Source organism: Herpetosiphon llansteffanensis (assembly GCF_003205875.1).
GTDB lineage: Bacteria > Chloroflexota > Chloroflexia > Chloroflexales > Herpetosiphonaceae > Herpetosiphon > Herpetosiphon llansteffanensis.
The window spans coordinates 115,344-173,014 of record NZ_PUBZ01000114.1; the positions used below are offsets into that span (position 1 = coordinate 115,344).

Consider the following 57,671-nt stretch of genomic DNA (forward strand, 5'->3'; position numbering starts at 1 on the left):
CTCTATATCAGCGGACAATTTACCTCGACGCTCCAACCATCAATCAAAAATGTAGCAACGTGGAATGGCAGTAGTTGGGATAGTATTGGGAATGGAATTAGTAACCCAACTCATAATTTGGCGATGGTCGATGGCGAATTATATGCGCTGAGCACATCAAGTAATTTTCACTTGCTGCGTTGGGATACAACTCAATGGACAGCTATATCAATGCTGTATCCAGCACCAAATAATTATAATTGGCCTCGCTACCCTGATGCGGTGCTGTTGAATTACAACCAAGAATTACTGGCCTTTGGCCCGCTGATTTTGCGGCATTCTATCCCTAATTCCAACCAATCTATCAGGGGTGAAGTGGCTTTGCGTTGGGTAGATGATCATTGGGAATCGATGACCATCAATGGAATAAGCTCAGAAAAAGTAGTCTTAACCACGGTTGATGAAGATCTCTATGCTGCTTCCCGAGGAATGTATTGGGGCACAGCCTCATCGACCTTAGCGCATTTGAATGCCAATAATCAATGGCAATCGTTGATTGCGTATACCTACCAAACAAATCTTTATAATGTTGAGGCGCTCCAGAAGTATCAGCAAACCTTTTTTGGTCTCTACCAATCTACGCTGTATCAAGCTGGCAACAATACCTGGACGCAAGTTGTCACGGCGACAGTTCATTCGCTGGCGCAAGCCAATAATCTGTTGTATGTGGCTGGCGATTTCGAGCAATTTAATGGGGTAACGGCGCGCAACCTTGTGACATGGGATGGTACGCAATGGCAAGCCTTGAATACACCTGCGAGCTTTGATAAAGTTGTGATCGTCGAAGCCCATGGGAACACGGTCTATATCAGCGATGGCTTCCAAATTGCCCGTTGGGATGGTGTGCAGTGGACAACCTTGGCTACGAATGTGGTGAATATTGGCGAGATTGAGCCAACTGCCAACGGCGTGTACATCGCTGGTACATTTAGCAGTGTGGCTGGGGTGACGGCCCCGAAAATCGCCTATTGGAATGGCAGCACATGGTCGGGTTTAAGTGGTGTGGTCGATGGCGCGATCTACGATCTCGAAATGGGGGCTGATGGGCTATATGTGGCTGGCAGTTTCCGTGGGATAACCAATGGGATTGTGAGCGGTGGTATTCTGCGCTGGGATGGCAGCGCATGGCATGGTCTTGCTGGTGGGGTTCAAGCTAATGTAGTGTCTACCCATCCTGGCGTAGTCTATAGCCTCGCTGCAACCCCAACCCGCATGCTGATGTATGGTAACTTCATCAGGGTTGGCAATCAATACGAGTCAGCTATGATTGCCGCGTGGGAGTATGGCAACGAACCTTTAATCAAGGCCAAAGCCGATTATGCGATTACCTATCGCCCGCAACCAGTGACAATTAATGTGCTAGCCAACGATTGGAGCGATCAGCCCAGCCAATTGCAATTGGTAAGTGTGACCACGCCCAGCCATGGCACAGCGGCGATCAACGGATCTAGCATTGTTTATACGCCTGTTGCCCAATTCCAAGGCACCGATACCTTTACCTACACCGTGCGAGACCCGATCCATGCGGTCACGACGCAGGCGCAGGTGCGGGTCCATGTTTGGAACCACTTCCCAACTCTGGTGGATCAAGAGCGTCAAGTGCCACCATTTACCACAACGCTGCTTGATCCGTTGGCAAACCTCGTCGATGCGAATGGCGATAGTTTGACGATCACGCAAGCGAGTGTGGTCAGTGGCACGGTGGCGATTGTTAATAATCAATTGCGCTATACGCCGCCAAATCAACAGCATTTTAGCGATGTGGTGACCTATACCGTCAGTGATGGCCATGGCTGGCTGCGAACAGTACGGATTAAGCTGCGCAGTTACGATACAGCAGTGGTGACTAGTGCCGATCAGGCACGTACCTATCGCCCACATGCGGTGAGTGTGGATGTGTTGGCCAATGATTGGTCGCTACATAACGAGCCGCTACAAGTTATTCAGGTGAGTACTGCTAACCCTGGTACGGCCACGATTAGCGGCAATCAAGTGCAGTATATGCCAGCAACCACCTTCCAAGGAACGGCACTGATCAACTATACGGCGCGGAGTACAACCAGTGGTGTAACAGCAACGGGCACACTGACGATCGAGGTGCAAAATCATGTGCCAACCGTAGCTCCGATAACCATCACCATGCAACCAGGTAGTACAAGGATCTTCGACACCTATGCGAATATCATTGACCTGAACGGTGATGCATTGGGCATTTCCCATGTTAGTGCAACAGAAGGAACATTTACGATGGATTATTTCCAACTGCACTATACTGCGCCGATCTACTATCCATTTACGGCGACAATCACCTATAACGTGTTTGATGGTTATGGTGGTTCAAGCGTGGCAACGATTGTAGTCCAAAGTCAAAGTGGAACCTACCAGCGTCTATTTTTGCCCTATATCAGCAAATAACCTGATCGAGCGCCAATTACTCAATGATTGGCGCTCGATTCGTTGAGAGGAATTTGTATGTTGAAGCGATCAAAAATTGCGAGTCTGTTCATGCTAATCGTGCTTGGTGTGAGCATGATTCAACAACCAGCAGCGACTGTTGCTGCGTTAGAACCGCAACAACCAAGCAGTGCTGGTTCGTGGAGTTCAGCCTTTGCTGGGCCGTTTAAAGAACAAGCTGGCCTTATTCCTGTTCGCCCAATTGAATGGAATAACACCCTCTATTCTGCATTTTTTGATCTCAATAGCTTACAAGTGGGTGTTGCTGCTTGGAGTGGTGAACAATGGTTAAAGCTTGATGGTTTAAACGGTTTGGCTGATTCCTTGGTCGGCTATCAGGGTCGGCTGTATGTTGCTGGAAATTTCAACCTTGGCGGGAAAACGATCCGCATGGCCTATTGGAATGGCACTGTATGGACGGCCTTGCCCTATCAATTTAACCAAAATACCTTCTTGAATATGGTTGTGCACGACGATCAGCTGTATGTGGGCGGTTCAAACTTGCTGATTGATGGTCAAACCTATGGCTCGTTGGCCCGCTGGGATGGAACGCAATGGCATGCTGCTGCTGTTGGTGTGCAAGGTGCGCCTTTTAGTGTGCTCTCAACCCCTGATGGCTTGTATTTGGGTGGTGTCTTTGGCCTGCATGGCCAAAATACTGGCTTAATTCATTGGAATGGCAGCCAGTGGCAACGTGTTGGTGGCGGCTTGCGCGGATTGGTGCTCGATTTGGAATGGGCCAATAATCAACTGTATGTGAGCGGCGAATTCACCTCGACGCTTGAGCCAACGCTGAAGAATGTGGCCGCTTGGGATGGCACAAGCTGGGATACATTTGGTACGGGGATTAATCAACCAACTCATAGTGTTGTCATGGTTGATGGCGAGCTATATGCTCTCAGTAAATCATCGAATTATCAAGGCTCTCCGCATTTTCATTTACAGCGCTGGGATACCAACCAGTGGACGACCCTCGCAAATATGCGCGCCTGGAATACTTCACTAGTCCATTATCCCGATGCAGTTCTGGTTAATTACCAGCAACAGGTATTGGCGTTTGGCCCAATGTCGTTCATGAATGGGACAGCATCAAGCTTTGCTTGGGGCGATGCGGCGATGGTTTGGAACGATACTCATTGGCAATCAATGACTCCTACTGGCCTTGCAGTGACAAGTCGGGTCGCGCTGGCAACCGCTGGCGAAGATTTGTATGCTGCATCGAACCAAATGCATTGGGGCAATGGCGCAGCGAAGTTGGCTCATTTGAATGCCCAAAATCAATGGCAATCGCTAATTGACTTCTCAAATGAAACACCAACTAGTCCTTTTGAAGACCTTGAGAAGTATCAGCAAACTTTTTTCGGGGTTTCAAATCGGCAACTGTTCCAGACGGCCAATACTGCTTGGAATCCGGTCAGCCCAATTAATACGTTTGTTTATAGTTTGGCCCAAGCCAATAACCTGTTGTATGTCGCTGGCGATTTTGAGCAATTCAATGGCCTAACGGCGCATAATTTGGTTACATGGAATGGCAGCCAATGGCAAGCCTTGGATACGCCTGCTACCTTCAATGCGGTAACTGTGGTTGAAGCCGATGCCAATGCTGTGTATATCAGCGATGGTACGCAACTCGCCCGTTGGGATGGCGCGCAGTGGCAGATGCTTGCAAGTGCTGTGAATAGCATTACCTCCATTGAGCCAACCGCCGATGGTGTGTACATCGCTGGCACATTTAGCAGCGTGGCCGGAGTCAGCGCTGCTAAAATCGCCTATTGGAATGGCAGTACATGGTCGGGATTAAGCGGCGTGATCAATGGTGCAATCAATGACCTGGAAATGGGTGCTGATGGGCTATATGTGGCTGGTACTTTTGCTGGCCTAACCAATGGCATTGTCAGCCCCGGCATTCTGCGTTGGGATGGAACAGCATGGCATGGGCTTAATGGCGGTGTTCAAGCGGGCTATGTTGCGCAGCTTGCTGCAACTCCAACCCGCATGCTGCTGTATGGCACATTCAAGCAGGTTGGCAATCAATATGAATCAAGTTTGATTGCGGCGTGGGAGTATGGCAACGAACCCTTGATTCGTGCCAAAACTGATTATGCGATCACCTATCGGCCACAGCCGGTCACGGTCAATGTGCTGGCCAATGATTGGAGCGATCAGCCGAGCCAATTGCAACTGCTGAGCGTTGCCCCATCAAGCAACGGCACGGCGGTGATCAGCGGCACGCAGCTGGTTTATACCCCTGCCAGCCAATTCCAAGGCACCGATACCCTCACCTACACCGTGCGCGACCCGCTGCATGCTGTCACGACGACTGCGCAGGTGCGGGTGCATGTTTGGAATCACTTTCCCTTGATTGCCGACAAAGAGCGGCAGGTGCAGCCATTTGCCGAAACGATCTTTTTCCCCCTGAATGGGTTGGTTGACTTAAATGGTGATGAGTTGACGATCACTCAAGCCAGTGCTGTGAGCGGTACTGTGCAGATTGACGCTGATAGATTGCGCTATCTTCCCCCGCAGCAACAGCAGGTTTTTACCGATACGCTGACCTATACCGTCAGTGATGGTCATGGCGGCCAACAAACCGCGCGGATTAAGCTATTTAGTACCAATGCAAGTGTGGTTGCGGTGAATGACAACGCCACTACCTATCGTCCACATGCGGTTATGGTGGATGTGCTAGCCAATGATTGGGCGGTCAATAACGAGCCGTTGCAACTGGTCGCAGTCAACAGACCAGCCTATGGCACGGCCACGATCAGCGGCAACCAAGTGCACTATCTGCCAGATGCCAACTTTCAAGGTATCGTCTCCGTGCAGTATACGGTGCGCAATGTAACCCGTGGCACGGTAGCATTGGGCATTGTATTAATTGATGTCTTGAATCATGCACCGACGGTTGCCCCGCTGACGCTGACGCTTGCGCCGCATAGCACAACCCTGATCGATGCCTTGGCCCAGGCCAGCGATTTAAATGGCGATGCGTTAACGATCAACCAGGCGAGTGCTACGGTTGGTGAAGTCGACATAATTGGTAATCAATTGCGCTATCGTGCGCCAAACAACACGCCGTTTACCGCCACCATCAGCTATCGCGTGGATGATAGCCATGGTGGTGTGACCGAGGGGACGATTACCGTCAATAGCGCCCGCTATCAGTTGTTCTTGCCCTATACCAGCAAATAATTAATTGAGATCGGGCGGTAAGTACACGTTGCTTGCCGCTCAATAGAGACCCAAGGAGAGAATTGGATGTCGAAACTTTCCAAAATTACCATCTTCTTTACCATAGTTGGGTTAATCTTAGGATTGATCCACCAACCAATTGCCCCAGTTGCCGCCGTTGAGCCGCAACAACCACATAATCCTGGCACGTGGAGTGCGGCCTTTGCCTCGTCCTTGAAAACCAATTATGGCTATATTCCGGGCCGCCCGATTGAATGGAATGGCACGTTGTATGCAAACATTCTCTCGCTTGCCTATAGCGCCAGTGATGCAGGCGTTGGCTACTGGAACGGTCAACAATGGTTGAAAATTGATGGATTAACGGGTTTGGTTGATTCAGTGGTCGTACACCAAAATAAGCTGTACGCTGCTGGGAAATTTAGCCTTGATGGCAAGCACTTCAACATTGCCTATTGGGATGGCAATCTATGGACTGCGCTACCTTATCAATTTAATAATAATACCTTTTTAAATTTAGTGAGTCACGAGAATCAGCTCTATGTTGGTGGTGGCAACTTAGTTATTGATGGCCAAGCAATCAGTTTATTGGCCCGTTGGGATGGAACGCAGTGGCATGATGCTGCCGAAGGAATTGAAGGGATTGTCTTTAGTCTGCTCTCAACACCCAACGGCCTGTATTTGGGTGGTGCTTTTGGCTTGAATGGTCAAGGTACAAGCTTAATCCATTGGAATGGCAGCCAGTGGCAACGTGTTGGTGGCGGCTTGCGCGGGTTGGTGATGGATCTGGAATGGGCCAATAGCCAAATCTATGTAAGTGGCCAATTTACTTCAACCCTCCAGCCAGCTGTGCATAATATTGCCGCCTGGAATGGCACAACTTGGAATACCTTTGGCACGGGGATTGTCAGCGCTACACACAATCTTGCGCTCGTGGATGATCAGGTGTATGCGCTCAGCAAATCACTCAATTATCCTAATCCTGCGCAGTTTCAGTTGCATCGTTGGGATGCAACCCATTGGACAACTCTCTCGACCATGCAACAAGAAAGTCTTAATGGAAGTTGGTTGCACTACCCCGATGCGGTGCTCTTGAATTACAATCAGGAATTGTTCGCCTTTGGTGCGCTCCGGGCGGTGCAAGCTATTCCCAATTCCAACCAGTATACGTGGAGCGATTGGGCCTTGCGTTGGGATGGTGAATACTGGCTATCAATGACCCCAAGCGGGCTTATTTCTAGTGGAAATGAGGGACCAAGTGTTGTTCTCACCACTGATAACGAAGATCTCTATGCACTCGCCAACAAGATGCATTGGAATATTGCTTGGGCCACTTTAGCCCATTTGAATCCTCAAAATCAATGGCAATCGTTGGTTGAGTATACCTATCAGCCAGCTTTGGGTAATCCTCAAGCGCTACAAAAGTATCAACAAAGCTTTTTCAGTATTTACGATAATCGGCTGTATCAAGCTGGCAACAATACGTGGAACGCCGCCAGTAACAACTACGTGAGCAGTTTAGCCCAAGCCAATAATCTGTTGTATGTCGCTGGTGGATTTGAGCAATTCAATGGCGTAACGGCGCATAACTTGGTCACATGGAATGGCACGCAATGGCAAGCCTTGAATACGCCTGCTGCATTTGATCAGGTGGCAATCGTCGAAGCTCATGGGAATTCGGTCTATATCAGTGATGGCAGCCAACTCGCGCGCTGGGATGGCGTGCAGTGGACGACCCTTGCTCCCAATGTGACGAATATTAGCGAGATTGAGCCAACCGCTGATGGTGTGTACATTGCTGGCACATTTAGCAGTGTCGCTGGCGTTAGCGCCCCTAAAATCGCCTATTGGAATGGCAGTACATGGTCAGGGTTAAGTGGCGTGATCGATGGTTCAATCTCTGATCTCGAAATGGGCGCTGATGGCTTATATGTCGCTGGTAATTTTCGCGGTTTGACCAACGGGATTGTGAGCAATGGCATTTTGCGCTGGGATGGCGCAGCTTGGCATGGTCTCGCTGGTGGAGTTCAAGCAAATCTAGTCTCTATGCATCCTGGCGTAGTCTATAGCCTCGCTGCAACCCCAACGCGGATATTGATGCATGGGAAATTCCTCAGGGTTGGTAATGAGTATGAATCCTATAATATTGCTGCCTGGGAATATGGCAACGAACCCTTAATCAAAGCCAAACCTGATTATGCGATTACCTATCGCCCGCAACCAGTGACGGTCAATGTACTGGCCAATGATTGGAGCGATCAGCCCAGCACATTGCAGCTGGTGAGCGTAACCACGCCCAGCAATGGCACAGCAGTGATTAGTGGCAACCAAATTGTGTATCGACCATATCCTCAATTTACAGGGCTTGATACCCTTACCTATACCGTGCGCGACCCGATTAATGCGGTCACGACCACCGCCCAAGTGCGGCTGCACGTTTGGAATAACCCAAGCGTCGTCTTGCATGATGTGTATTTGCCTGCGGTAATCCGCTAATATTGCTGTGGGTGTTGACCTATCGAGTGTCAGCACCCAATATTAATTTTATGCTCGAGAGGAGCTACTGATGAGAACTATTTGGCGTTGGACAAACCTCCTAGGCATTTTGGCCGTCTGCAGTTGGTTGGTGAGTGCCCAGCCTCGCCCAACGCATGCCATGCAGCCAAGCGAAGCCAACAATGGCGGCTCGTGGAGCAATGAATTTGCTGGCTTTGGCGGAAATAATGTTGATGATTACGGGCTGGAACGCCCCTTGGTTTGGAACGATACACTCTATTCTATCTCTGTTGATCGCTACATCAGAGGTACCCAATCAAATGGGGTAATCTATTGGGATGGCCGCCAATGGCTGAGGTTGGGGACGCTTGATGGCTATGTTGAATCCATCGTAGGTCATCAGGATAAACTCTATGCCGCTGGCTCTTTGATCCTTGCTGGCCAACAGATTGACTTGGCCTATTGGGATGGCACGACTTGGACTGCATTAGCCACGGTGGTGAATAACGCTAGCCATCTAGTATTGGCGAGTCACCAGAATGAGCTTTATTTAGGTAGTTATCCTTTAGTGATTGATGGCCAAGCCTACCAAAATATTGCCCGTTGGAATGGCACCCAATGGAATGAAGTTGGTACTGGCTATGATGGACTTGCCTTCAATTTGCTGAGTGCTGCTGATGGCTTGTATGCTGGCGGTTCAATTCAGCCAATCAATTCGCAGAGCCAAGGTGGAATTGTCCGCTGGGATGGCACGCAATGGCACGATGTTGGCGGTGGGGTAACTGGACAAGTTGTGGATTTGCAAATTGCTGATGATCAGTTGATTATCGGAGGATCATTTACTTCAACCACCAACTTGCAACTGCATAATATTGCTGCTTGGAATGGCACAAACTGGAATAGCTTTGGGAATGGTGTTCCGAATCGGGTTGAAAGTCTGCTTATGCGGGCTGATGGCCTGTATGCCTTAGGCCATGTCAATTATGCTAATGTACCGCTCCATTATTGGAATGGTACAAATTGGACAGTACTGGGGCAAGCTAGGTACATCCATTATAGTTGGATTCAATTTCCCAAATATTCGTTAGTTGAGTTTGAGAACGAAATGTATGCCTTGGGCGATTTAGTCATTAATGGTCAGTATCGTGGTGTGAATCGGCTGGTCTGGCGGGCTGATCATTGGGAATCGATGACTCCCAATGGGCTGTATGGGGGACCGCTGATCCTCAGTAATCTTGGCGAAACGATCTATGGCTACTCGCCCTTTCGCTCAATGTGGAGCACTGGCTACAGTTCATTAATTCGTTTTGATGCTGCGGCTGGTTGGCAATCGATGATTGAGCAACCCACTGATTCTCTATATGGGGAGATACCTCGCCAATTGGAAGTGTTCAGCGATACGATTTTCCTCATGCAAAAACCCAAGCTGTATCGTACGAATTTAATTTCAGCAACTTGGAATGCTGTTAGTGATCAACCAGTTTTTGGCATCGCTCGCGACCAAGGCAAACTCTACGTTGCTGGCGATTTTAGCCAATTTGCTGGCGTAGACAGTGCTAACTTGGTGATGTGGAACAATGGCCAATGGCAAGCCTTTGCTGCGCCAGCCTCGTTCAGCCAAGTAACGGTGGTTGAAGCTTTAAATGGCGTGGTCTATATTAGCGATGGCGCACAAGTAGCCCGCTGGGATGGCACGCAATGGCACACCATCCTTACTGGAACGAGCGGCATCCAAAAGCTTGAGGCTAGCGCTGATGGTTTGTATATTGCTGGCACATTTAGCAGCATTGCTGGCGTAACTGCCCATAAAATCGCCTACTGGAATGGCTCATACTGGTCAGCTTTAGCTGGATTCATTGATGGCCCAATCAATGACCTTGAAATGGGAGCCGATGGCTTGTATGTTGCTGGTGCATTCAATGGTGTGGCTGGTGGCGTGGTTAGCCCGGGCATCCTGCGTTGGAACGGAGTTTGGAATAGCGTCGGCGGCGGGGTTCAGCAGCGCGAGGCCTATGCAGCCAACGGCGTGGTTAATGCATTAGTTGCCACGCCAACCCGCATGTATTTGAGTGGCGTGTTTGATATGGTTGGCAATACCTATGAATCATCAGCAATTGCAGCGTGGAATTATGGCGAGCCAGGTTGGGTTGCCCCAACCTATGCAGTCTATGCACCATTTGCTATGCGCTAAACTTAGCGATTAAAGCACGAGGCCGCTCAATCCTGAGCGGCCTCGTGTTTTTTAGATCGAAAGAATCTTGAGGAAGTTGGTTGTGCCACGCACTGCCAAGGGGTGACCACCAGTGATTACCACCGAATCGCCTGGCTTGATAACTTGGCGCTCGATCATAATCGCGCGGGCCAAGTTGCTCAAATCGTCAAGTCGGGTCACGAATGGGCAAAGCAGTGCTTCAACGCCCCACAGCAAGGCCAAACGATGATAGACATCGTATTCGTGGGTCATAGCAATAATCGGCACTCGTGGGCGGTCGCGGGCAACCAAATGCGCGGTAAAGCCCGACGATGTGAAAGCCACAATCGCTGCAATATCGATTGATTCAGCAATCGCGCAGGCAGCATGGCTAATCGCGTGCGAATAGGTTTCTGGTGGATCTGAGGCGTTGCGTTGTTGAGCATCACGTGGTGGTGCGCCACGCTCAGTTACTTCGGCAATTCGTGCCATAATCGTCACTGCTTCAACGGGATACGCGCCATTTGCCGTTTCGCCACTCAACATAACTGCATCGGTGCCGTCGAGAATTGCATTCGCCACGTCGCTGGCTTCAGCCCGGGTTGGCCGTGGATTGACAATCATCGATTCAAGCATCTGGGTTGCGGTGATTACCGGAATTCCCACCCGATTGGCGGCGGCAATAATCCGTTTTTGAATCAATGGCACTTCTTCTGGGGGCATTTCCACGCCCAAGTCGCCACGAGCAACCATGATCCCATCAGCAACGGCCACAATCGATTCAATATTATCGACAGCTTCGGGCTTTTCGATTTTGGCGATAACTGGCGTGTGGTAGCCAGCGCCAGCAATTTCTTGCTTGACTAATTGCACATCTTCGGCACGGCGCACAAACGAAATCGCAACATAATCGACTCCTTCGTGCAAACCAAAGATCAAATCTTCGCGATCTTTTTCGGTCATGGCGGGGGCGCTGACATCGACTCCAGGCAAGTTAATGCCTTGGTTTTCGCGCAACATCCCACCAGTTACCACTTCGGTAATAACTTCAGTAGCGCTACACTCTTGCACTCGCAATTCAATCAAACCATCGGAAAGCAAAATCCGATCGCCAGGCTTACAGTCGCTGGGGAGATTTTTGTAGGTGGTGTTGACCCGCCCAACTTTCCCAACTTCATTTTCAATCGTAATGACAAAGCTTTCGCCAGTTGTAAGTTTAATTGGTTGCTTATCAACTAATTTGCCAGTCCGAATTTTTGGCCCTTGCAAGTCTTGCAACACCGCAATTGGGCGATTGAGCTTAATTGAAATTTGACGCAAGAGCCGAATGCGTTCTGAATGGTCGTTATGAGTACCATGGGAGAAATTTAAGCGAGCAACATTCATTCCCGCTAATGCCAACGCTGTTATTTTTTCCTCGGTGTCGCAGGCAGGCCCTAGCGTGGCAACAATCTTGGTTCGGCGCATTGATGACCTCGTGTAAGTGCGGAACACCGCGTCGGCATCTTTGGCGAAACAGTGACCTAAAGTTCTCAAGTGATGACTAATTCAATTCACTTCAATTATAAACGAAAACGCATCCACGGGGGATGCGTTTTTAGCCGATTCTAGCACGCTATTTTGTAATGCGCTGCGTCAAATTTACTAAAATTTAGTAATCCGACCAGCTGCGAAAATGCTCTTGCAAGCAGGCCACGATGCGTTGGCCAACTCCACGCTCGCCATAGACCGCAGCAAATTGCTGGCCTTTTTTGGCGCGCTGGTTGCGCACCGCCGCCATAATTGCCTCAGGCTCAAAGCCAGTTACCACATTCGCGCCCGATTCGATGGTTTCTGGGCGTTCGGTGTTGTCGCGCACGGTGACACACGGCACCCCAAAAATGTAGGCTTCCTCTTGAATACAGCCGCTATCGGTGATGATAATGTTGGCGTATTTTTCATAGGCCAACGACTCAAACGGCTCAACTGGATCGATCACCTGCACCCGATTCAGCAATTCCATGCTCAAGCCATACTGTTCCATCGCCGCGCGCGTGCGTGGATGCATCGGGAAAATCATGGCATCGAATTCGAGCGCTAGCTCGTTGATTGTGCTGAAAACCCGCTCCATCAACTCGCGGCTATCGGTAAATTCTTTGCGATGCAAGGTGATGTAGGCATACTGATCGTTGCGGCGCGGCGTAAGTTCATGGCCAAAATCGTGAATCAAATCGACAGTCGTGTTGCCAATGTTGAAAATGCGCCCGCGCAAATCGGGTATTTTGGCCAAATAATCTGCTTGATATTGGGTATACGAGAACAAATAATGGGCTGCGCCATCGACCATAATGCGGTTGCGCTCTTCGTACATACGTTTATCGAAGGCGCGCAAGCCAGCCTCGACATGGGCCAAACCAACATCAGAATAGACTGCCGCAATTGCCCCAACCAAGGCCGCCGCTGTATCGCCATTGACCAAAATGAGGTCGATTGCATGGCGGCGAATTTGCTCGCGCACCCAGTCAATCGCTGCGCCAATGCTGTAATCGCCAGGAAAAACCTCGTCGGGCGCATAGCCCATTTGGCCAAAAATCGCCGCTTGCAACAAATGGTCGTGATGTTGATTGGTGTGCAGCACCACAAATGGCACCTCTGCTGCTCGCAGCGCCTGCACAATCGCATAATTTTTCATCACTTCAGGCCGCGTGCCAAGCACAATTGCTATTTTCATAAATTTACAATCACCTCACAGAACGATTCTGCTACGCGTCGATTGCCATCTTCGTTGAAGTGAACTGGGTCGACATAACATTCGCGATTCAAGCCCACCATCGGAACCCAGATCGCCTTGCTAAATTCGGCCACAACTTTGCCGATCACGCTATTGTATTGTTTGCGGCGTTCGACGGTTTCTTTGGTAAAGAAAATATGCCCATCAGCATAAATTGGCGGAATCTCGCCACAAAAAACTGCTTTATGTCCTTTAATCACTAATGTGCGAATAATTTGGCGATAATATTCTTCAAAAAGATCAATTGGGGTATTATTGCCGACATCGTTCGTACCAATTAATAGACATGATTGAAATGTATCGTTGATTGTATCAATTTCTTCATTCAATTTAAACCACAGGTTGCGGGCAGTATAGCCATTAACACTGCGGTTGATGGTGCGCCATTGATAGGGCGTGCGCTGTGTTAGCATTTGGGCGAGGTGTAATGGATAACAGCCATACGAACGTGCGCCAAAGGTTTGGCTATCGCCAATACATAACATATTTTGGTAATGCATATAAATAAACCTAATAATTAAAAGAATAATTCCAGCTGCGATCAGTTTTACAGCATCCAAGCAAGATTGGACTGATCGTGCATGCCTCCCTCCGTCAACACACTCAAACGTTATCCAGCTAGCCAGATATTAAATTTTTTATTAAAAAAGCTCAGCTATCTTCAATCTTGTGGAGCGTCGTTGATTATAGGCCAACATGGCTAGAAATAAAAGAGCCAATTGGGCTATTGATTAAACTAATCGAGCTGGATTTTGCTGGCACTGCGAGTGCTTTGGGCTTGCATGTCATAGATGATCATAAAATTGCTCACAACAGCCCAATATTCCTATGGTATGGTTAAGCCAGCTTATTTGCCAAGGAGTCGCTATGGGTCAATCCACCTCGTTAATTCGAACTACCAAGCTCCAACGCACCTATCAAATGGGAAAAAATACTGTTCAAGCGTTGGCAGGCGTTGATCTGGAAATTGAACGCGGCACCTTTGTGGCGCTGGTTGGGCCGTCTGGCTCAGGAAAATCAACCTTATTGAATGTGATTGGTGGCCTCGACCGCCCGAGTTCAGGTGAGGTTTGGGTCAGTGATTTGGAGCTTGGCCAAGCCCCAGATAAAAAATTGGTCAGCTTTCGCCGCGATCGGGTTGGCTTTATTTTTCAAAGCTTTAATCTCTTGCCAACCAACCAAGCTTGGGAAAATGTGGCTTTGCCGTTGATGTTGGCTGGCCGCAGCCGTAGCGAACGTCGTAAACGAGCAGAAAATCTGCTAGAGCAAGTTGGGCTTGGCGATCGCGCTGATCACCGTCCAGCTGAGCTTTCTGGTGGCCAGCAACAACGGGTGGCAATTGCTCGGGCCTTGGCCAATGATCCAGTATTGATTTTGGCCGACGAGCCAACCGGCAACCTTGATTCGCGCACCGGTCGCGATGTGTTGCTGCTGCTGCAACGGCTTGTGCGCGAGCAAAACGTGACCTTGTTGATGGTCACCCACGATATGAATGCAGCCTCGTATGCTGATCGGATTGTGCATATGCGCGATGGCAAGATTGAGCAAATTGAAACGATTGAACGAACGGCGGAGGCTGTAGCATGACATTTGGCGATATTTTACGCACTGCTTGGAGCAATTTAACCCGCCGCAAAGTTCGCACTTCGTTAACTTCGCTGGGCGTGACGGTAGGCATTTTTACAATTGTGGTGATGCTTTCGCTCGGGGTTGGCGTTCAGCGCGTCATTCAACAACAATTTGATGCGATTGGGCTAGAAAATGTGGTGGTTCAGCCGCGCGATGCAGAGCGTAACCCCTACACGCGCTATGTGCGGCCCGAGCGCGAGGTCGTGATTTCGCCTGCCAAAATTGCCGAGTGGCAGCAAATGGACGATATTGTTAGCGTTACGCCGATCGTCGATGTCAACGAATCGATCTCCAAACGCTTAGTATTGCCTGGTGATGCAGCCGCAACCATCGCCGTCGGCGTTGACCCAGGCATTGGCATCAATAATCCCTTTGAAACGCCGCCAACCGCTTTGGCCGGAGTGTTGCGCCCAACCAAAGATGGCGAAATTGTAATTTCGCAACGGGCCTTGCGCCGTTTGGGCTTGACCGCCGAAGTTAATAATTTGATTGGTCAAAAAGTCCAGCTAGTGATGGAAACGCCACGCGGCGAATCGCAAAGCTTTGACTATACCTTGGTTGGGGTTTCGAGCGTTGATAATAACTTGGTTGCATTAACCCCTAACGATAGCATTGCGCTCAAAGCGTGGTGGTTTAACGAGCCTGATCTGCTCGACAAAGAAGGCTACGATTATGCCCTGATTCGAGCCAAAGATCTGAATGTTGCCCGTCAATTGACGACTCAGTTGCGCGCCGAACGCTTTCGGGTGCAATCGGTCGAAACCGTGCTTGAATTGGCCTCGAAAATCTTCTTGGTGATCAATATTATGCTTGGCTCGGTTGGTGGCTTGGCGCTGTTCGTCGCTACAATCGGGATTATGAACACCATGATTATGGCGATTTACGAACGGACACGCGAAATTGGTACGCTCAAGGCCATCGGTGCTTCGCGCGGCAACATTCGCACGCTCTTTATGACCGAGGCTGGCCTGATTGGTCTCTTTGGCGGGATTGTGGGCTTGCTTGGCGGTTGGGGCGTTGGCCGCATCCTCAATCGGGTTGCGCTTGCCTACCTCGAACGCGAAGAAGTGCCAATTCGCGGCGATTTCTTCTATATTCCGCCGTGGTTGATTGGCTTGGCAATTGGCTTTGGCTTGGTGGTAGGGATTGTAGCTGGCTTGTATCCCGCTGCCCGTGCTGCCCGCCTTGATCCAATCAAAGCGCTGCGCCACGAATAAACCCAAGCCATTTTAGCAACGAAGAATCCCCTCGCTTGATCATTAGCGAGGGGATTCTTGTTTAATCGGCATTTTTGATAAAGTCGGCCATCTTGAGCGGAATCAGCTCGGCCTTAAATTCGCCATTATCTTGAATATCCAAAAATACGACTGTTGGCTCGCCAAGTTGGCCGCGTGGTTGCGAAGCCGAACCAGGATTGATGAACAGCACCCCTTGATATTCCTCGATTAAGGCAATATGGCTATGGCCACAAATGGCGATCTGCGGCGTGGGCTGGGGCAATTGACGCTGCCAGCGCTTGGGAATATCACCAATATGCTGCATCATAATCCTGATGCCTTCAACTTCGATGGTTGTGTTAATCGGGTAAATATCGAGCGCCGTATTCCAATCGACGTTGCCAGTAACCGCCGTAACTGGTGCAATTGCGCTTAACCGATCGATGATTGGCGGTTGCGCCCGCCCAATATCGCCTGCATGCAAAATGCGGCTTGCGCCAACAAACAGCTGTTCGACCCGTGGGTCTAATTTGCCATGCGTATCCGAAATAATACAAATTCGTTGCATTGCCTACCTCACCACAATCCACAAAGAATTATCGCTCATCATACCATAGCTAAACATATTGTATCAAAATACGAATGACAGATATTGACATCTGTCATTCAATACTGTATACTCAAGATTAGTTACTGAATTAGTTTGGAGTTGCAGCGATGCACAAGCGTCAATTAGGCCAAGATGGTTTGGTGGTTTCGGCAGCAGGTTTGGGTTGTATGGCGATGTCGGGTATGTATGGCCCATCGGATCGGTCTGAAAGCATCGCCACGATTCATGCAGCGCTCGATGCGGGCATCAATTTGCTCGATACTGGCGATTTTTATGGCATTGGCCATAACGAACTTCTGATTAGCGAAGCCCTGCGCGAACGATCACGTGCTGATGTGGTTTTGAGTGTTAAGTTTGGGGCATTGCGTGGGCCAGATGGTGCGTGGCTTGGCTACGATTCACGGCCTGCGGCAGTCAAAAATTCCTTGGCCCACACCTTGACCCGCTTAAACACCGATTATATTGACATTTATCGGCCTTCGCGGCTTGATCCTGATGTGCCAATTGAGGAAACCATTGGCGCAATCGCCGAGATGATAGAAAAAGGCTATGTGCGGCATATTGGCTTGTCGGAAGTCGGGGTTGAGACGATTCGACGGGCAGCGGCGGTGCATCCAATCGTCGATTTGCAAATTGAATATTCGCTGCTTTCACGCGGCATCGAGGCCGAGATTCTGCCAGCTTGTCGTGAATTAGGCATTGGCATCACTGCCTATGGTGTGCTTTCACGCGGCTTGCTGAGCGGTGCTTGGTCGAAAGAGCGGGTTTTGGCTGGCTCAGATTTTCGTGCTCATGGCCCACGCTTTACTGGCGAAAACCTTGATCGCAACATCGATCTCGTGGCGGCCTTGCAAACAATTGCCGATGCTAAAGGCGCAAGCATCTCGCAAATTGCCAGCGCCTGGGTTGTGGCCCAAGGCAGCGATATTATTCCCTTGTTTGGGGCGCGGCGATTACACCAATTGCACGACTCGTTGGCCAGCCTTGAAATTGGCTTGAACGCTGATGAATTGGCCTCGATTGAGCGGGCAATTCCCAAAGATGCGGCAGCGGGCGAGCGCTACCATAGCTCGTTGATGCAGCATCTCGATAGCGAACGCTAAAACACTTGCGATGCTGTAGCAATCGCTTAAAATGAAACAAACCGCTTTGCTACAGGATGGACCCGTATGAACACTGAAATGCTGACCCCTGAACGAATTTTGAATGCTACCGTCGATGTGCTGCGGCGCTACGGCCCGAATAAGGCCACGGTGGTTGATGTTGCGCGTGAACTGGGGGTCAGCCATGGCAGCGTGTATCGCCATTTTGCCAGCAAATCAGCCTTGCTCGATGCAGTTGCTGAACGCTGGCTGGCTGAAATATCGAATCCTTTAGAGCAAGTATTGCAACGCCAAGAGCCGAGCGTGGCCAAATTGCGGGCTTGGCTGGAGTGTTTGATGCAAACCAAACAACAGCGCGCGCGCCAAGACCCACAACTGTTTGCGACCTATGTTGGTTTGGTGCAAGGGTTGCGCGAAGTAACCGACCAGCATGTGGCCCATTTGATTGCGCAGATTGAGCAATTGGTCAATGAAGGGGTTGCCAATGCTGAGTTTGTGGTTGATGATGCCCATGCCACTGCAACCGCAATTTTGCATGCAACTGCCCGTTTTCACAACCCGCTCTTTGTGGGTGCGTGGAACGAGCCAAGTCTTACAGCCGAATTTGAGGCAATCTGGGGCTTGTTGATCAAGGGCTTGTTGGTGCGCTGAGCCGCTTAATCACGAATGCAGGATGGGCTTTTGCGCACCATCCTGCATTTTGGTTAAACGAATTTTCTACTCCGCGCGAACTGCTTATTTCTTTGAGGCTGCGAGGCCAGCGATGGCTTGGGCGATCAAGATAACTTTGTGTTCGGCCAACTGGCGAATTGTTTTGATTCCAAGGGCTTGTTTGAGGGCTTCGGCATCGCTTTTGCTAATTCCGGCGAGGGCATCGACTGGGGCATCAGCAAGTTCTTCAAAGCTAGAATTCTCGAAGGCTTTGTCAAGAAAGGCTGAGAGATCGGCCATGAGCAGAGTCCTCCAAATCAAAGGCGTATCGTGGCTATCATAGCAGGCTAGCTAGCTAGTGTAAATGATTTTTTTCCGGAAAGTAGCAGGTTATTCTCGCATTTTTAACCACGAAGAACCCGAAGGTCGGGAATTCGTGGGAATAGGCTCCATTTATCGGTTAAAAATAGCAATCAAGGCTTAATTTTTAACGCAGAGCCGCAGAGCAAATGCTGGGAATTGGTTGAAACAAGCTAATGTATGCGCTAAAAATAAATTGAGCTAGCAAATGCAACAAAAACCCCTCACTGATTAACACCAGCGAGGGGCTTCGATTGTGTTGATTAGGCAAAGTGCTCAAGCTGTTGCTTGACTGTAGCCAAGAATTTATCAGCAGTTGCGCCGTCGATCAAGCGATGATCGAAGGTGAAACTGAGATAACACATTGGCCGAATCGCAATTGCATCAGCGCCATTCACCGTCACCACTACTGGGCGTTTTTGAATTGCGCCAATGCCCAAAATGCCCGATTGGGGCTGATTGATGATTGGCATGGCAAATAACGAACCACTCACGCCGTGATTGGTAATCGTGAAGGTGCCATCTTTGACTTCATCGGCAGTCAAGCGGCGGGTGCGCGCGCGTTCGGCCAAATCGTTGACCGTGCGTGAAAGCCCAAGCAAACTTTTTTCATCTGCATTATGCAGCACTGGCACAATCAAGCCATCGGGAATTGCCACCGCCATGCCCACATTAACCGATTTATGCAGCAAAATGCCTTCATCGGTGTAGGTTGCGTTGACAATTGGCACCGCTCGCAGCCCAGCCACAGTTGCTTGCACGAAATACGGCGTAAAGGTTAATTTGACCCCTTGGCGCTCGAAATCGGCTTTGTGTTGCTCGCGATGGGCGATAATTGTGCTGAGATCAACTTCCATCACGGTGGTAACGTGCGGCGATGTGGCCTTAGAACGCACCATATGCTCGGCAATTGCGCGCCGCATGCCGCTCAACGGCTGCAACTCATCGCCTGCAAATTGCTCAATGCTTGGCGCTGCTGCTGGTGGCGTGTAGGCCACTGGTTTGGCCAGCAAACTACCAGTGATGGTTGGCATTGGCGCTGGGGTTGAGCTTGGCTTAATCACCGGCATGGGTGCTGGGGTTGCACTTGGCGTTGGGGTTGGCATGGGTGCTGGCGTTGGTTTCGCCGCATCACGTTGGGCTACAAAGCGCTCAACATCTTGCTTGGTTACGCGGCCATCTTTGCCACTACCAGCAATTTGCTTAATATCGAGGTTGTGTTGGCTGACCAAGCGCGCAACCACAGGCGACATAAAACTATTGCTCCCGCCGTTTTCGTTGCTGGTTGGGGCGGCTACTGCTGGAGTGGCAGGTGCTGGATCGGCGGCAACCGTGGCACTGCTACTATCTTCCAAGACCGCAATTACCGTTCCAACTGGCACGGTATCGCCTTCATTGACCCGAATTTCGAGCAAGCGGCCATTAACGGGTGCAGGAATTTCGGTATCAACTTTATCGGTAGTAACTTCGAGCATTGGCTCGTAGAGTTCGAGGCTATCGCCTGGTTGCTTCAGCCAGCGGCCAACCGTTCCCTCGGTGACGCTCTCACCAAGTTTTGGCATCTTAAATTCGACGGACATTCCAGTCCTTTCTATGCTAGCGAGGTCTATGAGTTCTATTTAATGATTTATTCACTCCCCTCGCCCGCTCTGTGGGAGAGGGGTTGGGGGTGAGGGAATAGAACTCTAGCTAATAATTGACTAAATCGCGCAGCGTATCGGCAATTTTGCTGGGCGTTGGTAAAAACTCGTTTTCAAGCGGCGTGCTATACGGCATTGCTGGAATATCCAAGCCTGCCAAGCGTTGCACTGGGGCATCGAGATATTCAAAGCCATCTTGGGCAATAATTGCTGCCACTTCTGCACCATAGCCGCCAAACAAATTATCTTCGTAAAGCACCAACACTTTGCTGGTTTTCTTGACCGAATTGATAATTGTTTCGCGATCAAGCGGCACGAGCGAGCGCAAATCGACAACTTCGACGCTAATATCCTCGCCTGCCAGCATTTCGGCGGCTTCCACCGCGTAGTGGCGCATCATGCCATAGGTGATGACCGAGACATCGCTGCCTTCGCGGGCAATATCGGCTTTACCAATTGGCACGGTGTAGTGCTCATCGGGCACATAGCCTTTGATCAAGCGATAGCATTTTTTGTGCTCCAAAAAAAGCACCGGATCGGGATCATCGATTGCGGCCAAGAGCATAGCTTTGGCATCGTAAGGCGTTGATGGCGCAACAACTTTGAGGCCTGGAATGTGGGTAAAAAAGGCCTCGATGCTTTGCGAGTGATAGAGCGCGCCGTGAATCCCGCCACCATAGGGTGTGCGAATAACCAGCGGCACTTCCCAGGTATTGTTTGAGCGATAGCGCATACGGGCTGCTTCGCTAATAATCTGATTGAAAGCTGGGAAGATAAAATCGGCAAATTGAATTTCGGCAATTGGTCGCATACCATACATTGCTGCGCCGATTGATGAACCAATGATAATTGATTCAGCCAGTGGCGCATCGATGACCCGTTTTTCGCCATATTTGGCGTGCAAACCATCCGTAACCCGAAACACCCCGCCGCGTTGGCCGACATCTTCCCCGATGATATAAACGCGCTCGTCGTTGGCCATTGCTTGGTCAAGCGCTTGGTTGATCGCTTCTAAAAGATTTAATTCTGCCACGTGATACCTCTATGATACAGAGCGAAACTGCTTGCAACCAACAACTTATTCCGCAAAGACATATTTTTGGACGGTGCTGGGGTCGGGCAAGGGTGCTGCTTCAGCATAGGCTGTTGCATCATTGACAATTTCTTTGATTTCGGCCCGAATTGCCGCAACTTTGGCATCATCGAGCAAGCCTTCATCGCGCAAGAAATGCTCGAAGCTGGCGATTGGGTCGCGAGTACGCATGGCCTTAATATCTTCAGGAGAGCGATAGGTGCGGTCGTTATCATCAGAGGAGTGGGCGGTCAGCCGCACACATTTGGCCTCGATCAAGGTTGGGCCATCGCCACGGCGTGCCCGTTCGACGGCAGCGCTCATTGCTTCGTACACTTCGAGCACGTTGGTGCCATCGACGGTAATTCCAGGAAAACCATAGCCTGGGCCGCGATCTGAGACATTTTCAACGCCCATTTGCTTGTGCTGGGGCACGGAAATAGCGTAGCCATTATTTTGGCAGAAGAAAATCACTGGCAATTTCATCACGCCTGCTAAGTTCATCGCTTCGTGGACATCGCCCTGTGATGATGTACCTTCGCCGAACGCAGTCCAAACCACAATATCATCGCCGCGCATTTGAGCGCCCATGGCGATGCCAACTGCGTGGGGCACTTGAGTGCCGGTTGGCGAAGAATGCGAAACAATATTCAAGGCGCGATGGCTATAGTGGGCTGGCATTTGGCGACCGCCGCTGCTAGGATCTTCAGCTTTGGCCAAGAGGCCAAGCATCACTTCGCGCGGGGTCATGCCCATGGCCAACATCATTGCTAAATCACGATAGTATGGCACGATCCAATCGTGTTTGGGGCGCATTGCAAAGGCTGCGCCTACTTGAGCAGCCTCGTGGCCTTGGCATGAAATAACAAACGGGGCTTTGCCTTGACGATTCAATTGCCACATTCGCTCATCAAGCGAACGAGCCAAAACCATCGTGTGATACATTGCTAACAATCGCGATTGATCGCGTTCTTGCTCCATGAAGGCAACTCCTCATATGAAGGATTACTTTGTTTGTCCGTCGAACCCTGTTAAGTTAAAAACCTCGGTATAACGACCGAGGCAAGGGCAAGCAAGGAAAAACTGGCGTTGTCCTCGTTGACACGGCCTATATGACAAGTATAGCATAAAGCCTCGATTGCGCTGTCACCACTGTTGAGTGTTGGCACGAGCGCCAATCAAAAAGGGTAGCATTGCTGCTACCCTCGTTGCTGAAACTACCCATTGGTTATTGGCTTAGCTCAATATAGGTATCCTGACCAAGCCGAATTGTGGTGGGTAAGCGCAATTGAATTTGGGTATTGGCTTGTTGGCGTTGTTCGTTGATAAACAAGCCGTTCTTGCTTAAGTCGGCCACATAGAATTGCCCGCCGATCAAGCTAATTTCCACATGTTGGCGCGAGAGCAACTTATCGCCGGTGACGATTACGCTGGCTTCGCTGCGCCCGATGGTACATGGGAACATGCTGATCGTTTGATTTTGCAGTTGGCTGCGATCAGGCGTTTGCACAACCCGCACATTTAGGTTTTGCTGACGGCCTTGTGATACTGGCGGCGTATAAATCATGGTTGCGCCGTTATCGGGCATGCCACCATCGAAATGCGCCGTTGGAATGCTGGCATTCGCACTTGAAGCAGGGCTGTTATAGCGCGCTGGCTGATTTGCCGCTGAATTTGGCGCTGGCCGAACCGCCGATTGTTGCTGTTGTTGCTGTGGCTGGTTGGGATTTTGGCGCGCTGCTGGGTTTACGCCAGGCAAATCAATCCGATTAAAGGCTTGGGTTGGTGGGTTGTATGGCATTGGCACATTGCCAGCCTTGGGCTTGCGATTGCGCCACAGATACCAGAAGCCTGCAGCGATCGCAATCAACACCAACGCAATCAGGACATAGATGCCATAGCGCTTGAGAAATGGCTCTTTTGGTTTTACGGGAAACAAGAAACTCTTGATCGGCGATTCGATTGGCCGAACATTTGATGTTTCCAAGATAATTTGCATGTTGAGCGTCGTTTGTTGCTCGGTTGGAATTAATTCCTGCGGAATAGTCGCAAGTGGAATCGAAATTTTAGGATTGGTTGGGTCAAGCGGAAAGCGATCTGATTCGAACACTTGCAGATTTTCGCGTAACAAGCGTACCCGATAAAAAGTGAATTTTGGATCGATAATTTCTTGTTCGTCACCAATTTCAACGTCATCGATCCGAATGGCGTTTTGGGTATAATCGACGACTGGGTTTGAGCGAATCTCAAAGGTAATTGGAATTGGCACGTGGTTAAAGGCTTCGGTTGCCAAGAGTTCGGTTTTACCCTCTTGGCTGGTGAATAAGAAGCCCTCGCTACTGTAAGCAAACACTTGCAATGTATACTTACCAGCATCTTTTAACGAGGTATCGCTCATCTGCAAGGCAACATCTTGCGTCCCTTGTGATGGGATGCTGACGGTGAGCGTTTCGGTATGCGCAATAATCCCATTGGGGTTTAATGCTTTAACCTCAATCTTATTCATTTCAACAGGGCTATTATTCGTAACGCTAAAGTTGAACGAATATTTTTGCTCAAGTGGTAGTGCTTGAATATTGCTAATTTTGGCTTTGCTGGCAATTGGCAAATAGCATTTTGTTTGGCCCAAGGAAATGGTATTTGCAACCTCGGTGCCATCGACCAGTTCGACGCGCAAGGTTGCTTGGGTATCGCCACAAGGCCGCAAATCGCCCCGCGCCATCTTCTGGTTTTTGATGCTATTCATAATTTGGAAGAATTTATCACCCATGGTATCGGGTGCACCTTGAACTGCAAGGGCTTGGGTTTCGCTTGAAATTTGGTTAAGCACTTCCGGATTAATCCGGGCACAATTGCCCCCAGCACACAGCCCAATCGTATAAATTGGCGTAATCGTCCCAGGCCGTGGGTTTGCCTTGGTTGTAACGTCAATCACGTTCTTGTCGCTGCATTGCTTGCCTTCGCGATCTTCGTCTTTGCCATCGGTAAACAAGACGATCGCGCGCCGTTCTTCTGGTTGCAAGCGATTAAGCATAAAATTGGTCGTCAGATAGGCAGCGGTATACAAACAAGTTTCGCCACCTGGTTCTGAAATGTAGCTATCACGGATGTAATTCTTTACATCATTCCGGTTTTCAGTAAAATCAACTTTCGGCAGATATTCATCGTTGCTGCCGATGCGGGTGAAGGTAAATAACCCGATCAGCGCGCCTGCAGGGGCCTCATCAACCGCGCGCATTGCTGCTTCTTTGACAATCGGAACATAGTCGGCCATGCTACCGCTTTGATCAAGCACAATCGCAATTTTGATGGGGGTAGTTGGGTCAATTGGCGTTGCCGGAATAGTTTGCTGACTCACCGGCAAGATGATATTGGTTGCCGCAATCTTATCGACCGTGACAGCCTCGCCATTCGGAAACCGGACACTAAAATAGGTCTCAACCTTGAGGGTCGCTTCTTCCTTAACCACGGTGTGATTAATCACGACCTCAGGTTTATCGTCTTGGGAGTGGGCAGGCGCAGGCACAACCCACAAGAGGCTGAGCAACGCGATGATGGTGAACCAACTATGCTTTCTCATGGTTAACACTCATTCCAGCAACTAAAAACGGCTTGACCAATTAAGGATACGGCGCAGTATACCATCCCTTAGTACTGTAGGCTAATTAGGATGGGGGTTGAACAAGATGCGCTCGGATTGTTGTATGTAACAGGTCGCTTAACATCGCTTGATCAATCTGCTGCGCTGGTGTTGTTTCTGGTTTGGCAGCTTTTGGGTTGGCCAACCACAGCGCGGCGTGGGCCATCAACCATGAAAGGCTGGTTGGTTGGCTGGTTGCGGCGGCTGGCTCCTTGATGATCAGCAGTAAAGCGGCTTTTTCAGCCTCAGGCATTAATGCGGTAAGTTCAGCGGTGGATGGTAGGTTGTTGGCATTATTTGCGGTTGGCTGGGTTGTTAGTTCGATAATCTGTTTAATGACATGATCGAGTGTACCCAATTCGAGAAAGGTTTGCAAGCCTTGCGAGTCGACATAATTGAGCACGATTAATTCATCGGTAAAGCTAAAGTATTTGGGTAAGCCTGTGCCTTCACGCTCGGTAATGCTCAAAATTGCCAGCGTGCTTGGCTGGAGGGTTGCCTCCAAAATGAGCGCTAATTCCCCCGTGATCGTAAGTTGGTTGCTATAGGGATCGCGCAGTAAAATCCCACGATCATACAGCTCATCTTCGGCGGTTTGTAGTTGTTCAGCACTAACCGCCAGATCATTGGTTGTATTATGAATGGCGAGGGCTTCGCCAACCAAATAATGCAGGATAATCGCTAATTCTGCCTGGGTGAGTACAAAACGATTCATTCGGGCCACCTCGATACTAGTTCAGACAACTCACTCAGGAATACGCGCTAGACGTGATGATGATGCGGCCAGCTCTTCGGTAAAATGACCATCCTCATGAATTGTCATGGGCTGCTTAACGCTACGAGATTGGTTTTGATGATGTGCTCCAATGCTTGGCATGAGTTTGCGATCTTAGCCTTGCTGGAATAGCCGTGATCATCTTAGTTAAAGAGCGTTATAAGTTGGGCGAGCTTTCCATCAAGTTGCTTTGCCACCCATGTAAGATCATTGGATTTATGGCGATTGAAGCTGTGCCATAAGCGTTGCAATTGGTTTGCCTGACGATCAAGCAAATCGAGTACATTGTACCAACCTTGGGAGCCATCGAGTTTGAGTTGTTGGTTGGTCAGAAATGGGGCAGTGTGTCGACCAAGCGCAACGCTGTACTCGCCATCAGAAAGCATGAGCAAGGCATTACACATGGGTGAATGGTATAAAACCAGACATTCTCTGCCACCATGCTGGGCATCGCACTGTTGACGTACAAATTGATGGGCTTGTAAATGACGCTGGAGACAGCGTTCCGCGTAGGTGATAAAGCCCTGACATGCTGCACAGTGTGAATCCATACATTTCCTCGAACGAATGCTTGCTGGCATGCAACCGCTTGCTTGGTTTGCAGGCCAGCAAGCCGTTTATCCGCCGTAGTAGCGCTGCCGCTGCATAAATTGAATATACTCAGCGAGCCATGTGGCTGGTGCGCTAGGCGCAAACATGGCCAGCAGGTGCTCAAATTGGCCTGCGAGCAGTTGGGCCAACCATTGATGATAATCGAGGCTACCATCCCAAAATTGTTCAATTACCCGTTGGGTCATGATTTTTTTGTTGGCGCGATACTCCAACAAATAGACCAAATTGAACCAACCTTGCGAGCCATCAACGTCAAGAATTTGATCGGTCAAAAATGGCGCATCAAACATGCCTAAAGCGCAATAATCAGCGCCATCGGTGCGTTGAATCAACAGTTGGCAGGTTGGCGAATGATACAACGCCAAGCATTCCAAGCCATTGTTTTGGGCATCACATTGGACGCGGCGAAATTGACCAAACTCCAAGTAGCTGCTCAATTGTTGCTCAACATAGCTGATATAGCTTTGGCACTGGCCACAATCGTTGCTCACAGAAAACCTCTTAATCGTTCAATGATTGGCTGGTTTGCAAAACTTCGCCGCCTGGGCCGATGCTGCCGCCAGCCACGCGTCCGCCAGTGCTTGCCCGCCAGTCGCCAGTCTTGATCCAGCTATCGCCAATTTGGCGGTAGCCATATTGGTAGGCTTGGCTTTGCATAAAGCGTACTTCCATCGCGCTGTACGATTGAGGGCGCTTGGTCAAAATATCATCGATTGAGCTGCCCTTAATATCGATGCGGCTAATGCCGCTTTCAAGCTGCGATTGCAAGAATTCGCGGTTGACTGGCCAGATGCGATTATTGCCGCCTTCGGCAATTGGCTTGAGCGCATCCCAGACTTCGGCAGTGGTGCTGAAATAGCGTCCGCCATGGGCATTCGCTTCACCAATGTAGCCAAGGAAGCCCGAGGCTGGGTCAGCTTTGAACGCCCCTAATACGACGCGATCAGTCAAGGCCGTGCCTGTGCCAACATGGCTTGATTGATTGGCAATATAGCGGGCCATGGCGGTTTCTGCGCCGCCGCCTTTAGCCAGCATGCCAATATCGCCAGCTGCTTGGAGTGGGTTGCTGACGCGGGCAATATCGGCAGCTGCATCAGTAACGGTCGCTGCTTTGCTGAGCTTCGCAGCTTTACCAACTTTATCAGCGCCTTTGGTGCCAATTAAGATCGAGCCGATAAACATCGTGCCCCGGCCAATTGCTTCCCATGGGCGGCCATTTTCCCAAGCTTCAACATAGGGCGCTTTGAAGGCTTCCCAGAACTCGCTTGGATGGGTTACTGCGTGCCAAATGCCTTTAACCGTTTCGACTGGATTGGTGACCATATTCCAAACGCCGACCACCATATCCTTGAGTTCTTTGCCTGCGCCAACGAAGAAATCTTTGACCCCATTGCCAACGCTACTGAAGAACCCGCCAACGCTATCGAGCCAACTGCCGCCACCCTTGCCACCTTCAGCATTGCCGAGCAACGAGCCTTTGAATAAACCAGCGGCTTCTTCTTCTGCTTGGCTAAAGATTTTTTGGATTTCGAGGGTAACTTGTTGGGCAGTTTGGAACGCGTTGATCAAGCGATTGAAGGTTGGGAAGATTTCGTCGTTGAGTTCTTTGGCAAAGGCAACACTGGCATCGCCTTTCCAGCGCTCGTTCAATTGTTGGCCGGTGTTGCGAATTGTCGTTTGCAATTGCTCAACTGTTTGCTTGAGGCGACCGAAACGCTGAGCCACCTGTGCGGTTTGCTCATACTGTATCTGAACAACTTCCTTGCTCATGACACTGCTCCTAGGTTAATGGGGTTGATACGTCGATCAGAGTGCTTGGGTGAGCCGCTCATGAGCTTGGGAGCCAATAAAAAGACCGGGATTGATTAAAGAGAAATAACCCATGAGGTGCAGCGACACTCCAATACTCCAATTTCAGTATACCAAAATCCTACCTTTTGAACAACGATCAAAATTAAAAACCATACACAAACTGGCTACGAGCGCTAGTTTGTGCATGGTTTGTTACTTGGCTAGAATAGCTTCATGATGTCAATTTATAACGCTGCAGTGGCCAATTGTTCAAACCAGCGCTGGATATGCTCGCGCAACCAGGCTTGATCAATAGCCTGCACTTCAAACACTTCAGGGTTGGTTTCGTCGAGCTGAATCGCCCAAGCGCTACTTGGCCCTTGCAGAATTGCTGGATTAATCGCATCGACGATTTCGGTATCTTCGCAACGCACAATTGCCAACGAAGCACTGAAGATAGGCGCTTGAATTGCTTCGATTAGGCTTTGGGCTGCTTGTTGCTCAAGCCCTGCCGCAGTTAAGCGCTTGAATGCTTCTGCATCGGCGCGATCTTCGGCCAAGCCTTTGATGGCCAAGAATTCGTTTTGGCTTAGGCGCACACTGGCTTCGAAGGCTTTGCTTGGTTGCACTTCCAACAAAAACGCCAAGCGATCAAACAATACCAGCATATCAGGCAAAAATGCCAAGCGATGTTGGTGCTCGGTTGGCAGCGTTTGCTCAACAACGCCTAATTGGTTGACATAGTGCAAAAAGAGCTGGCCACCAGTATCGGGTGTTTCGCGGGTCGTAATGAAGGCAACATCGGGAAACGCCACAATTTGCGAGAATTCTAAAATTTCGCGTTCGATCATGACGGTTTCATCGGCGCTAATCGTTGCTAATTCTTTGGCAACTAAGCCTTGGACCCCTTGATTCAAGGCGGCCAGATGGCTTGCTTGATCCTGCGGAATCAAGTTTTCATTATCTAAGCCAATGATTTTATTGGTACGAGCGGCTTCGAGTAAGACCAAAAACTCGTTGCGCTCCAGAATAAGTCCATCCATCGGTTAAAACCTCGCTATGTTACTTCGCTCCACCAAACGAGATGCCAAATGAAACGAATGGCAACTTGACTTTGGTGGTTTTGCCAATGCTGAAGCCAAGCTCGGCCTTGAGGCCAACTTCGGCACTTACCCCAACGTTAACCCCTGCGACATTTACGCCTTTGGTTCCGGTAACTGAAACTAAGGTGCCACCAACGGTTGCGCCAAGTGAGCCATCTTTGATGCCTGCAAAACCTTCAACCGAAAGGGCTTTGCCTTCGAGGGTTTCGGTGTAGGCAAGGTTTTTGTTGCCATAGACATTGGTTAATTCGCCTTTAGCAACGGTTGCTTCGCCGTATGGCCCAATGGTGAATTTTTTATCGCCATTAACGCCTAAGCCGATACCAACTTCGCCATAGCCAACTTGGTATTTGCCTTTGAGGGTATAGGGAATTGGGCCATCGACTTTAAGTAAATCGCCTTTGCCTTCGAGCAACGCGCCACTGACCCCAAGCTTCAATTGAGGCTTGGTTTCGCCGGTTTTGGTTTTGTAATCGTAGGTATGAATTTTAACTTTGCCCTTGACAGTTGGGCCACTGCCTTGTTTGTCGCCATTGCCGGCTTGGCCACTGCCATCACCTGCTTGGCCGCTGCCGTTGCCACTGCCGCTGCCGTTGCCATTACCGCTGCCACCGCCCATCAATGAGCCTTTGAACAACGCGGCAGCTTCTTCTTCTGCTTGTTGGAAGACTTTTTTGATTTCAACGGTTGTGCTTTGGGCTTGGTTAAACAACGTGGTCAAGCGGTTGAAGGCAGGTTGAACTTCGCCACGAAATTCAGCGCTAAATGCCTTTTGCGCATCACCTTGCCATTCACCAGCTTCTAAACGGGCTGCAATACTTTCAAGTGATTTGAAAATAGCAGTTGTTGTATCAGCAGCCTTGCCAAAACGGCTGGCAACCTGATCCAACACATCGTACTTCGCCTGAACGGTTTCTTGAGGCATGACACAAACTCCATCGGGTATAAAAAGAACAGAAGTTTTATCATTGCTAGCAATACTAGCCAATGATTATGCTTGATGCTTAATCAGGTTAAACCTTGGTTAAGCACATATTCTTCTCAGTTAAGACTACAATAAAAGGCGCAGCCTTACCAAGGAAATAAAATTGACTCTGCAAGCATACTCGATGGATTGCTGGTTTACAAGAGGGGCTTTTGATGGATTTTTAAACTGATTTGCGGCCTTGAAATCGATCAAACGAGATGCAACTACGTGAGGTCGAAGCATCTCGTTTGCCAAATTTGCGAATTAGCGTCCGTGAATTTGGTCGAGGGTGGCGACGGTTTCGCCAGTTTGTTGCTCATAGGCTGCAATCATGGCCAAAAGCCCTTGGCCAAGCGTTTTGGCAACTGGCAATGACATATTGACAACCGCAACTGCGCGGCCATTGGTTTGTAACACAGTATAGGCATCGGTTGAGCCTAAACCATTGATAAAGCCATTTGCATACATCAATGGAGCTTCCAAAAATGCGTCTTCAACCAAACTTTGTAGGTGTTCTAAATCGCTCATACATCCTCCTAAATAGTAAGCTGCGCAGAGAAATAGCGCTGGTATAAACCAAGCGCTATTTTAACTGCATATTGATTTTTCGGCGAATAGTTTAATCTGAAATAATGACTTTGAAGGTAATTTGGCTTCGATCCAGCGTGATCAAATCGCCATGCTGTAAGACTTGGCGGCGATCAACCTGAATGGGCCGCCCCGTTGAATCGGTAATCGTTGTTGGGTTGGGCGAGAGGCTTTCAATATAGAAATGACCGCCAGTTTCGGTAATTTCAAATTGACGACGGGAAACCCGCAACCCATTGGGGTGGCTGCCCAAATCGACTGCCAACAGATCGTTGCTCGCTTGATTGTCGAAGCGGCCAACGATTGCTGGTTGCCAGTGGAGGCGATAACTGTTGCCAGTTGGATGCTCGCGCAAGTAAATTCGGCGGGCCATTGGCTGGCCGTCTTCTGGCATATTTGGCATTGCTTCGCTAAATATCAAGCGTTCTTTATTCGAAACTTGTTTATCGAGCGTGCGGTTATTGCTTAACACACTGCCATCCTGCTTCATCAAGCAATAGGCATCGGGATTTTGACCAAGAAAATCGAAGTCACGCCGAAATTCCTTCAAAATCGATTCAACAAGCTCTCCGGTAGGAATGTTGGTGAGTGTTTGCGCAACTTGTTGCTTCTTTTCATAGACATCGATAAAAAGTTCAAAGCGGGCTTGTTTGGCACCCATGAAAGTAACTCCTCACACGGTACTATGCTTGGGCAGCGAGCCAACAGCGTGGCTCGCTGCCCATTACTTTAGCTTTCTAAGGTTCCTTCGAAGGTCAAGATCAACGATTCATCATCGCTGCTGGTCATGTCGGCCATCATTGTTGCCGTTTCGAGATCGAGGCCATCGTGCATATGCTGATCGACCAACATTTGATGCAACATCGATCGCAGCCGCTCGGAGCTATTCCAGCTTGCAAAATCCATCGAAATATAATTTTGCATAATCGTTTCTGCAATATTGCTGTCGCCATTTGCCTCTTTGATGCGTGGCATCAGGCGTTGGATACCTTGGCGAATCAGCGCCGACATTCTGGCAACTGTTGGATCTTGTTCCATGCTGACTGGTTTATCGCCAATCGTAATTGCCCCAGTTGACCACGCTGCCCGTTCTGGGTAGCGCTCGCTGATGGTTTCAACCCAGCCATCAAGAGCTGTGATGACCCGTTCGGCTTCATCGCTAGCATCTTCGGCAACAATATGGCTACCATCGGTATACGGGCTTGCCACTTGGATCAAGGTTGTTTGGCCTGCTTTGACCATAAAGCCCCGACCCATTGGTAATTCCTTGCCCCGAACTTCGCTTGGCGTACGCATAACCCGTAACGATTCAACCGCTTGGGCTGTCCGCAAGCCAATCCCGAAGTTGGCACTCATAACCCGACGGCGCAGATCATTGACTGAGCCATCGAGGGTGCCTGCAATAATCACAAACACGCCCTCGCCACCATAGCGCCGCGTAAGCACTGCAATATCATTCATCACTGAACGCTTGCTTTCTGCTTCGTCGCTGAAATCTTCAAAGTTATCAATGAAGATATAGACTGGTCGGTTAATCGCTTGTTGCGCGAATGCCTGACACTCGATTTGCAGATTTTCCAGCAATGAACCCATTTGATCGATTTCGCTGACGGTTTGCAAGACGTGTGGCAAGTCAGCAAGGCTGCGTTTGCCACCATACTTGAAGAAGCGTCCACGGGTATCAATCAAGACCATCGCGACTTGCTCTGGCGTGTAGCGATCGGCCAGCGAAAGCACCCAGTTGTAGAGCAAGGTGGTTTTACCAGAGATTGGTGGCCCGGCAATCGCTGCGTGTGGCCCAATCTTTTTGAGATCGTACATGGCTGGCATCAGGTTGTTGCTTTGGCCAACCACACTCCAAATGACTTTGCCTTCAGCAACTTTATTGGTCTCATCGAGCATTTCGCGCAATGGCACAATTTGCGGCAGAATTTGAATTGGATCAGGCGTGGTGCGCATGCCACCAAGTTGTTCAACCCTGGCCTGCATCATCATACCCATCAAATCAAGTTCTTCAGCTTCGTTGCGATGGTCGCGGCCATCAGGGCCAACTAAGCCCACTGGCAAGGTTGCTTGGAAGAGCAATGGCCGTTTGCCAACCCGAATATAACCGCGGCCTGGCACATCGCCAAATTCAATTGCACCCCGCCCGACAATATCCATATAGCGATCTTGTTGGCCTTGCTTGAAGGTAATGCGTTCGCCAAACAAGCTGCCAAAGCGACTTGACATATTGGTTGGGAAGTTGGCCGTAACGATAAAGGCAATCCCAACGCTCAGTGAGCGCCGTACCAATGGAATCAAGACCGATTCTTCAACCGAATCGTAATTCTCGTGGATGATGGCAATATTATCGATTGCGACCACAATTGCTGGCAAGGCTTGATCTGGAAACTGCTTGTTATATTCATAGATCGTGTTGACCCCTGCATCGCTAAAGATTTGTTGGCGTTCGCGGGTCAAGCGTTCCATTTTGCTGAATAAACGCAGCATTTGTTCTTCAAAGGTCTCGTCGTCGGCGTAGATCAATGCACCAATGTGTGGCAAGTTGCGCAAACTACGGAAGTTGCGCCCGCCCAAATCGACCACATAGGCGTGGAGTTCATCGGGGCTGTGGCTGGCTGCCAAACCGGCGATGATCGAGCGTAACAACGAGGTTTTACCCCAACCAGAGTCACCATAAATTGCCAAGTGATTGGTGCTGAAATCAAAGACAAATGGCAATTGGGTTGCTTCATTTGGATCATCAACCAACAAGGCAGCTGTGCGCATGGCCTCGGTTTCCCAATTGACCCCTGGCCAGAGATGTTCAGTGTCACCGTTAATCCAATCGGTCACGGCTGGCTGGAAAACAATAATGCTATTGTCTTTGGCATTGATAATTGGTGATTGCAAACTTACACGGTCGGGCAAGAAATTTGGCCATGGTTTTGGCGTTGGTTGGAAGTTGACCAACTCACGTGAGATTTGCACCACAGTATCGAACAGTTTTGGTGTATCTTCGCTGGTTGAGACTGGTTCTGGCTCACGTTCAGGCCAGAGCACGCCCACTTCGCGATCGTCGATTTGGCTTTCGCCAGTGTACGAAACCTGAATCAACTCAAGGTTTTCGTTGCCAATTTGCAAGTAGCCACGACCTGGCATGCCGTTGGGCAAGAAGGCTGCGTCTGGTTTGCGCAAGAGTTCGCGACTGGTATCTGGCTGTTCAACCCGCAGACAGAGCCGCAACTTGATATTGGCGCGCATTTGGTCGGTAACACCCTTTGGTTGTTGCGACGCGAGCAAGAGGTTGACCCCTTGCGCACGACCAACCCGGGTGATACTTTCCAATGATGGCAGATATTCAGGGTTCGAATCGAACATTTCGGCGTATTCGTCGATGATGATGAACAAGTGTGGGTATGCGCCAAACTCTGGTTTCTTATGGAAGCCACGTTCGCGATATTCCACAATATCCTTCGTACCAGTCATGGCGTTGAGTGCTTGACGGCGACGAATTTCAGCATCAATCGAGGTGAACATGCGATCAACTGCCGATTTGTTCAAGTTGGTCACGATGTCCACACAATGTGGCATGTTTTCGAATGGCTTGAAGGCACCGCCGCCTTTGAAGTCGACCAAGACAAAGTTGAGAATATCAGGCGAGTAATTCAGTGCCAGACCTACAATCAAGGTCATCAGCAATTCCGATTTACCAGCACCAGTACCCCCTGCAACCATCCCGTGAACACCGTCACGCTTGGCTTCGAGTTGCAACGTGCGTGGCCGATTGCCTGAGACAATCCCCAAACATGCAGCCAACCAGCCAGCTTGTTTGCCAGTGCCTGCGTTGTATTCCCACGTTTTGGCGGTTGCTTCTTTGAGTTCTTCGACAAATGGGCGGTCGCCACGGCCAATGTTGTGCATTTCTTGCAGCACTTGGCGATATGACGAACTCTTGGGCAAGGCTGCAATTCCCAATGGTGGTTGGTATTTACCAGGATTATTGGCGATATGGGCATTCATATGCTTGCCGATAACCCGAATTTGGCCAGCTTCACCACGAATTTGCAGTTTTTCGGTAACTTGCGGTTGACCATCAGCGCCCAAGACATCGGCTTTGCCAATGGTGCCTGGTGGCAAGGCAATGTGATAGCTCAGTGCATCACGGCCAACCTTGACCGCACCACGACCAGCAATTTCTTCAACTTCTAAGAGCCGTGCGCCAACAATGGCCGAATAGTCGCCTGCATCAGAAATCTTGAAGGTCAAGCGTTCGGTAAAGAGGCTATACAGCTTACTTGACAGAATATTCAAGCGGCTGGCAGTGATCAGAATGTGCAAGCCATAGGCTTTGGCTTGGCGTGCCAAGGCCACAAAGACCTCAAGCAAGTTATTGGCATCATTATTCTTATCATCGGCAAAGGTTTCGATATATTCGCCAAAGTTGTCAATTGCTACCAAAATGGCTGGCTTTGGATTGGCAGCGTTTTGGCTGTTGTACTCAGAAAGGGTTGAAACCCCAGCATCGCTGAACAGTTTCTTGCGTTCATCAACAACATTATTCAATTCACGCCAAAGCTGCTGAATTCGCTCTTCATAGCCTTGTTCGTCTGGCAGAATCACCGTCCCAACGTGTGGGATGGAGCGCAAGACTTCGAGGTTACGGCCACCAAGATCGAGCACATGGGCATTGAATTCGTTGGGCGAGTGGGTTGCTGCCAAACTCAACACCAACGAGCGAATCATGGTTGTTTTACCCCAACCAGAAGCACCGAAGACTACCACGTGACCTTTGTTGAAGTCGAGCACCAATGGCATTTGGCGGGCATTACCTGGATCGTCGAGAACCCCAACGACCGCGCGCATTGCCACGTGATTCCAATCGACCCCAAACCATTGGCCTTTATTCTCAAACCAATCGCCAACAAACGCGTTGATTGCGATCCGTTGCGAGCGGCCAAGCGTCATCAACGGCAGATAGGTTTTATCAACATAGCGTGGGTTGAGTGGCTGTTCGTAGGTAATTGCATCGGGCAATGGCGCTGGCCATGGCGTTTGAGGCCGTGGTCGTGGATGGAGTAGATTTTGTGCCATCGTCACGATCAATTCATAGAACTTGGCCTTGGTGCCATCAGCAGCCACTGCGTAATCGTATGATTCACCAGTGTACGAAACCTGAATCAGGTCAAGATTTTCGTTCCCAACTTGGAGATAGCCCCGACCAGGCATGCCGCTTGGCAAGAAGGCTGCATCCGAGCGGCGCAACATTTCGCGGCTGGTTTCGATGTCTTCAACCCGCAAACAGATCCGATACTTGATGTTGGCGCGCATTTGGTCGGTAACCCCGATTGGCCGTTGTGAGGCCAGCAAGAGGTTAACCCCAATTGAACGCCCAACCCGCGTGATACTTTCCAATTCATCGCGGAACTCTGGCGTATCGCTGATCATTTCGGCGTATTCGTCGATAATGATGAACAGATGCGGGAATGGCCCCCACTGTGGGTCGAGGTGGAAGCCCTTCGACCGATATTCCACAATATCTTTAGTGCCAGTACGCGCATTCAGCGCTTGGCGACGGCCCATTTCTGCATTGATTGCAGTAAACATCCGGCGCACACGCGATTTATTCAAGTTGGTCACCAAATCAACGGTGTGTGGCATATCCTTGAATGGATCAAACGCACCACCACCCTTGTAGTCAACCAAAATGAAGTTAAGGATACTGGGGTCGTAGCGCACGGCCAAACCGATGATCAAGCTCATCAGCAATTCCGATTTACCAGCACCAGTACCACCAGCAATCATCCCGTGAACACCGTCTTTTTTGGCTTCGAGTTGCAGCGTGCGTGGGCGGTTGCCCGACATCACCCCAATCGTTACTTTGAGCCAATCGGCGTTTTCGGGTTTGATGCTATCTTCCCATGCTTCGCTCATCAAGCTATTCAACTGAGGCCGTAGATCGGCATCGAAGCGAATATCGCGCTGAAGCATCGTGGCATACATTTCGGGCAACATCGATTTGAAGAGAATCGCCTTCGGCATTGCGTCAACCCGCCGTGGCTTGAGATAGTTCTTGCCACTGGTGCGGGCATAATCGCTCATAAATTGGGCTAATTGGTCGATTTCTTTCATTTCGATTGTTGGGTCGAGCGAGCCATCGCTGCTGATGCCTGCTGCCACCGCAACTTGGAAACTGAGTGGCTGCGGGCCAACTTTGGTATAGCCACGGCCAGGAATATCATTAATATCGTCAACCCGACCGCCAACGATTGCCCGATATTCGGTGTTATCGCTGAGTTTCAAGGTGTAACGCTCAGTAAACAAGCTAAAGATTTGGTTCGATAGCTCGGCCATGCTGCCAATCGTGATGATAAAGTGAATTGCATAGGGCTTGGCTTGGCGCGCAATCGAAATCAGCTTATCCAGCACGCTTTCGACGTTGCTATCTGGGCCTTCGCCGAAAGTTTCGGTAAATTCGGCAAAGTTATCGATTGCAACCAAGATTGCTGGCTGAGTATTGGTTGGATTAACCGCATTGTATTGATAAATATCGGCAATCCCTGCATCGTTGAGCAAAAGCTTGCGTGCATCAACAATATCGTTGATTTCGCGTAGCAATTGTTCGACCCGTTCTTCGTAGCCTTCACCGTCAGGAATAATCACCGCACCTGAGTGAGGCAATTTATCCAGCACGCTAAAGTTCCGCCCACCCAAATCGAGAATATACATGTGCATTTGATTTGGCGAGTGGGTTGCGGCTAAGCTCATCAGCATCGAGCGCAGGAAGGTGGTTTTACCCCAACCAGAGCCACCAAAGACCACTGCATGGCCACGTGGGAAGTCAACGGTCAATGGTAATTGCTTGGCTGCATAGGGATTATCAATCAAGCCAAGCACAGGCCGCATTGCATAATCACGCCAGTTCAGATCTTCGACCCAGCCCGAAGTGCCATTGATCCATTTGTTCAAGGCAGGGTTCAAGGTCAGATCGTGCTCGCGTGGCAAGCCAACCATAATCTCATCGATGCCCAACAGATATTCTTCAAAGGTAACCGCATTGACATTCGGATCTTCTGAGATCAAGTGTTGAGTCAAGGCAAGTTCGCGTGGCAAGAAGTTTGGCCACGGCGCACGTTGAATTGGCACATTGTTATCACGTGACAAGGCATCGAGCGTGCTGACGATAACTTTATACAGTTCTGGTGGGCTTTGATCCTGGGTATCAATCCCTGGATCAACGCCTTCTGCACGGCGGCGATCTGGCCAAATAACTTTTTCTTGCGAAACTGAATTGGGGTCAACATAGGGATCGCCAGTGTAGGCCACCTGAATCAATTCAATTTCTTCGTTACCAACTTGCAGATAGCCCCGACCTGGAATACCGGTTGGTAAGAAGGCTGCATCCGAGCGGCGCAACATTTCGCGGCTTTCGCCTTGAGTTTCCACCCGCAAGCTAATCCGGAACTTGATGTTCGAACGCATTTGGTCGGTGATACCGCTAGGCCGTTGCGCAGCCAGAATCAGCGAAACCCCGAGCGAACGACCAATCCGCGTGATACTTTCCAGCTCGCCCCGATATTCAGCCCGATCGGCGATCATTTCGGCGAATTCGTCGATGATGATAAACAGATAGGGGTAGGGATAGTGGGTATTGTGGAAATTCTTCTTGCGATATTCGACGATATTTTTGGTATCAGTTTCGTTGTTTAAGACTTGGCGGCGTTGCATTTCCGACTTAATCGCCGTGAACATGCGGGTTACGCCATCGCCAGCCAAGTTGGTGATAATGTCTACACAGTGAGGCAGGCGTTCGAATTCTTTGAATGCGCCACCACCCTTGTAGTCGACCAACACAAAGTTAACTACTGAAGGATCGTAGGTAACGGCCATCACCGCAATCAGCGAGATCAGCAACTCTGATTTACCCGAACCAGTACTCCCTGCAACCATCCCGTGAACACCATCACGTTTGGATGAGAAAACCAGGGTACGGGTTTTATTCCCCGACATACGGCCAACTTTGGCGCGCAGCCAGTTGGCATATTTGGGTTGGGTGCTGCGTTGCCAATTCTTAATCGCATCGACCTTGAGTTCATCAAGCGAGCCATAGCCCATCAAGTCGAAGAAGGCGACTCCATCGGCGAGGTTGGCCCCAGCGCTTTGGCGCAAATTAAGAGTCGATAATTCCTCAGCCAATTTGCGCGATTCTTCGCGATTAACAATATTATCAGCTGCCCCGATATAGCGGAAGGTATTGACCCCCTGCTCGGCGTAGCGGAAGAACAATTGTTGATGTTGCGCTTGTTTGCTATTGGTTGCTGGCGTGGTGCGTTCAATTTCAATCACCGACTTACAACCGCCAGGTACCTTGCTGCGTTCTGGCACGAGGAAGATTACCGCAGCGCCAAGCTGTGGGCCTTCTTCAATCAAGATCGACAGTGCTGCGTCCGATTCAATATCGCGCAGCCGCTCGCCAGCTTTTTCATACATATCGAGCAAGTCAACCACCAGCAGCATAAATGGTAAGCCTGGGTTACCACGGCCCGAATTATTATTATTTTCTTCGTTGTCTTCCATGCGCATTTTGCGTTGCGATAGAATTTTACGAATACCTTCCATGTATTGATCTAATTCATCGCCTTCTTCATCGGCATCATCAGCAACTTCTTTGATTTCGCTGACGAAACAAAGTTGCTCATACTCGCCTGGCTGACAGTGAGGCAAGGTTTCGACCCAATCCCATTCGTTATATTTTGAAGCCAAAACATACAAACGCGAATCGGAAGGTGAGTGGAAAACAGCATAATGCGCCAAAATCGAGCGAATCGATTCATAGACTGCATCGCGATCACCAGCAATCCCCAAGGCATGGGTCGTTGGCGTAATCGGAGTAGTCTTTTCTTTCGAGCCGCCTTCCTCTTCTGGCTTGTAGCGCAAGGTGATAATAATCGGAATATCAGAGACATAGCGTGAATCGGCATCAAGCTTCATGGCTTCACGAGCGAGCGGGCTACTGAAATTGCCACCGCTCTTAACCTCGTAGACCACAGTTGAAGGCAATGTGCCCATGCCAAGCCGCACCGAGCCGAAGTCATCATCAGAAACCCGTCGTTCCCAAATCCGCGCGTTTGAGCGTAGGGTACGTTCAGGCTTTTCTAAATCTTGCTTGGCATCGGTAATGACCTTGATCGTATTTGGCGTATCAGGATAGTTGTAGCGATAGAAACGGCGTTGTAAATCGTGATAGCCGTGCATATCCTTGTTTAATTCAACGATCTGTTCATGGTATTGGCGTTCACGTTCTAAGCGTTGGTTTTTTTCGCGAATGAACGAATAGATTGAGAAGCCTGTGGAGGCCAACACCGATAATGCCATCGGGATGAGAATCAAAGCGCCGCCGCCGCCGCGCCCCCCAAACATTGTTACGAAGACATAGCCCACAATCATCGTCATCGGCAGAGCCAACTGAATCAGTTTCGAAATCGCATCCTCAGGATTTTCTGGGGGTGATGGGATTTCAAAACGATTAAAAGGTAGCTCTGGTTGAATCCGTGGAGGACGATCTATCATCTGGATAGAGTTTTTCATCGGTGCATCTCCAAAATTCCGCCCATCGATCAGTCACTGATCGGATCTGATGTTGAACACACGCTAAAAAGTGGCACGAGGAGAGAAATTGCGCATTGCTGGTGTAACGCGTCAACTATACCATACAAACCTCTATTTCGGCTAGTGGTTGACAGCTTTTGAATAAATGAGTAGAGTAGTGCCAACAATCCTCGCCTAGCAATCCAGATTACGGTACGATAGAGCCATAATCTGGTTTCCCATGACTACCCATGGAACGGAGTAAGCGCCCATGAAACAGGTATGTCTGTTATGTGAACGAACATCGTTTGATAATAATTTGTATTGTCAAGAAGTTTATTGTCAAGCTGAAAAATCGCCAACAATTCTCGGATATGGAAAATGGCTGGGCGATATTGAAATCGTGCGGCCTGTTGTTGTACTACGCTCTTCAGTTTTATACGAAGCCAGCCATCAAAAAGAGCGCGTGTTTCTTAAAGTAGCCCACGTTGGCAGCGAAAATACTGAACGCTTGAAACGTGAAGCCGAATTTCTCAAAACTATTCGGGTTTCGAACGAACGCAATACGTTCTTGCCAAATTGGCGGCCACCCTATGCAAATGCCACTGTAAGCGCGCAGACTGAGGCCTACGGGCGGGCGATGCTCGGCGAACACCTTTTTTACTATTACTTGTCAGATTTCTTTGCTGGCGAATCGTTACGCGATGCGCTGACCAAAAATCCGCAAATGTGGGTCAACCATATTGGTTGGTTGGTGATGCGGTTGTCATCATCAATTGCGCTCTTGCAAAGCAAAGGTGTATTGCATTTCGGGATCAACCCTGAATCGCTGTTGGTGCATTTTGAAGATAATCCTTCAGTCCCAACCATTCACTTGCTCGATTTGGGTATTGCGAGCACGCCGCAAAATATCAACAACGATTGGTATTCGTTTATGGTGCCGCCGGCCTACACTGCCCCAGAAATTATGCAACCGCACCTCCAAAAACCAAGCTATGCAACCGATGTGTATGGCCTCGGCTTGATTTTGTATGAAATGCTAGTTGGTGTTCCGGCCTATCCCTTCAAGCTCAAAAGCGATGAAGAGGTCTATCAAGCAGTCTTGAAGAACCATCATGTCAATATGAACCGGACTGCTGACGTGCGGGCAATTGCCGAGCTGGCTGTGCGCATGGTCGATGTTCAAGTGGCGAATCGGCCTCAAAATGCGGCTCAAGTCGTCCAAGAATTGCTTAAGCTGTTTGGCGAAGTTCCAACTGCGAAAAAGAGTCGCTGGCCCAGCCTCAATACCATCCTGATTATTGTGATTAGTTTGTTGACAGTAGCCTTTTTGATTACCTTCTTCGTAACCTTGAACCAGTTGAATATTATTTAGGCTAGATTCGTGGTTGAAGAGCAGGGTTTGCGCCCTGCTCTTTTTTTATGCTTTAATTGTAAGCTCGTGTGTTTTTAGCGCTTAAACTCAAACCGACCATGCAAGTGCATGATCGGTTTGAAATACTGGGTAAAATGACTTGGTATGGAACTAGCCGAAGCGGCCTGAAGCGGTGAAGTCTTGGTTTTGGAAGTTTTTGATGGCGGTATTGACATCTTGAGTGATTTCAACACATTTTTCAGCCATCTTTTCGATTTGTGGACGGAACTGATCGATGTAGTTTGCGATAGCTGCGCCACCAACCAAACCGATGAATGCGGTTGCTTTAAGGGTGGTTGAAAGTACTTCCAAAACCTTAGCAACGGTTTTCAAAACTTGACCAACCGTGTTGATGGTTTTTGCAATTTTTGCAACTTCAGGAACCATCATCTCAATTTTTGCTGCTGCCATGAACTGGCCTCCTTAAGATCTATCTTGAATAATTCAATGTCAAAACTAGTAGAACTTGGCGATGCTGCGCAATTTTGAGTTAACCAAGTTGCGAGCGGTGCTATCAGCGCGGTCGATCAAATCGCGAGCTTTGCCCAAGTTGCTGTGGTAGCTGGTGATGCCAGTCCCGATGCGGGTAACTTGGGGAGTCATCAAGTTGGTCAATTCTTCTTTGAAGGCAGTTGCGCCATCGCCCAACCATACGCTATCGACCATACCAATAATTTGCTTGATTGGAGCCAAAGCTTGTTCTTGAATGACATTGAATTGTTGCATCAATTGTTGCAAAACGCTTTCCAAAACTTTGCGAGCCAAGCGCATCAAGAAACTTTTCATGGATAAACTCCTCAATTAGGTATAAAAAGAGCCAATTACGATTAGAAGGTGCTTTTCGCGCCTGAGTCAGCAGCATCCATTGCGGCCATAGCGTTCTTGATGTCGCCTTGGATTTCGGTCATCTTGGCAGCTAATTTAGCCAATGATGGAGCCATCATGCCGGTCAAAACATCAACGAATTCGCTACCAGCGTCGCCTTTGAGGGCTTCGTCGATGGTGCTCGCAATTGACAAGACTTCTTGGGTGACATCTTGAACTTGTTCGTGCGCTTTGGCAAAGGTTGCCTGGGCTTGTTCCATTGTCGCACGATCATACTTCATTTTATCTGCCATGAGAGGACCTCCTTAATAAAATAGCTAGATTTAGATTTTCCAAGCTTTGAAGATTGCCGCAGCTTCGTCTTCGTGTTGTTGGAAGGTTTGCTTGATTTCGTTGGTGGTCGATTGGAAGGTGTTGAAAGCTTGAATCAAGCGATTGAACGCTGGAGTCATTTCACCTTGCCATTCTTGTTGGAAGGTTGATGCTGCATCCCCAACCCATTTAGCTTGCAAGGTTTGTGACAAGTTGTTGAGGGTTTGGAACAGTTGTTGCACGTTTTGTTCGAGCTTGCCGAAGCGTTGGGCAACTTGTGCCATTACTTCTTTGTCGACTTGTACTGTTTCTGCTGCCATTGAAGAAATCCTCCTTGTGTGTTCGGAGCCAAATTGGCTGCACTGTGGCACACAACCGTAGTGCTTGCTGGTTATATCAATCTGACGAAAGTAGTTAGCCGAAGCTTTCCTTTTGTGTTTGAGTGATATGACGAGCGACCGAGATTGCTAATAGTTGAATTGTCCTTGGCTGCCAAACGTTGTTTGTGTTCCGCAAGTGCTTGCTTCTAACACCACCAGCCCAACACTATCGCTTTTGTATAAAAAGACCAAATAGGGGTTTATCGATTGTTATTGCCACCAAAGCGATAGATTGTTACAAAAACTAGCCTAATTAACTAAATTCGTATCCGTCGAGAAACGAGTTTCTTCAATTAGTGGTTTTTGTGCTTACTGAATGTGCCTGCTTTAACCAAATACATTCTCTCACCCCATGTATTTAGCTATTGCAACGTTGTAATGCTATTTGCTTCACATAAACATCGATTGCCAATTGCGGTTAATTCGTACTCAGAGTGTACAAAACCAAATTGCACTTGTCAAGAGCTTTTTTTGGGGTTTTTCCCACCAATATCGCAATTGGTTAGGAGTCTTGTACTATCCCTTGTCTATTAAGCCTGCTCGGTTGTTAATCAAATCGCCTCAGCGACCCTTGAGAATGGTCTTGGCTCAGGTTTATTCTGTCATTTCAGCTTAATCGGCTTCCTGAGCTACCCTGCTAGCTAGCTAATGGCCTACCCTGAGTACTAGGACTTGCGGAATTAAGCAGCAATTTGCTTGATTATCGGCTACTTTGCACCTTAATTTTTAGCTTGACTAACCAGATTTAGCGCGTTCTAATCGGCCAATTTGTTATTTTTGCCAAAGAGTTGAGCTTGATTGACGGTTGATCTGGCATCTGCTACAGTACTGGCTACAATTTTTTATTCGTCTGAGGCCAAGGTGTCGTAGCTTGGCTGCAATATTGGGGAAAGCCCGGTGAGATTCCGGCACTGTCGCGCAACGGTATGGCTCAATGCTAAGTCCGAATGCCCACTCAGTTCGAAATGATCGAGATGTCCCTTCGCGTCAAAGGGGGTGATCATTGCCGCTTGCAATTGATGCCCATGGGCTGCTGCCTATGGTTTGGTAATGGTTTATGCCTGTTCCGCTAAGGAGCAGGCATTTTTTATTTAGCTCACAAAGGATGCTCTATGAATCTGATCGAGGTTGAGCCACGAGCTGCTAGCGAGCAGGCTACTTGGCTTTTGCACCTGCTTGGTGAGGCTTGCAGTGCTTATCCCCAAACAACCGACGCGAATCAGCTCTGGCAAGCTGCTAATTTGGGCTTTTATCCCAATATGAGCGCCGCCGAACAGCTGCAAGCCTGTATTTTGACCGCCCGCAGCTGGATTGAGCAGGAGCCTGATTATAGTTTTGTGGCCGCCGCCCTCTTGGCCAGCCAACTGCATTGTGAGGTTTTTGGCGAATATTTGTCAGGCTCAGCGGTTGCTACTCGCTATCCAATGGCATTTATCCAGTATATTCAGGCAGGAATTACCCAAGGGTTGCTTGACCCAAAACTTGCTGAATTCGATTTGGCTCGTTTGGCAGCGGCAATTGTGCCTGAACGTGATGCATTATTTGCGTATCCTGGCCTGCAAACGCTCTATGATCGTTATTTTATTCAGTGGGACGGCCTGCGCCGTGAGTTGCCGCAATTCTTTTGGCTGCGGGTGGCGATGGGCTTGGCTTTGAATGAAGCTGATCGCGAAGCCCAAACATTGCGTTTCTACGAGCTACTTTCGCAATTTTACTTCACCTCGGCCACGCCAACCTTATTCAATGCGGCGACGACCCATCCTCAGTTGTCATCGTGCTATCTCTCAACGGTCGGCGATGATCTTGAGGCGATTTTTGGGGCGATCAGCGATAACGCCATGCTTTCGAAGTGGGCTGGTGGTTTGGGTAACGATTGGACTCCTGTGCGGGCGCTTGGCGCGCCAATTCATGGCACCAATGGCGTGAGCCAAGGCGTAATTCCTTTCCTCAAAATTGTCAACGATACTGCGATTGCGGTGAACCAAGGCGGCAAGCGCAAAGGGGCGGTTTGTGCCTATCTCGAAGCATGGCACGCCGATATTGACGATTTTCTTGATTTGCGCAAGCCAACTGGCGACGAGCGCCGCCGCACCCACGATATGCACACGGCCTTGTGGATTCCTGATTTGTTGATGGAACGGGTGTTGAGCAATGGCACGTGGACGTTGTTCTCGCCTGACGAAGTGCCTGATTTGCACGATTTGTATGGCCAGGCGTTTGTGGCGCGCTACGCAGAATACGAAGCCATGGCGGCGCAAGGCTTGCTGCGTTCGGCGCGGCAGGTCGAAGCACTCAGCTTGTGGCGCAAAGTTTTGACCCGTTTGTTTGAAACTGGCCATCCTTGGATTACCTGGAAGGATGCTGCCAATCTGCGTTCGCCGCAAGATCACGTTGGGGTGATTCATAGCAGTAATTTGTGCACTGAAATTTTGCTCAATACGTCGGCTGATGAAATTGCGGTGTGTAATCTTGGCTCAATTAATGTGGCGGCGCATATTCGCAATGGTGTGCTTGACCTCGAAACATTGCGCACAACAGTCACGACAGCAGTACGCATGCTGGATAACGTGATCGATATTAATTTTTATCCGCGCCCGCAAGCTGCCCAGGCGAATGCCCGCCATCGGCCAATTGGCCTTGGGTTGATGGGCTTTCAAGATGCACTTTATGCCTTGAATATCAGCTATGCCAGCCAAGCGGCGGTCGAATTTTCCGACCGTTCGATGGAAGCGATTGCCTATTTTGCGGTTGCGGCTTCGATTGATTTGGCGCGTGAGCGCGGCGCATACCCAAGTTTTCGTGGCTCGAAATGGGATCGCGGGATTTTGCCGATTGATAGTTTGGCCTTATTGGCTGAACAACGCACGACCAAACCGGAGCTTGACCATAGCAGCCACTACGATTGGCAACCGCTGCGCCAAGCCTTGGCTGAGCATGGCATTCGCAATAGCAATTTGCTGGCGATTGCGCCGACCGCCACGATTGCCAATATCGTTGGCACTAGCCAATCGATTGAGCCAACCTATCGCCATTTGTATGTCAAAAGCAATCTTTCGGGCGATTTTACGACCGTCAATCGGGCGTTGGTCGATGCGCTTAAAGCTCGTGGCTTGTGGGATGCAGATTTGCTGGCCGAATTGAAATATTACGATGGGGCAATCAGCCAAATCGAACGGATTCCTGCTGAACTCAAAGCCCAATTTTTGACTGCCTTCGAAATTGCCCCCGAATGGCTGATTGCCTGCGCTGCTCGTCGCCAAAAATGGATTGATATGGGCCAATCGTTGAATTTATATGTGGCCGAAACTAGCGGCAAACGCTTGAATGAGATCTATCTGACGGCGTGGCGCATGGGATTAAAAACCACCTATTACCTTCGCACGCTTGCCGCGACCCAAATTGAAAAATCGACTTTGGACATTAATCGCTTTGGCGTGCAGCCACGCTGGATGCGCAATCGCAGCGAATCGGCCAGCGTGCTAAGCGAGAACCTTTGCCCTATCGACGACCCCAGTTGCGAAGCCTGTGAGTAGCGAGGAATTTGGCAATGACTGAACAATTTGGGCGCTTCAATGCCAGCGATAAACGCTTAATCAATTGTAATCAAGTTGACGTAAATCAATTAATGCCGTTGCGCTATGGCTGGGCTTGGGAACATTATCTGAATGGCTGTGCCAACCACTGGATGCCCAACGAAGTGTCGATGACTGGTGATATTGCTATTTGGCGCTCGAATACATTATCGGCTGATGAACGCTTAATGGTATTGCGTAATTTAGGCTTTTTTGCGACTGCTGAAAGTTTGGTTGGCAATAATATTGTTTTGGCAATCTTTCGGCATATTACCAATGCAGAATGTCGCCAATATTTGTTGCGCCAAGCTTTTGAAGAAGCGATTCATACCCATGCATTTTTGCATATTGTTGAAAGTTTGGGCTTGAATGAGCGTGAAATCTTCAATATGTATCACGAAATTCCGGTCATTAGTCAAAAAGATCAATTTGAGATGCAATTAACTGCGGCGGTGCTTGACCCACAATTTAGCACTGAAACACTCGTGGGAATGCAAACATTTGTTAAAAATCTGATTGGCTATTACGTCATTATGGAAGGAATTTTCTTCTATAGCGGCTTTGCAATGCTACTTTCATTACATCGACGTAATGTATTGACGGGGATTGGCGAACAAATTCAATATATCTTGCGCGATGAAACGATTCATCTGAATTTTGGCGTTGATTTGATTAACGGCATCAAAGCTGAAAATCCAGCAATTTGGACTGATGAATTTCAAGCTGAGATTGTGCAATTAATTCGCCAAGCAGTTGAATTAGAAGCCCAATATGCTGCTGAATGCTTGCCACGTGGTGTAATGGGCTTGCATGCAGCAATGTTCCGCGATTATGTGCAATATATCGCCGACCGCCGCCTACAACGGATTGGTTTGGCGACGCAATACGGCTCACAAAATCCATTTCCGTGGATGAGTGAAACGATCGATTTGACTAAAGAGAAGAACTTTTTTGAGACGCGGGTCACTGAATATCAATCAGCGGCCAGCCTAGAATGGGATTAAGCATGAATTTTCAAACAACGGTTGTGGGTTATCCACGGGTTGGCGTTGGTCGCCCATACAAGCAGGCCTTGGAACGCTTTTGGAGCGGCAAGCTTGATGAAGCAGGCTTTCGCGCTGCTATCAACGACTTGCGCCAAGATCGTTTAGCAATTCAAGCCCAGCGCTTGGATCTGGTGCCCGTTGGCGATTTTAGCTTATATGACCATGTGTTGGATACAGCGCTGATGTTGGGAGCTGTGCCAGCGCGCTTTGGCAAGCTCGATGTCAATAATGTGCAAGGCTATTTTGCCATGGCGCGAGGCCGCGACGGCGTGCCAGCACTCGAAATGACCAAATGGTTTGATACAAATTATCATTATTTAGTGCCGGAAGTGCCCGAACGTTGGGAATTGCAAGCCAATGTGGTGCTTGAGCAAGTACGCGTTGCTCAGAATGCGATTGGTGCAAAAGCGCGGCCTGTCTTGCTTGGCCCTTGGACATTTTTGCGTTTGGCGCGCTTGGCGGGAGCAGAATTAACTAAACATTTGCAACAATTGATCCCAATCTATGTGCAAATTGTGCGCGAATTGAATGCTTGCGATGTGGCCTATATTCAGATTGACGAGCCAGCCTTGGTTGGCGACGTGACTGAGGAAGAGTGGCAAGCCTTTGCCGCTTGCTACCGCGAGTTGGCTAAGCATGGCAAGCTGGTAGTGCAAACCTACTATGGCGATGTTACGCCGTGGTATCGCGAACTCTGCCGCCTGCCAATTCATGGGCTGGGCTTAGATTTGGTCCAAGGCCAAGCCAATTGGGCTGCGATTCAATATCATGGCTTTCCTCAGGACAAAATCTTGGTTGCTGGCGTAGTGAATGGGCGCAACGTTTGGCGCAGTGATTTGGCTGATTTGCACACCAAAATCAGTGGATTAAGCGAATTTGTTGCCCCTGAGCGCTTAATTTTGAGCAGTTCGTGTTCGTTGCTGCACTTGCCCGAAACCGTGACTGCTGAACGCAATTTGCCAGTTGCGGTGAGCAGCGGTTTGGCCTTTGCCCAAGAGCGCTTAGCAGAATTGGAATTGTTGGCGAAGGCCTTGCGCAACGGCGTTGCCAGCGTGCAAGCAAACTGGGATGCAGCGCTGGCTTCGCGTCAACAATGGCTTGATAGCGCCGCACGGGTTGTGCCAGCGGTTCGTGAGCGCAGCGCCGCCTTGGGTGCTGAAACGCCTGCGCGGTTGGTGTATGCTGAACGATTGCCATTGCAACAAGCCAAATTGAACTTGCCAGTCTTGCCAACCACCACGATTGGTTCGTTTCCCCAAACTGCGGCCTTGCGCAAAGCCCGCGCCGAAGCTAAGCGCAATCCGGCTGGCTATGCGGAAACAATTCGGGCTGAAATTGGCCATGTGATTGCGTTGCAAGAACAATGGGAGCTTGATGTGCTGGTGCATGGCGAGCCAGAGCGCAACGATATGGTGCAATTTTTTGCCGAGCATTTGGCGGGCTATATCGCCACTCAAGAAGGCTGGGTGCAAAGCTATGGCAGCCGCTGTGTGCGCCCGCCAGTCATTGCAGGCGATGTTTATCGCACGGCGGCCTTGAGTGTGAGCGAAACTGCCTATGCGCAGTCGCTGACCAAGCGGCCAGTTAAAGGCATGTTGACTGGGCCGGTGACGATGTTGCAATGGAGTTTTGTGCGTGATGATTTGCCTCGCAGCGCCGTTGCGGCCCAAATTGGCTTAGCGTTGCGTGACGAAGTGGCTGATTTGGAGGCAGCAGGCATCAATATTATTCAAATTGACGAGCCAGCCTTTCGTGAAGGCTTGCCATTACGCCGCAACGATTGGCAAAATTACCTTGATTGGGCGGTGCGTGCCTTCCGGATTGCGACCAGCGAGGCCGCTGCTAGCACGCAGATTCACACCCATATGTGCTATAGCGATTTCAACGATATTATTGATGCAATTGCCGCGCTTGATGCAGATGTGATTAGCATTGAAGATGCACGTAGCGCTGGCTCGTTGTTGGCAGGCTTAGAAGGTCGTTATCAACAGCAAATTGGGCCTGGCGTGTACGATATTCACAGCCCAAATATTCCTAGCGTTGAGCAATTGGTGGCGCGGATTCAGCAATTGCTGAAGTATTTGCCCGCAGAACAATTGTGGATTAACCCCGATTGTGGCTTGAAAACCCGTACCTACGCAGAAGTTGAGGCTGCATTGCTGGCGATGCTTGCAGCAACCAAGCAGGTGCGTGCGAGCATTGGCTAATTAATGTTGGATGTTTGATCAATCCGACCTGATCAAACACAACGAAGGTGCTAGTTGTAGCTAGCATCTTCGTGTTTAAGTGTATGTTGGTTAATCAATAATCAACATTCTTTTCACAAGTGCTGGATTGATGTGGCGTATAATTGAACTTAGGTGATCAATTAGCCAGCATGAAAGGACATTTGGATCGTGTGGAAAGACATTTTTGATATTCTGCAGATTGTATTTCTTTTGGTGTTTCTCGAAGGGATTCTTTCGATTGATAACGCCGCTGTTTTAGGCGCAATGGTTGCGCACTTACCGCAAGATCAGCCGATTCCATGGCCCAAGTGGTTGCAATGGATGAAGGGCCATGGCGAACGCTTTTTGGGCATGCAACAAGCTGCCGCTTTGAAAGTCGGTTTGATTGGCGCGTATGTTGGGCGTGGTTTGATGTTGGCGGTGGCCTTTATCATTACCGAAAACCCATGGGTTTTGGCGATTGGCTCTGGCTATTTGGTATGGCTGAGCGTCAACCACTTTGCCCATCTGTATCGTCGCGATCAAGTTGATGAACATGGCTCGATCAAGCAACGGGTGACTGGCTTCTGGCAAACAGTGTTAATTATTGAGCTGATTGACCTTGCGTTTAGCCTTGACAACGTGGTGGTGGCGGTGAGTGCCGACCCCCAAAAACGCTTTTGGGTAATTGGCTTGGGCGTGGCAATTGGGATTTTGGTGATGCGTTTTGCGGCCCAAATCTTTACCAACTTGATTGAGTGGGAGCCAAACCTTGAGCATGCAGCATTTGCCTTGTTGCTCGCGATTGGTGCTGAGTCGGTGATTAAGATTGTGTGGCATGTAGAAACGCCACATTGGCTGAAATTTGCAATCTCGATGACGATTTTGGCTTTGACTGTTGGCCTCTCACGCTTGCCATTCTTGAAGCCACTCAAAAAATTCTTGCGCTTGGGCTTGCCGTTAGCATCGATGATTGATATGGTGGTGGGCTGGCTATTATGGCCAATTCGTTGGCTGTTTGGCTTGTTGCTGGCACCATTTCGCCAACGAGTTGCGGCGCGAATCCAAGGCGAATAGGAGGAAGAATGCAACTAACTGAACTCGTGCGCTATTTGGATGGCTATTTGCAAACCGCCAAATTTCGCGATGCTAGTTTAAATGGCTTGCAAGTTGAAGGGCGCGATGAAGTTAAAACCATCGCGCTTGCTGTTGATGCTTCGTTGCAGGCAATTGAAGCGGCGATTGCTGGCGGTGCCGATTTGTTGCTGACCCATCATGGCCTGTTTTGGGGCAATGCACAGCCGCTGGTTGGCTGGTTCGGTCGCCGGATCAAACGACTAATGGGTGCTGATTGCTCGTTGTATACCTCGCATTTGCCGCTTGATGCTCATGGCGAGGTTGGCAACAATGCTCAGTTGCTCAAGCTTTTGGGTTGGGAAGTGGTGCAGCCATTTGGTGATTATCGCGGCCAAGCGTTGGGTTTTATTGGCCAACTGACCACGCCATTAAGTATTGATGGCCTTGTTGCTCACGTTAAAACCACCTTGGCCATTCCCGAAGCCGAGATCAAAGTTTGGGGTCAAGGTGCGCGGGGCATTCGGCGGGTGGGGGTGATTTCGGGCGATGGCGCAAGCGAATTGGAGCAAGCATTGCGCGATGGCTGCGATGCTTTGCTGACTGGCGAAGTCAATTATGCGGCAGTATTTCCGTCGATTGAGGCCGATATACCCTTGATTTGTGCTGGCCATTATCATACCGAAACCTTGGGCGTGAAGGCGCTGGGAGCGCATTTGGAGCAAACATTTCGGGTCAAAACCTTTTTTGTTGATGTGCCAACCGGCGTATAACCCAGCTGCAACTTGTGAGCGTTGTGCAGCGTTAAACCAACCCATGGCCTAAGCCTTGCGGAAGGTAGCATTTGGCGAGTATTTCCGCTAGAATAAGGTATAGCTATGGTTTCCAAGCTATTGTAGGAGGAATATATGGGATTTCTCGACAATCTTAAAGGCACGCTTTCTCAAGGTGTAGACCGCGCCAAGTTCGAGGCCGACAAATTACAACGGACTAGCCGCGTTCGGGGCGATATTGGCGATATGCAACAGCAAATTGCCACCAACTATGGTTTGTTGGGTCAACGAGCTTATGAATTGCATCAACAAGGGGTCTTGACGGCACCTGAAGTTACCAGTTTGGTCAATCTGATCAACGATTTGCAGGCACGCTTATCTGCCGCCCAAGCTGAATTGGATCGGGCGCAGAATGAGCAATTTGTGGCTGTGCAAACCCCGCCGCCACCAGCCTACCCCCAACCATATGCCTCATCGGTTCCACCCCAACAAGCTCCATACGCACCGCCAGTTGAGGCCCAAAATTATGTGCCCCCAACCAACTATGCGCCAAATGAGGCTCCAGCAGCACCATTCGCCCCGCCAGCAGCCGACGCAACTGCTGATAGCGGCTCGATTCCGATTGAGCGCTCATGCCCAAGTTGTGGCTTTAAAGTTACTGGGCAAGGTGTTTTTTGCCCTGAATGTGGCGCGCGTTTGTAAGACCTGAAGCTTGCTACAATACCCATGGTTGCATTAGCAGCCATGGGTTTTTTTATGCTGTAGATTAGGAATACCTCATGTTACCAAAGATTGTGAGTGCTGTACCTGGGCCACGTAGCCAAGCACTCTTAGCTCAATTGGCTGCCAGCGAAGCACCAAGCTTAACCTTGCCCGGCGGCATTGTTTGGGCCGAGGCCGAAGGCGCGTTAGTTACCGATGTTGATGGCAATCGCTACTTGGATTTGGCGGCGGCCTTTGGTGTGGTTGGCATTGGCCATCGCCATCCAGCGGTTTTAGCAGCTATCCAAGCCCAAAGCCAACGTTTGATTCACGGCATGGGCGATGTTTTTGCCCATGAAGCGCGAATTGAATTGGTGCAACTGATTAAGCAGCATGCGCCAATTGCTGATGGGCGGGTTTTTCTGGCTGGTGGCGGGGCTGAAAGTATCGAAATTGCCTTGAAAACGGCGATGCTGGCAACCCAAAAGCCTGGGGTTTTGGCCTTCACTGGGGGCTATCATGGCTTGACCTATGGCTCATTGGCGGCAACGAATCGGGCTGATTTTCGTCAACCGTTCTTGCCCCAATTGTCGAGCCATATTCAACGTGCGCCATATCCCTATCCATTTCGTTGGCGTGGCACAGGCGATTGCCTTGATTGGGCTTTGGCAACCACCGAGCAGGCAATTAAAAACAGCACTAGCCCACTAGGGGCATTAATTGTTGAGCCAGTGCAAGGCCGCGAGGGCGAAATTGTGCCGCCTGATGGCTGGCTGCGTGGCTTGCGCCAATTATGCGATCAGTATGAAATATTGTTGATTGCCGATGAGATTTTTACTGGTTGGGGGCGCACCGGTATGTGGTGGGGGGTGAATCACGATGGCATCGAGCCAGATTTGATTTGTATGGGCAAGGGTATGACTGGTGGTTTGCAAATCGCTGCGTGTGTTGGCCGCGCTGCGCATATGGCCCATTGGCAAGTTAATGGCGAGCCATTGCATACTGGTACGTTTATGGGTCATCCCTTGGCATGTGCTGGGGCTGCGGCAGCAATTCGAGTATTAACTGAACATAATACATTAGATCAGGTTAATCAATTAAGCGTGCAACTCTTGCGTGGTTTGGGTATGATTGCTGAAAACTGTGCGTTGGTGGGAGATGTGCGTGGGCGCGGCTTGATGCTTGGGCTTGAGCTTGTGCAAGCCGACGGTGTTACGCCGAATCCGAGTGCGGTGATGCAGGTAACAAGTTTATGCCAAGCGCAAGGGGTTTTGGTGCTTGGTGGCGGCATGCATGGCAATGTGTTGAGCCTTACGCCACCGTTTATGCTCAATCAAGCACAAGTGGCATATGCCTTGGATGTGTTGCAACAGGCTTTGACAACCGTTGCTGAACACCAAAAATAGCAGCGGAGCAAGTATGCTCCGCTGCCCAAGCACCTGGAGGAATTGGGCTTTAGCCCCGGCGACCTACATCGCCATCGCGGTCGATATCAGTATCAAGTTTGCGTTCGACACTGTTACCAGTATCACGTAACTTGTCACCGACAGCGCTGGCGGTGCCTCGATATTGTGCTTGATTATCAGGGCTGAATGCACCTGTTTCTTTATCAGCTTGTTCGCCAACGGTATCGCCTACAGCGCCAACGGCTGCACCAGCAACACCACCGACAACGCCACCAACAACTGCGCCAACTGGACCACCAACTGAGCCGATTGCTGCACCTGTTACGGCACCAGCAGCACCACCGCCAGCAGTCCCGATTTTGCTGCTATCGTCATAGGCTTTGTCGGCAGCACGGAAGGTGTCGTCACCTTGATCATCAGTGGTGACATCGCGAACGCTATTTTCAATCCGATTGCCAATTGGCGTATTGTTGGTCGTGCTGTAATCGCGATTGGCAATTGATTCGCGGGTTGCATCAACTTCGTTCATGCGGTCGTAGGTTGCGTTGCTTGAATAAGCATTGGTGGTGTCATAAGCGCCAGCAGTGCGATTGGTGTAATCGCTATCAAGCGTAGTGTCATCCAATTTTTCGCCTGCGGTATCACCAGCTGCGCCAACTGCGCCGCCAACGACTGCCCCAGTTACGCCACCGATAACCGCGCCAACTGGGCCACCAGCTGCGCCAATGCTTGCGCCAGTTATGGCCCCAGCAGCGCCACCACCAACAGTCCCAATTTTGCTGCTATCAGCGTAGGCTTGTTCGTTGCTTTGGTCGTAGGCAACATCATCATCGCTATCCCATTGGAAGCGCTCGGCCCCAGCCCGACGCAATGTGCTGCGGACTTGAGCTGCTTGGCTATCATCAGCATGAACGGTTACCAGGGTGTTACCAGCTTTAACCCGTTCTTCATACACATATGCTTGGTCTTCTGGCACGCTCGCTGCATTGATCAATGCGCCAGCAATCCCACCGGTCGCAGCACCAGCGACAGCGCCAGTCAGTGCGGCAACCAAGGCCCCAGCACCAACTAATGGCCCAATCCCTGGAATTGCCAATGCGGCCAAACCAACTAAGCCACCCCAGACTGCGCCAACAGTTAAGCCTTCGCCGGCAGTCATATGATCGTCACTCGCAGGAGTCAGGTTGCCATCGGCATCAACAGTGCGGCTGCTATCGCGGGCAACAACTGAGATCGCATCGTTTGTGATACCCAGTGCGTGCAAATCGCGAACAGCGGCTTGAGCTTGTGCGTCTGAATTGAATACACCTACAATTGTGGTTGTCATACGATAAACTCCTTTGTTACCTAACTGATATTTACAATCAGTACTCCGATTTCCTGATTCTCTATAAAGCAAAAAGCGTGCCACGTTCATTCGTAGCACGCTCCCGATTATTGCAAACTTGCTGCTGAGGTCATTTATGCATCATTAAACAGGCGGTTTAGCTGGCGCTGACGTAACCATGCGGCGAGCATCATTAATAAAATTGCCGCCAATCCAAGGGCGATCCGGGTTTGGAAGAGGCTTGGGGCTATGGCAGTGGTCAATGGGCCGCCATAGGGCGTGCCATCCATACGATAGGCATACGCTCCCCACAGTGCTGGCCGAACGATTAACTGCCCAATAAATTCGTAGTTACTTTGAACAGTTTGGCTAATGTCGCCGCAGCAATGGGTTTGAGCAATTCCCAAGGTTGTGCCCGATGGCGAGATCAAGGCTAGCCCAATCCGATTGGCTGCATCAGCCAGCGCCACCACTCCAAGCGTAATTAAGCGCCAAATGCTACTTTGCAACCATGTGGCAATTAAATCGCTGATCGCAACCCACAGCGCAATTCCTGGTAATGGCCCAAACCAAAAAACCAGCCAAACCGTTCGTTGATCTAAGGCCGGAGGAAACGCATTCGTCGGCGATTCTGAGAAGGCGATGTCGGCAACCCGCGTTTGTAAAAAGAGCGATCCAAGCACGCCAACTAGCACAACTGGTAGCAACACAGTTGCCAAACGCGCTAAGCCATCAAAAATCAGATACTTGAGTTGTGGGCGAGCGACATTAATGGGATCATAGGCGCGATTATCAGTATGCCAACTGGGCATTGTTGTCGCGATACCAAAAAGCAGCACGGTTGTGATCAGCGACCAATATTGCAGCACTGCATAATAGGTCATGCTTTGGCCAAGCCAACTGCCACCCCGCCGATAAACCCAGCTCAAAAACCCAATAATGACGATAACGACCAAAAATAACCAATTAAGATTACGTTTTAAATGGTAGCGGATCATGCGATTCGCTCCTGATCAGTGAGGCGTAAATATTGATCTTCTAAGCTAGTTGCAACCAAGGTTGCGCCGCGCGGAACGGGCAAGCCAACCCCGCGCATGCGCACGCTACCGGCAATTTCGCGCCGTACATTGGTAATGGTGTAGCCTTGGCCATAGATTGGGAGATTGGCCTCGATTTGCCAGGTTGGTTCGGCTGCGGTTGTCGTTAGTGTCTGCGGGTGACCATCAAAGACCAACCTGCCCTGATCAATAATCAGAATCCGATGGGCAATTGCTTCAATATCGCTAACAATATGGGTTGAAAAAAGCACGAGCCGATCATGGGTTGCTGCGGCCAAATATTCGTGAAAGCGCACGCGCTCCCAAGGATCAAGTCCTTGAGTTGGTTCATCAAGCAGAATAATTGGGGTTTCGCAGGCCAAAATATAAGCTAAACCCATGCGTTGGCGCATGCCGCCGCTATAGCTGCCAAGCGTTTTATGCGCGACCGAACCAAGTCCTAGTTTTTCGAGCCACTCATCTCCAGCTTTCGGCGGATTGCCGCGCAAGCGCAACAGATAATGAATATAATCGCGGGCGCTTAGTTTCGCGGGGTAGACCATATCTTGGGGTAAATAGGCTGTAGCTTGACGTAATGCCTTTGGATTTTCAATGCTTGGTTGATCAAGATACAAGATCTCGCCTGCGCTTGGCTGTTGCAAGGTGGCTAAAATGCGCAACAGCGTCGATTTACCAGCTCCATTGCGTCCAAGTAAGCCAATAATTCCTTGTTCTGCCTTAAACGCAATCTGCTCGAGAGCTATTTTTTGCTGATAGCGATGGCTCAGCTGTGCGATATTAAGCATCGAAACCTCGATCTGCATGAATCCATGCCAAGCTGCGAACATCATTGGGGAGCCAACGCGCAGCACCGATTAAGCCGCCACTAATGGCGAGTATCACACCATGATGCAGCAATAGTTGGCTGGTTAATGAATCTTCGCGCTGCCAGCCTAGCGGGGTTGGGGTCAGCGACCATGCTAGATTCGTGTTGATAATAATTGGTAGCATCATACTCAACAGCATAATGCTCAGGGTCATCCATGCAATAACGTTGGCGCGCGCACCAGTCCAAACATGCAACGCCCAAGCCCAAGCCATCCCATAGCAGCTGGTTACGAGGGTAGTA

The 57,671-nt window shown here is 49.7% G+C and carries 42 protein-coding genes (2 of these 42 cut by a window edge); 16 read left to right on the plus strand and 26 right to left on the minus strand.

Annotation, left to right across the window (positions count from 1 at the left end; all coding sequences use genetic code 11):
* The 4 genes from C5S61_RS18025 to C5S61_RS18040 all read left to right on the plus strand — a co-directional run.
* On the plus strand, window positions 1–2,454 hold the 3' portion of the coding sequence (locus C5S61_RS18025) for an Ig-like domain-containing protein (protein WP_110517145.1). Its footprint begins 738 nt before the window's first position; only the last 2,454 of its 3,192 coding nucleotides appear in the window; its start codon lies off the left edge, out of view; its stop codon occupies window positions 2,452–2,454.
* A gap of 57 nt (window positions 2,455–2,511) precedes the next feature.
* A complete protein-coding gene (locus C5S61_RS18030; RefSeq protein WP_110517147.1) occupies window positions 2,512–5,685 on the plus strand; it encodes an Ig-like domain-containing protein in 3,174 nt (1,057 codons plus the stop codon).
* A gap of 66 nt (window positions 5,686–5,751) precedes the next feature.
* Window positions 5,752–8,178 carry an Ig-like domain-containing protein gene (locus C5S61_RS18035; protein ID WP_110517149.1) on the plus strand — a complete coding sequence of 809 codons (2,427 nt, stop codon included), beginning with the start codon at window positions 5,752–5,754 and terminating at the stop codon, window positions 8,176–8,178.
* 70 nt (window positions 8,179–8,248) lie between these two features.
* A complete protein-coding gene (locus C5S61_RS18040) occupies window positions 8,249–10,369 on the plus strand; it encodes a hypothetical protein (protein ID WP_110517151.1) in 2,121 nt (706 codons plus the stop codon).
* A 51-nt stretch (window positions 10,370–10,420) separates the two neighbouring features.
* On the opposite strand, the gene pyk is transcribed toward C5S61_RS18040, so the two are convergent.
* The 3 genes from pyk to C5S61_RS18055 form a co-directional block, all read right to left on the minus strand.
* Complete coding sequence (pyk, locus tag C5S61_RS18045) at window positions 10,421–11,836, minus strand: pyruvate kinase (protein ID WP_110517153.1); 1,416 nt, start codon at window positions 11,834–11,836, stop codon at window positions 10,421–10,423.
* 184 nt (window positions 11,837–12,020) lie between these two features.
* Window positions 12,021–13,079 carry a non-hydrolyzing UDP-N-acetylglucosamine 2-epimerase gene (wecB, locus tag C5S61_RS18050; protein WP_110517156.1) on the minus strand — a complete coding sequence of 353 codons (1,059 nt, stop codon included), beginning with the start codon at window positions 13,077–13,079 and terminating at the stop codon, window positions 12,021–12,023.
* Complete coding sequence (locus C5S61_RS18055; RefSeq protein ID WP_110517158.1) at window positions 13,076–13,639, minus strand: SGNH/GDSL hydrolase family protein; 564 nt, start codon at window positions 13,637–13,639, stop codon at window positions 13,076–13,078. Before C5S61_RS18055 ends, wecB begins: the two co-directional genes overlap by 4 nt.
* Before the next feature lie 367 nt (window positions 13,640–14,006).
* Between C5S61_RS18055 and C5S61_RS18060 the strand changes: the two genes are divergently transcribed.
* Together C5S61_RS18060 and C5S61_RS18065 are read left to right on the plus strand one after the other, a co-directional pair.
* A complete protein-coding gene (locus C5S61_RS18060; RefSeq protein WP_054536378.1) occupies window positions 14,007–14,726 on the plus strand; it encodes an ABC transporter ATP-binding protein in 720 nt (239 codons plus the stop codon).
* A complete protein-coding gene (locus C5S61_RS18065) occupies window positions 14,723–15,985 on the plus strand; it encodes an ABC transporter permease (protein WP_110517160.1) in 1,263 nt (420 codons plus the stop codon). The genes C5S61_RS18060 and C5S61_RS18065 overlap by 4 nt, the downstream gene beginning before the upstream one ends.
* Window positions 15,986–16,046: 61 nt before the next feature.
* On the opposite strand, the gene C5S61_RS18070 is transcribed toward C5S61_RS18065, so the two are convergent.
* On the minus strand, window positions 16,047–16,553 hold the full coding sequence (locus tag C5S61_RS18070) for a metallophosphoesterase family protein (RefSeq protein WP_110517162.1): 507 nt from the start codon (window positions 16,551–16,553) through the stop codon (window positions 16,047–16,049).
* A gap of 149 nt (window positions 16,554–16,702) precedes the next feature.
* Between C5S61_RS18070 and C5S61_RS18075 the strand changes: the two genes are divergently transcribed.
* Entirely contained in the window at window positions 16,703–17,698 is a 996-nt protein-coding gene (locus tag C5S61_RS18075; RefSeq protein WP_110517164.1) for an aldo/keto reductase, read from the plus strand.
* Between the two features lie 66 nt (window positions 17,699–17,764).
* Window positions 17,765–18,349, plus strand: coding sequence for a TetR/AcrR family transcriptional regulator (locus C5S61_RS18080; protein WP_110517166.1), 585 nt, complete (start codon window positions 17,765–17,767; stop codon window positions 18,347–18,349).
* 84 nt (window positions 18,350–18,433) lie between these two features.
* On the opposite strand, the gene C5S61_RS18085 is transcribed toward C5S61_RS18080, so the two are convergent.
* The 14 genes from C5S61_RS18085 to C5S61_RS18150 all read right to left on the minus strand — a co-directional run bounded on the left by C5S61_RS18085 (window position 18,434) and on the right by C5S61_RS18150 (window position 40,332).
* Complete coding sequence (locus C5S61_RS18085; RefSeq protein ID WP_054536383.1) at window positions 18,434–18,649, minus strand: hypothetical protein; 216 nt, start codon at window positions 18,647–18,649, stop codon at window positions 18,434–18,436.
* Between the two features lie 323 nt (window positions 18,650–18,972).
* Window positions 18,973–20,289, minus strand: a complete 1,317-nt coding sequence (locus C5S61_RS18090) for a dihydrolipoamide acetyltransferase family protein (RefSeq protein ID WP_110517168.1) — start codon at window positions 20,287–20,289, stop codon at window positions 18,973–18,975.
* Window positions 20,290–20,398: 109 nt separating this feature from the next.
* Window positions 20,399–21,382 carry an alpha-ketoacid dehydrogenase subunit beta gene (locus tag C5S61_RS18095; protein WP_110517170.1) on the minus strand — a complete coding sequence of 328 codons (984 nt, stop codon included), beginning with the start codon at window positions 21,380–21,382 and terminating at the stop codon, window positions 20,399–20,401.
* A gap of 45 nt (window positions 21,383–21,427) precedes the next feature.
* Window positions 21,428–22,402, minus strand: a complete 975-nt coding sequence (locus C5S61_RS18100; protein ID WP_110517172.1) for a thiamine pyrophosphate-dependent dehydrogenase E1 component subunit alpha — start codon at window positions 22,400–22,402, stop codon at window positions 21,428–21,430.
* 247 nt (window positions 22,403–22,649) lie between these two features.
* A complete protein-coding gene (locus C5S61_RS18105; protein WP_110517174.1) occupies window positions 22,650–25,001 on the minus strand; it encodes an FHA domain-containing protein in 2,352 nt (783 codons plus the stop codon).
* 85 nt (window positions 25,002–25,086) lie between these two features.
* Window positions 25,087–25,776 carry a hypothetical protein gene (locus C5S61_RS18110; RefSeq protein ID WP_110517176.1) on the minus strand — a complete coding sequence of 230 codons (690 nt, stop codon included), beginning with the start codon at window positions 25,774–25,776 and terminating at the stop codon, window positions 25,087–25,089.
* Between the two features lie 203 nt (window positions 25,777–25,979).
* Window positions 25,980–26,387: a hypothetical protein gene (locus C5S61_RS26645; protein WP_124033462.1), complete on the minus strand. Its 408-nt coding sequence runs from the start codon at window positions 26,385–26,387 to the stop codon at window positions 25,980–25,982.
* 66 nt (window positions 26,388–26,453) lie between these two features.
* A complete protein-coding gene (locus C5S61_RS18120; protein WP_110517179.1) occupies window positions 26,454–26,939 on the minus strand; it encodes a hypothetical protein in 486 nt (161 codons plus the stop codon).
* A 10-nt stretch (window positions 26,940–26,949) separates the two neighbouring features.
* The gene (locus C5S61_RS18125) at window positions 26,950–28,218 is read right to left on the minus strand and encodes a WXG100 family type VII secretion target (RefSeq protein WP_110517181.1); all 1,269 of its coding nucleotides are present in this window, start codon (window positions 28,216–28,218) and stop codon (window positions 26,950–26,952) included.
* Window positions 28,219–28,484: 266 nt separating this feature from the next.
* On the minus strand, window positions 28,485–29,282 hold the full coding sequence (locus C5S61_RS18130; protein ID WP_110517183.1) for a type 2 periplasmic-binding domain-containing protein: 798 nt from the start codon (window positions 29,280–29,282) through the stop codon (window positions 28,485–28,487).
* 19 nt (window positions 29,283–29,301) lie between these two features.
* Complete coding sequence (locus C5S61_RS18135) at window positions 29,302–30,267, minus strand: WXG100 family type VII secretion target (protein ID WP_110517185.1); 966 nt, start codon at window positions 30,265–30,267, stop codon at window positions 29,302–29,304.
* Between the two features lie 306 nt (window positions 30,268–30,573).
* Entirely contained in the window at window positions 30,574–30,837 is a 264-nt protein-coding gene (locus C5S61_RS18140; RefSeq protein WP_054532444.1) for a hypothetical protein, read from the minus strand.
* 91 nt (window positions 30,838–30,928) lie between these two features.
* Window positions 30,929–31,558, minus strand: coding sequence for an FHA domain-containing protein (locus C5S61_RS18145; protein WP_110517187.1), 630 nt, complete (start codon window positions 31,556–31,558; stop codon window positions 30,929–30,931).
* Window positions 31,559–31,626: 68 nt separating this feature from the next.
* Complete coding sequence (locus C5S61_RS18150; protein WP_164689610.1) at window positions 31,627–40,332, minus strand: FtsK/SpoIIIE domain-containing protein; 8,706 nt, start codon at window positions 40,330–40,332, stop codon at window positions 31,627–31,629.
* A gap of 406 nt (window positions 40,333–40,738) precedes the next feature.
* On the opposite strand from C5S61_RS18150, the gene C5S61_RS18155 reads away from it, so the two are divergent.
* Window positions 40,739–41,842: a serine/threonine protein kinase gene (locus tag C5S61_RS18155; protein WP_110517191.1), complete on the plus strand. Its 1,104-nt coding sequence runs from the start codon at window positions 40,739–40,741 to the stop codon at window positions 41,840–41,842.
* A gap of 150 nt (window positions 41,843–41,992) precedes the next feature.
* On the opposite strand, the gene C5S61_RS18160 is transcribed toward C5S61_RS18155, so the two are convergent.
* The 4 genes from C5S61_RS18160 to C5S61_RS18175 are packed head-to-tail and all read right to left on the minus strand — an operon-like array spanning window position 41,993 to window position 43,338.
* Window positions 41,993–42,292: a hypothetical protein gene (locus C5S61_RS18160; protein ID WP_110517193.1), complete on the minus strand. Its 300-nt coding sequence runs from the start codon at window positions 42,290–42,292 to the stop codon at window positions 41,993–41,995.
* A 45-nt stretch (window positions 42,293–42,337) separates the two neighbouring features.
* A complete protein-coding gene (locus C5S61_RS18165) occupies window positions 42,338–42,667 on the minus strand; it encodes a hypothetical protein (RefSeq protein ID WP_110517196.1) in 330 nt (109 codons plus the stop codon).
* A gap of 41 nt (window positions 42,668–42,708) precedes the next feature.
* Complete coding sequence (locus tag C5S61_RS18170) at window positions 42,709–42,999, minus strand: WXG100 family type VII secretion target (RefSeq protein ID WP_110517197.1); 291 nt, start codon at window positions 42,997–42,999, stop codon at window positions 42,709–42,711.
* A 30-nt stretch (window positions 43,000–43,029) separates the two neighbouring features.
* Complete coding sequence (locus tag C5S61_RS18175) at window positions 43,030–43,338, minus strand: WXG100 family type VII secretion target (protein ID WP_110517199.1); 309 nt, start codon at window positions 43,336–43,338, stop codon at window positions 43,030–43,032.
* A 1,172-nt stretch (window positions 43,339–44,510) separates the two neighbouring features.
* Here C5S61_RS18175 and C5S61_RS18180 point away from each other — a divergent pair.
* The 7 genes from C5S61_RS18180 to C5S61_RS18210 all read left to right on the plus strand — a co-directional run bounded on the left by C5S61_RS18180 (window position 44,511) and on the right by C5S61_RS18210 (window position 54,178).
* Window positions 44,511–46,931 (plus strand): ribonucleoside-diphosphate reductase subunit alpha, encoded by a 2,421-nt coding sequence (locus C5S61_RS18180; RefSeq protein ID WP_110517201.1) that lies wholly within the window; start codon window positions 44,511–44,513, stop codon window positions 46,929–46,931.
* A 14-nt stretch (window positions 46,932–46,945) separates the two neighbouring features.
* Window positions 46,946–47,974 carry a ribonucleotide-diphosphate reductase subunit beta gene (locus C5S61_RS18185; protein ID WP_110517203.1) on the plus strand — a complete coding sequence of 343 codons (1,029 nt, stop codon included), beginning with the start codon at window positions 46,946–46,948 and terminating at the stop codon, window positions 47,972–47,974.
* Window positions 47,975–47,976: 2 nt separating this feature from the next.
* A complete protein-coding gene (metE, locus tag C5S61_RS18190) occupies window positions 47,977–50,223 on the plus strand; it encodes a 5-methyltetrahydropteroyltriglutamate--homocysteine S-methyltransferase (protein ID WP_110517205.1) in 2,247 nt (748 codons plus the stop codon).
* A gap of 189 nt (window positions 50,224–50,412) precedes the next feature.
* On the plus strand, window positions 50,413–51,300 hold the full coding sequence (locus C5S61_RS18195; RefSeq protein ID WP_110517207.1) for a TerC family protein: 888 nt from the start codon (window positions 50,413–50,415) through the stop codon (window positions 51,298–51,300).
* Between the two features lie 8 nt (window positions 51,301–51,308).
* A complete protein-coding gene (locus C5S61_RS18200) occupies window positions 51,309–52,070 on the plus strand; it encodes a Nif3-like dinuclear metal center hexameric protein (RefSeq protein WP_164689612.1) in 762 nt (253 codons plus the stop codon).
* A 135-nt stretch (window positions 52,071–52,205) separates the two neighbouring features.
* Entirely contained in the window at window positions 52,206–52,772 is a 567-nt protein-coding gene (locus tag C5S61_RS18205; RefSeq protein WP_110517211.1) for a zinc ribbon domain-containing protein, read from the plus strand.
* A gap of 77 nt (window positions 52,773–52,849) precedes the next feature.
* A complete protein-coding gene (locus C5S61_RS18210) occupies window positions 52,850–54,178 on the plus strand; it encodes an aspartate aminotransferase family protein (protein WP_110517213.1) in 1,329 nt (442 codons plus the stop codon).
* Window positions 54,179–54,227: 49 nt separating this feature from the next.
* On the opposite strand, the gene C5S61_RS18215 is transcribed toward C5S61_RS18210, so the two are convergent.
* From C5S61_RS18215 to C5S61_RS18230, 4 genes are all read right to left on the minus strand, one after another.
* A complete protein-coding gene (locus tag C5S61_RS18215; protein ID WP_164689613.1) occupies window positions 54,228–55,505 on the minus strand; it encodes a general stress protein in 1,278 nt (425 codons plus the stop codon).
* 134 nt (window positions 55,506–55,639) lie between these two features.
* Window positions 55,640–56,503, minus strand: coding sequence for a hypothetical protein (locus tag C5S61_RS18220; protein WP_110517217.1), 864 nt, complete (start codon window positions 56,501–56,503; stop codon window positions 55,640–55,642).
* Window positions 56,500–57,348: an ATP-binding cassette domain-containing protein gene (locus C5S61_RS18225; RefSeq protein WP_164689615.1), complete on the minus strand. Its 849-nt coding sequence runs from the start codon at window positions 57,346–57,348 to the stop codon at window positions 56,500–56,502. The genes C5S61_RS18220 and C5S61_RS18225 overlap by 4 nt, the downstream gene beginning before the upstream one ends.
* Window positions 57,341–57,671: the 3' end of a hypothetical protein gene (locus C5S61_RS18230; protein ID WP_110517221.1), read on the minus strand. Its footprint extends 347 nt past the window's final position; 331 of the gene's 678 nt are visible here — the last part of the coding sequence; its start codon lies off the right edge, out of view; it ends in the stop codon at window positions 57,341–57,343. Before C5S61_RS18230 ends, C5S61_RS18225 begins: the two co-directional genes overlap by 8 nt.

Bases quoted from the DNA above. Each gene is read 5' to 3' on its own strand.
- C5S61_RS18030 (WP_110517147.1), top strand. From the start codon at position 2,512: ATGTTGAAGCGATCAAAAATTGCGAGTCTGTTCATGCTAATCGTGCTT.
- C5S61_RS18035 (WP_110517149.1), top strand. From the start codon at position 5,752: ATGTCGAAACTTTCCAAAATTACCATCTTCTTTACCATAGTTGGGTTA.
- C5S61_RS18040 (WP_110517151.1), top strand. From the start codon at position 8,249: ATGAGAACTATTTGGCGTTGGACAAACCTCCTAGGCATTTTGGCCGTC.
- pyk (WP_110517153.1), bottom strand. From the start codon at position 11,836: ATGCGCCGAACCAAGATTGTTGCCACGCTAGGGCCTGCCTGCGACACC.
- wecB (WP_110517156.1), bottom strand. From the start codon at position 13,079: ATGAAAATAGCAATTGTGCTTGGCACGCGGCCTGAAGTGATGAAAAAT.
- C5S61_RS18055 (WP_110517158.1), bottom strand. From the start codon at position 13,639: ATGCATTACCAAAATATGTTATGTATTGGCGATAGCCAAACCTTTGGC.
- C5S61_RS18060 (WP_054536378.1), top strand. From the start codon at position 14,007: ATGGGTCAATCCACCTCGTTAATTCGAACTACCAAGCTCCAACGCACC.
- C5S61_RS18065 (WP_110517160.1), top strand. From the start codon at position 14,723: ATGACATTTGGCGATATTTTACGCACTGCTTGGAGCAATTTAACCCGC.
- C5S61_RS18070 (WP_110517162.1), bottom strand. From the start codon at position 16,553: ATGCAACGAATTTGTATTATTTCGGATACGCATGGCAAATTAGACCCA.
- C5S61_RS18075 (WP_110517164.1), top strand. From the start codon at position 16,703: ATGCACAAGCGTCAATTAGGCCAAGATGGTTTGGTGGTTTCGGCAGCA.
- C5S61_RS18080 (WP_110517166.1), top strand. From the start codon at position 17,765: ATGAACACTGAAATGCTGACCCCTGAACGAATTTTGAATGCTACCGTC.
- C5S61_RS18085 (WP_054536383.1), bottom strand. From the start codon at position 18,649: ATGGCCGATCTCTCAGCCTTTCTTGACAAAGCCTTCGAGAATTCTAGC.
- C5S61_RS18090 (WP_110517168.1), bottom strand. From the start codon at position 20,289: ATGTCCGTCGAATTTAAGATGCCAAAACTTGGTGAGAGCGTCACCGAG.
- C5S61_RS18100 (WP_110517172.1), bottom strand. From the start codon at position 22,402: ATGGAGCAAGAACGCGATCAATCGCGATTGTTAGCAATGTATCACACG.
- C5S61_RS18105 (WP_110517174.1), bottom strand. From the start codon at position 25,001: ATGAGAAAGCATAGTTGGTTCACCATCATCGCGTTGCTCAGCCTCTTG.
- C5S61_RS18110 (WP_110517176.1), bottom strand. From the start codon at position 25,776: ATGAATCGTTTTGTACTCACCCAGGCAGAATTAGCGATTATCCTGCAT.
- C5S61_RS26645 (WP_124033462.1), bottom strand. From the start codon at position 26,387: ATGGATTCACACTGTGCAGCATGTCAGGGCTTTATCACCTACGCGGAA.
- C5S61_RS18125 (WP_110517181.1), bottom strand. From the start codon at position 28,218: ATGAGCAAGGAAGTTGTTCAGATACAGTATGAGCAAACCGCACAGGTG.
- C5S61_RS18130 (WP_110517183.1), bottom strand. From the start codon at position 29,282: ATGGATGGACTTATTCTGGAGCGCAACGAGTTTTTGGTCTTACTCGAA.
- C5S61_RS18135 (WP_110517185.1), bottom strand. From the start codon at position 30,267: ATGCCTCAAGAAACCGTTCAGGCGAAGTACGATGTGTTGGATCAGGTT.
- C5S61_RS18140 (WP_054532444.1), bottom strand. From the start codon at position 30,837: ATGAGCGATTTAGAACACCTACAAAGTTTGGTTGAAGACGCATTTTTG.
- C5S61_RS18145 (WP_110517187.1), bottom strand. From the start codon at position 31,558: ATGGGTGCCAAACAAGCCCGCTTTGAACTTTTTATCGATGTCTATGAA.
- C5S61_RS18150 (WP_164689610.1), bottom strand. From the start codon at position 40,332: ATGACGATGATTGTGGGCTATGTCTTCGTAACAATGTTTGGGGGGCGC.
- C5S61_RS18155 (WP_110517191.1), top strand. From the start codon at position 40,739: ATGAAACAGGTATGTCTGTTATGTGAACGAACATCGTTTGATAATAAT.
- C5S61_RS18160 (WP_110517193.1), bottom strand. From the start codon at position 42,292: ATGGCAGCAGCAAAAATTGAGATGATGGTTCCTGAAGTTGCAAAAATT.
- C5S61_RS18165 (WP_110517196.1), bottom strand. From the start codon at position 42,667: ATGAAAAGTTTCTTGATGCGCTTGGCTCGCAAAGTTTTGGAAAGCGTT.
- C5S61_RS18170 (WP_110517197.1), bottom strand. From the start codon at position 42,999: ATGGCAGATAAAATGAAGTATGATCGTGCGACAATGGAACAAGCCCAG.
- C5S61_RS18175 (WP_110517199.1), bottom strand. From the start codon at position 43,338: ATGGCAGCAGAAACAGTACAAGTCGACAAAGAAGTAATGGCACAAGTT.
- C5S61_RS18180 (WP_110517201.1), top strand. From the start codon at position 44,511: ATGAATCTGATCGAGGTTGAGCCACGAGCTGCTAGCGAGCAGGCTACT.
- C5S61_RS18185 (WP_110517203.1), top strand. From the start codon at position 46,946: ATGACTGAACAATTTGGGCGCTTCAATGCCAGCGATAAACGCTTAATC.
- metE (WP_110517205.1), top strand. From the start codon at position 47,977: ATGAATTTTCAAACAACGGTTGTGGGTTATCCACGGGTTGGCGTTGGT.
- C5S61_RS18200 (WP_164689612.1), top strand. From the start codon at position 51,309: ATGCAACTAACTGAACTCGTGCGCTATTTGGATGGCTATTTGCAAACC.
- C5S61_RS18205 (WP_110517211.1), top strand. From the start codon at position 52,206: ATGGGATTTCTCGACAATCTTAAAGGCACGCTTTCTCAAGGTGTAGAC.
- C5S61_RS18210 (WP_110517213.1), top strand. From the start codon at position 52,850: ATGTTACCAAAGATTGTGAGTGCTGTACCTGGGCCACGTAGCCAAGCA.
- C5S61_RS18215 (WP_164689613.1), bottom strand. From the start codon at position 55,505: ATGACAACCACAATTGTAGGTGTATTCAATTCAGACGCACAAGCTCAA.
- C5S61_RS18220 (WP_110517217.1), bottom strand. From the start codon at position 56,503: ATGATCCGCTACCATTTAAAACGTAATCTTAATTGGTTATTTTTGGTC.
- C5S61_RS18225 (WP_164689615.1), bottom strand. From the start codon at position 57,348: ATGCTTAATATCGCACAGCTGAGCCATCGCTATCAGCAAAAAATAGCT.